We start from the raw sequence: 55,823 nt of genomic DNA, 5'->3' as shown, positions 1-55,823 counted from the left end.
TCTCCGGACCGGAATCGAAGATCACCGTGACGTCAGCGGCTCCGATCGCGTCCAGGAACGCACGGCCCTGCGGGTCGTCGCCCGGAAAGGCCTGCCCACCCGGGTTGGGGGCAGCGGGTTGCGGCGCCGCATCCTGTTCCAGCCACTGCGCGATCCACGCTGCGTCGGCCTCCCATGCTGCTGCAGCCTCGACGTACCGCCCGCGGGCGCCGCGGATGTCGGCGGCGAAGGCCCTGCTCTCGGCGAACACGTCAGCGATGGCATCCGCCTGAGATGCGGTGACCGTGGTGGGCCTGCGGTCGGCTGTCAGCCATTCCAGGCCGATGACCGCTGAGATTCCGAGCGCGACGGTGAAGGCTCCGGCGAGCACCGGAATCCACAAGCGCGCGGGGTTCACCTCACCATGATCGGGCATGAAGCAGCCCGGATGACGTGCGCCGGGCTCAATAGTCGGCGATGCCGTAGCGGTCGGGCTCCGGCCCGCGCCGGAAGCTGCGACCCGACATCGTCTCGGCGCTCACGCGGACGTAGTGATATTTCAACGTCGGCAGCCAGGGTCGAAGCGCAAGCTCATCAGCAGCTTCGACCTCTTCCTCGGTCGCAAGGCGCTGCGCCCGACCGCGCACGATGACGCTCCACGCCGCCGCATCGGTGTAGTGATCGACTTCGAAGAGCACTTCATCGTTGACGGTGAGCTCGACGAGCTTGCTGCCCGCGGCGGTGCGGAACACGATGGTGTCCCGGTCGACGACGTAGTTGACGGGGAAGATGTCCAAGACATCTCCGACCCGGGTGACCAGGCGCCCCAGCTCTTCGCCTGCCAGAAGCTGCCAGCACTCGGCATCGCTGAGAGTGGCGACGACATCGTCCATCATCTCTTCCATGCCCTCATTGTGGGCGCGCGTTGCGGGCGCCGCTAGGGACCCTTGGCCCTGGCGGCGCCCGCAACGAAGGGCTCAGGCGACGCGGATGAGTTTCTTGTTGACGAACTCGTCTGCCGCGAGCAAGCCCATCTCGCGCGAGGTGCCAGAGCGCTTCACGCCGCCGAAGGGAAGCTCGGGACTGTCGGCGAGCACGATGTTGACATAGACCATGCCAGCCTCGATGGCGTCGGCCACCCGCTCGGCCTGCGCCGGATCGGTCGTGAACACGTACGAGCCCAGTCCATAGCTTGTCGCGTTCGCCACGGCGACAGCCTCGGCTTCGTCGGCGACGCGGTAGACCACTCCCGCCGGGCCGAACAGCTCCTCGCGATAGATGTCGTTGTCGGCCGTGACACCGGTGAGGACGGTCGCGGGGTAGAACGCCCCGTCCCGCGGACCGCCGAGCTCGACCGTGGCGCCCTGCGCGACGGCGCGGTTCACCTGCTCTTCGAGTCGCTCGGCCGCCGCCAACGACGAGAGCGGACCGATGACCGTGTCGTCGGCGAACGGGTCTCCCAGCGGCGCGGCAGCCATCGCTGCCACGAACTTCTCGAGGAACGCATCGTAAAGCTCGTCGATGATGATGAAGCGTTTGGGGGCGTTGCACGACTGGCCGTTGTTGTCGAGGCGAGCCTCGACCGCCATGTCCACCGTGGCATCGAGATCGTCGGTCGAGAGCACGATGAACGGGTCGGAGCCACCGAGTTCGAGTGCGACCTTCTTGAGGTTCCGACCGGCGACCTCGGCGACGGCGGCACCCGCGCGCTCCGAGCCGGTGACCGAGACGCCCTGAACACGAGGATCAGCGATCGCTGTCGCTGCCTGCTCGTTGGTCAGCCGCACATCGACGTAGGCACCCTCCGGGAACCCGGCATCCCGATAGATCGCCGCAATCGCCGCTGCCGACTCGGGGCATTGCGGGGCGTGCTTGAGCAGGATGGTGTTGCCGATGACCAGGTTCGGGGCGGCGAAACGTGCGACCTGGTAGTACGGGAAGTTCCACGGCATGATCCCCAGCAGCACACCCAGCGGCGAACGGCGGATGACAGCAGTTCCCTCTCCGAGGATGTCGATCGGGGTGTCGCCGGTGATCTTCTCGTAGTTGTCGGCGTAGTACTCGGTGATGTCGGCGGCGAAGTCGACTTCTCCGAGGGCCGCGGACAGCGGCTTTCCCATCTCGCGCACGATGATCTCGGCGAGCTCGTCTCGCCGTTCGCGGTGAAGCTGTGCTGCGCGACGCACCAGCGCAGCGCGCTCGACGGGCTGCGCTGTGCGGCCCCAGGTGCGATACGCGTCCTCTGCGGACGTGATCGCCGCGTCGAGCTCGGCATCCGTCGTGGTGGGGTAGGTGGAAAGCGTCTCCCCGGTAGCGGGATTGACGACGGCGTAGGTACTCATGGGTCCTCCTCGGTCGACAGCGAACGGTGGTCGGTTGGTCACGACGATGACAGGACGTGCGCCAACACGTCCAGAGCATCATCGAGCAGGTCATCACCAATGACCAGGGGTGGCAGGAAACGGATCACATTCCCGTAGGTCCCGCAGGTGAGCATGAGCACGCCCTCATCGAGGGCCGCACGCACCACGCGCGAGGTCAGTGCGGCATCCGGGTCGCCCGTGGCAGGGTCCACGAACTCGACCGCGATCATGGCCCCCTTCCCCCGGATATCACCCAGACGCGGGTCGGATGCCTGAATCTCTCGCAACCGGTGTTCGAGAACGTCACCGATGTGCCGGGCACGGGCCGACAGGTCCTCGGCCTCGTAGACCTCGATGGCCGCGAGGGCGGCGGCGCAGGCGACGGGGTTGCCGCCGTAGGTTCCGCCGAGGCCACCCGTATGCGAGGCATCCATGATCTCGGCGCGTCCAGTGACGGTCGCAAGCGGCAGTCCACCGGCGATGCCCTTGGCCGTCGTGATGAGGTCGGGGACGATGCCGAACAGGTCGCTCGCGAACATCGCGCCGGTGCGGGCGAATCCGGTCTGGATCTCGTCGGCGATCAGGACGACCCCGTTGGCGTTCGCCCACTCCTGCAGAGCAGGAAGGAAGCCGTCGGCGGGAACGATGAACCCGCCCTCACCCTGGATCGGCTCGATGATGATCGCCGCGACATCCGTCACCCCGACGTGCTTCTCGATGACACCGATCGCCCGCTTGGCCGCCGCGGCACCGTCAAGCCCATCTCGGTACGGGTACGACATCGGTGCACGGTAGATCTCCGGAGCGAACGGGCCGAATCCTGCCTTGTAGGGCATGTGCTTGGCGGTAAGGGCCATGGTGAGGTTGGTGCGGCCGTGGTAGCCGTGGTCGAAGGCGACGACAGCCTGCCGTCCCGTGTGCTTGCGGGCGATCTTGACCGCGTTCTCGACAGCCTCAGCACCCGAGTTGAACAGTGCGGTCTTCTTCTCGTGATCGCCCGGAGTGATGCGGTTGAGCGCCTCGGCCACCGCCACGTAGGGCTCGTAGGGCGCCACCATGAAACACGTGTGAGTGAACTGCGCAACCTGCTGCTGCACGGCCGCGACCACGGCGGGGTGCGCGTTGCCGATGGAGGTGACGGCGATGCCGGAGCCGAGATCCACGATCGAGTTCCCGTCGGCGTCCAGCAGGATGCCGCCGCCCGCCGCCACGATCGACAGCGGAGCCGTGTGCCCCACGCCCGCCGACACGGCAGCGGCCTTGCGCGCCATGAGCTCCTGCGAGCGCGGTCCCGGGATGGGGGTAACGAGGCGTCGCTCCTGCGGGAGCGAGGGACCGCCGAGCGGGACCGTGGGACTATCGAGTTGGCTCATGTCGTGAGGATAGCTGCACGATCGATCGCGCGCGACCCGTGCAACTCGAACGTCGGAATCCGTCGTCCATCATCACTTACGCGACGGCTCCCGTCGTGGGAGAATCATCGCGTGATCAATGGCGGCGTGTCGTGGTGGTGGCGAGACATCGGCGGCACTCCCGCCCCGCGCGCACCGCTTCCCGGTGACCTCGCGCTCGACGTCTGCATCGTCGGCGCCGGGTACACCGGACTATGGACGGCGTACTACCTCAAGCGGGCGCAACCCGACCTGCGCGTAGGCGTGATCGAGCAGAGCTTCGCCGGCTTTGGAGCGTCGGGGCGCAACGGTGGCTGGCTGACGAACTCGGTCACGGGAGGGCGGGAGCAATACGTCGCCCGCCACGGACGGGATGCCGCGATCGCGCAGCAGCGGGCGCTCAACGACACCGTGCGCGAGGTGATCGAGGTCGCACGCAGCGAGGGCATTGACGCCGACATCGTCAGGGGCGGCGAACTCGAGATCGCCCGCACCCCGGCGCAACTCGCCCGGCTTCGGAAGACGGCTGCCGAAGACCTGGCATGGCCACACACTGACGTGCAAGAACTGGATGCCGCGGCCACGCGATCCCGTATCGACGTCGTCGGCGCGGTGGGAGGGATCTGGCATCCGCACTGCGCACGCATTCACCCGGCGAAGCTCGCAGCGGGCCTTGCCGAGACGGTGGAGACGGCGGGCGTGAGGATCTTCGAGCAGACGACGGCTCGATCGATCGAACCCGGACGCGTGGAAACGGATCGCGGCACGGTGCGGGCGGATGCCGTCATCCGTGCCACCGAAGGCTTCACCGCGAACCTCCGCGACGAGCACCGAACGTGGCTGCCGATGAACTCATCGATGATCGTCACCGAGCCGCTACCTGCCGGGGTGTGGGACGCGATCGGCTGGTCGCGGCGAGAAACTCTCGGCGATTTTGCCCACGTCTACATGTACGCGCAGCGAACTGCTGACGATCGCATCGCCTTCGGGGGTCGAGGCGTCCCATACCGGTACGGGTCTCGCGTCGACACGAACGGACGGACGCAGGAGCGCACGATCCGCTCCCTCACGGGCCTCCTGCACGACTTCTTCCCAGCCACCCGCGGTGTGCCCCTCGCTCATGCGTGGGCCGGTGTGCTCGGGGTGCCGCGCGACTGGTCGGCTACTGTCGGCTTCGACCTGCAGACGGGCATCGGCTGGGCAGGCGGCTACGTCGGAACGGGAGTGACCGCAACCAATCTCGCCGGACGCACCCTCGCCGATCTGGTGTTGCGTCGCGACACAGATCTCACCCGCCTGCCCTGGGTGGATCATCGCGCGAAGCGGTGGGAGATCGAACCACTGCGGTGGACCGCCGTGAACGCGATCTACGCCGCCTACCGCGGCGCTGACCGGCTCGAGTCGCTGGGAGCGGGGCGCACCTCGGGGCTCGCGAAGCTCGCCGATCTCATCGCCGGACGATGACGGCGGTAGGCGAGCTCGAGCCTGCGCCGAGGCGGCACAATGAGTCCATGCCGGACGAGTCGATCCAGGGGCGCGTCGAGATCGATCCGGAGCTGCGCGCGGCCTTGGCCGTCATCGGAGGAGTGTTCCCGCCGACGATCACACCCGACCTCATCGGGTTCATGCGCGCCTCGTACGCGTCACCCCCTCGAGAGGAGCTGCTCGGCGATCGCCGGGTACAGGTTGAGGATCTGACCTTCCCGGGCTTCGACGGCTACGTGCTCGCCGCATCGGTCATCCGCCCGGTTGCGGGGCTGCGCGGCCCCGCGGTGCTGCTGTTCCACTCCGGGGGCATGATGTTCGGCGACCGGTTCAGCGGCATCGACACCGCGCTCGGCTGGGTCGAGCGGCTCGGCGTGACGGTGGTCACGGTGGAGTACCGACTCGCTCCCGAGCACCCGCATCCCGTTCCGTTCGAGGACTGCTACGCGGCGCTCGAATGGGTCGCGCATTCCAGTAGAGAGCTGGGGCTGGACTCTCGCCGACTGGTCGTGGCAGGTGCCAGCGCCGGCGGCGGGCTCGCGGCCGCGGCCGCACTCGCTGCCCGGGATCGTGGCGGACCGCCGCTGCGCGGTCAGCTACTGGACTACCCGATGCTGGACGATCGCGGCCGGACCGCGTCCACCCGAGCGTTCGACGGTGTCGGGGTGTGGGATCGCGTCAGCAACGAAACCGGCTGGGCGGCACTTCTCGGCGAGTCCGTGCGGGGACCCGACGTCTCGCCCTACGCCGCACCGGCACGAGCGACCGACCTGCGGGAGCTGCCTCCAGCCTTCATCGATGTCGGCACCGCCGAGATCTTCCGAGACGAGGCCGTCGGCTACGCGCGCGGCCTGTGGGCTGCGGGCGTGGATGTCGAACTACACGTGTGGCCGGGAGCTTTCCACGCGTGCGACATCTTCGCACCGCACACGCGCATCGCGCGGAGAATGATTGTCACCCGAGAGGACTGGCTACGGCGAACCCTGGCAGACTGAGCACGCGCGGATGCACAATGACGTCTCGAGCGATGGAGGTCGACGATGCAGGAACTCCTCGGCCGACTGCGACAGCTGGACCCCACCGCCAGCGCGAGCCTGCGCGTGATCGCCTGCTTCGACGAGCTCATGGCCGGTGGCGTGGGCACCGACGGACTCCTCAGCGCAGCCGCCGCACTCTCCGGGTCGGTCGTAGGCGTACGACGGGCAGAGAATGCCCCCGCGATCCGGATCGGCACGCAAGGCGAGCGCCTCGAGGCAGCCGCACCGACCGGGATCGTCCGCGAGTCCAACGGGATGACCGTGTGGATCGAGGCGCCAAGTACGGATGCCGGGCCGAATGAGGCCATCATCATCGAGCGGCTCGTCCTGGCGCTCCACGTTCGGTACGACCATGTCGATGCGCCCCTCAAGCGCGACATCTCGGTGATCGTCGACCACGACATGGCCGCCGAGGATCGTGTCGCGGCCGCGCGCAGGCGCGGCCTCAAGGACGGTGTCGCCTACCGCGTCGTGGTTGCCCCACTGTTCGCGCTCTGGCGCACCCACCCGCGGGGACCCGAAGACGTCGTCGCGTCCGCCGTCGGACCCGTGCACGTCGCGATCGTCGCCGCGGATGCAGCCCCGGTCGCGAGCCCCCTCGGCGTCGGGATCGCGAGCGACCTGAACGATCTCGATCTCTCCTTCCGCACCGCTCTGGTCTGCCTGCGCCTCGCAGAGCCGGGCACCGTCTCTCGCGCCGACGACCTGGGCGGACTCGCCGAGATCCTCGCCGATACCCCTGCGAATGCACGCCCGGATCGCGACGAGGCCGCTGTCGCCCGCCTCGTCGCGGCTCACGCCTGGGCGCGTGCGACGCTCGATGCTCTGATGCAGGCGGGATCCGTGCGCGAAGCGGCACGGCTTGCCGGCATCCATCACTCCACGATGACGACCCGCGTGGCTGTCATCGCCGACGAGCTGGGTCTCGCGCCCCTGGACGGGCTCGGACGGGCGCGCCTGGCCGTTGCGGTCATGCGGCACCGGATGCGGGCCTCTCGCGCTCTGGAACTTCCCCCTCCCCGCGCGAAGACGTCGGGACGTCCGCTCTCGGCGTGACCCGACGAACGTCGGGTCACGGGTCGGGATCCGCGTCGCACTGACGGTATCAGGGCTCCATCGAGCCGTGGATGCTGAGACCATCCCGTCCCCCGACCACGAAGAGGTGGCCACAATGATCGACAATCCCTACTACTCCCCCGACGTGCACCAAGACTTCGAACTGGTCTCGATCGGTCGGCTCGAGCTCGAGGACGGCGGCGTGATCGATGACTGTCGTCTTGCCGTGCGCACGTGGGGCACACTCAACGAGGAGAAGGACAACGCCATCCTCATCCCGACCTGGTACTCCGGTACGCACCAGATCTGGGCCGATGCCTACGTCGGGCCCGGCCATGCGCTCGACCCGGAGAAGTACTTCATCCTCGCGGTGAATCAGATCGGCAACGGTCTGAGCACGTCGCCTCACAACGTGAAAGACCCCGACATCGCGATGTCCAGGTTTCCCGATGTGCGGATCGGCGATGACGTCGTCGCCCAGGAGCGCCTGTTGCGAGAGCACTTCGGCATTGAGAAGCTGGCGCTCGTCGTCGGCGGATCGATGGGAGCCCAGCAGACCTACGAGTGGGCGGTCCGTTTTCCCGCAAAGGTGCTGCGCGCAGCGCCGATCGCAGGGACGGCCCGAAACACACCCCACGATTTCCTGTTCACCGAGACGCTGATCGAGCAGATCCACAGCGATCCCGGATTCGCCGGCGGCGAGTACACCACGCACGCGCAGGTCGAGGACGGTCTCAAACGACACGCGCACCTGTGGGCAACCATGGGGTTCTCGACGGAGTTCTGGAGTCAGGAGAAGTGGTCGGCGCTCGGCTTCACGTCGCGTGAGCAGTTCCTGACGGACTTCCTCGAGCCGTACTTCACGGCGATGGACCCGAATGCTCTTCTCACTATGGCGTGGAAATGGCAGCGCGGCGACGTCTCACGCCACACCGACGGCGACCTCGCGGCGGCACTCGGGCGCATCACGGCGAAGACCTACGTCATGCCCATCGACGAGGACATGTTCTTTCCCGTTCGCGACTGTGCTGCTGAGCAGCAACTCATCCCAGGCAGCGAGCTGCGGGTGGTCGAGGACGTCCATGGGCACCTGGGCCTGTTCGCGGTCGACCCGGGGTTCATCCCCCAGATCGACCGACACCTGGCTGAGCTGCTCGATGAGCCGGTCGAGATGGCGGTGGACGCTGGCGCGGCAGCACCGCCGCGCTGAGCGTGCCCGTGGCGCCGGATCACCCCGGGGAATGGGCTTCGAGGAACTCGTAGACATCCGTCGTGTCCACCCCGGGGAAGGCCCCGGTGGGCAAAGTAGCGAGCAGCGTGCGCGGTGTCCGCACGTTCGGCCACGAGTGACCGCGCCAGGATGACTCGAGTTCTGCCGGCGCACGGCGACAGCACACCTCCACCGAATGCCGCGAGACCCCGCGGTTGGTCGTCTCGCGCCCGATGAACCACTTGGTGTCGTCGAATCGCACTCCCACACTGATCGAATGGAGGCCCTCGGAGGAGGGCTCGACGCGGGCCGTGCACCAGTAGGTGCCGTTCCCGGTATCGGTGTACTGGAAGTACGGGTTGAAGCGGTCGGGGATGTCGAACACGACGCGGCTCGTCCACTTGCGGCAGCACATCTGCCCCTCGATGGAACCGAACCGGTCGGTCGGGAAGTTCACGTCATCGTTCTCGTAGGCCTTGGTGATCGTGCCCGACTCATGGACCTTCAGAAAGTGAACGGGTAGGTCAAGGTGGACCGTCGCGAGATTGGTGAAGCGGTGAGCGGCAGTCTCGTACGAGACCGAATACGCGTCCCGCAGGTCTTCGATAGAGAGGGCGCGGTGAGACTTGGCCTCCTGCAGGAAAGGCACGACGTCGGCCTCCGGCATCAGGAGCGCCCCCGTCAGATAGTTGATCTCCACGCGCTGGCGAAGGAAGTCACCGTAGCTCGCGGGCTCGTCGTGCCCCAGGATGCGGCTCGCCAGCGACTGCAGCACGGCGGTTCGGGCATCCCGCTTGCTCGCGATCGTGCTCGAGAGGTAGAGCCGCCCGTGCTTGAGATCCAGAACGCTGCGGGTAGTGAGGGGCACATCGGAGACGTAGTGAATCGTGAACCCGAGGTGGGCGGCAATGTCGGATGCCGTGCGCTGCGTGAGCGGGCCTCCGGTGTGCCCGACGGCGGCCAACAGGTCGCGCGCGTGAGCCTCGAGGTCGGCGAAGTAGTTCTGCTGACTGGTCATGAGCCGGCGCAGGGACAGGTTCGCGCGGCGCGCCACTTCCGGTGTGGCCGCCCGTTCGTCTCGCAGCCGCTCGATCTCGCCCTGCAACGCAAGCATCGCCGCGAGCACCTCATCGGGGATTGAGCGACCGATGCGAAACGGGGAGATTCCGAGCGCCTGGAAGGTTGGCCCCCGCATCGCCCGCTCGAGGGAAACCTCCATCGTGGCGCGCTCATCCAGCGGCTCCGATTCCAGCAGCGCGTCCAGATTCGTCCCGAGAGCACGCGCGATGGTGCGCAGCAGTGTGAGCTTGGGTTCCCGCTTTCCGTTCTCGATCATCGACAGCTGGCTCGGGGCACGGTCGACCGCCGCCGCCAGGTCGTCGAGGGTCATCCCCCGCTCGGTGCGCAACTGGCGGATGCGCCTGCCGATGGTGAGTGTGTCGATGACATCGTCGTCATCCGTTGTGATCGTCGGGAGGGACTCTTCCGGCGCTGTGAGGCTCGTCATGCCGCCGATTCTGTCACAGAAGCGGAATTTCTGGCGATCTTCACAACGGATCTGGCCATGCTGGCAGCAAAACTTCACGGAGAGTAGGTGCACGACGACCAACCAGGCGTCGATCCACCGGATGACGAAGCCGGCGGATGAGAGATCAGACAGGACGGATGCGCCATGACTGCAACCACGACCCCGATGCCCGCCCGGACGGCTCCCGTGCCGACCTCGAGCGCCGCGGCGGTGCTCGAGGTCGTCGGGCCGATCCGCGACCGCTACGACGAGATCCTGACGCCCGACGCGCTCGCATTCCTGACCGAGCTGCACTCCCGCTTCTCGGCTCGCCGGCACGACCGGCTCGCCGACCGGATGCGACGCCGGTTCGAGATCGGCAACGGCCACGACCCGCAGTTCCGCGACGACACCGCGCACATCCGTCACGACGACGAGTGGCGGGTTGCCGGCGCCGGCCCCGGCCTCGAAGACCGTCGCGTGGAGATCACCGGCCCTACCGACCCGAAGATGACGATCAATGCCCTCAACTCCGGAGCGAAGGTGTGGCTCGCCGACCAGGAGGACGCCACCAGCCCCACCTGGAAGAACGTGATCGAGGGACAGCTGAGCCTGTACGACGCGATCCGCGGCCAGCTGACGTTCACGAGCCCCGAGGGCAAGAGCTACGAGGTCACCGCCGAGCAGACCCCCACGATCGTGATGCGCCCGCGCGGCTGGCATCTGGTCGAGAAGCACCTGCGGTACACCGACCGAACCGGACGCGCGATGGATGCCTCGGGTTCGCTCGTGGACTTCGGTCTGTACTTCTTCCACAACGCGAAGCAGCTGATCGAGAACGGCGTCGGACCGTACTTCTACATCGCCAAGCTCGAGTCGGCGGAAGAAGCCAAGCTCTGGGACGACGTTTTCACGTTCAGTGAGCGCTACCTCGGCATCGAGCACGGCACGATCCGGGCAACGGTGCTGATCGAGACTCTGCCCGCCGCCTTCGAGATGGAAGAGATCCTCTTCGAGATGCGGGACCACATCGCTGGCCTGAACGCCGGCCGCTGGGACTACATCTTCTCGATCATCAAGAACTACCGCGGCCGTGGCGCACGGTTCGTGCTTCCGGACCGCAGCGAGGTGACCATGACGGTGCCCTTCATGCGCGCCTACACCGAGCTGCTCGTGAAGACCTGCCACAAGCGGGGAGCGTTCGCGATCGGAGGCATGAGCGCGTTCATCCCCAACCGCCGCGACCCGGAGGTCACCGAGCGTGCCTTCGAGAAGGTGGCCGCCGATAAGAAGCGCGAGGCCGGCGACGGGTTCGACGGCACGTGGGTTGCCCACCCCGACCTCATCCCCGTCGCTCGGGCCGAGTTCGACGCCGTGCTCGGCGACCGACCGAACCAGCTCGACCGGCAGCGCCCCGAGGTGTCGGTACGCGCCGCTGACCTCATCGACGTGCACATCGGTCGCCCGATCACGGCATCCGGTGTCTACGGCAACGTGTCGGTGGCGATCCGGTACATCGAGGCGTGGTTGCGGGGCCTCGGCGCCGTCGCGATCGACAACCTCATGGAGGACGCCGCGACAGCGGAGATCAGCCGCTCGCAGATCTGGCAGTGGATCCACCAGGACCGCACCACCGACGACGGCACGCCCATCACGCGCGAGTACGTCGAGGGCCTCATCGCACAGGTGCTGGGTGAGGTGACTCGCTTCGAGGGCGACCGGTTCGACGACGCGGCAGCGATCTTCCGTGAGGTGGCCCTCGGGAGCGACTTCCCCGCCTTCCTCACCCTCCCCGCCTATTCGCGCTACCTGGTCGAGACCGACTGACTGCGCACGAGACCAACGACGAAGGACAAGACATGACCACCTACCAGGACGACATCGCCGCCATCCGGGAACTCAAGAACCAGCACGGTTCCAGCTGGGATGCCATCAACCCCGAGTCCGTGGCGCGGATGCGGGCACAGAACCGGTTCCGCACGGGACTGGAGATCGCCCAGTACACCGCCGACATCATGCGCCGCGACATGGCAGAGTACGACGCCGACTCGTCGATGTACACGCAGTCGCTCGGCGTCTGGCACGGCTTCATCGGCCAGCAGAAACTGATCTCGATCAAGAAGCACCTCAAGAGCACGAATAAGCGCTACCTCTACCTCTCGGGGTGGATGGTCGCGGCGCTGCGCTCCGAGTTCGGGCCGCTGCCTGACCAGTCCATGCATGAGAAGACCGCGGTCCCCGCGCTCATCGAGGAGCTCTACACGTTCCTGCGCCAGGCCGACGCTCGCGAGCTCGATCTGCTGTTCACGAAGCTGGATGCCGCACGCGCCGCCGGCGACGAGACGGCAGCGGAGTTCATCCAGAGCCAGATCGATAACTACGAGACCCACGTGGTCCCGATCATCGCTGACATCGACGCCGGCTTCGGAAACCCCGAGGCCACGTACCTGCTGGCCAAGAAGATGATCGAGGCTGGCGCTTGCGCCATCCAGATCGAGAACCAGGTCTCGGATGAGAAGCAGTGCGGTCACCAGGACGGCAAGGTGACGGTGCCCCACGAGGACTTCATCGCCAAGCTCACCGCGGTGCGCTATGCCTTCCTGGAGCTAGGCATCGACAACGGCATCATCGTGGCGCGCACCGACTCGCTCGGCGCGGGACTCACCCAGAAGCTCGCGGTCACACACGAGCCCGGCGACCTCGGCGACCAGTACAACGCATTCCTCGACGTCGAGGAGATCTCGGATGCCGAGCTCGGCAACGGGGATGTCGTCATCAAGCGGGACGGCAAGCTCCTGCGTCCCAAGCGCCTGGCGAGCAACCTCTACCAGTTCCGCCCCGGAACAGGCGAGGCCCGCTGCGTGCTGGACTGCATCACGTCGCTGCGAAACGGCGCCGACCTGCTGTGGATCGAAACCGAGAAGCCGCACGTCGAGCAGATCGCGGGGATGGTGGATGCCATCCGCGAGGAGATCCCGAACGCGAAGCTGGTCTACAACAACAGCCCCTCGTTCAACTGGACGCTGAACTTCCGTCAGCAGGCCTACGACACCCTCGCCGCGGAAGGGAAGGATGTCTCGGCGTACGATCGGGCGGAGCTCATGAGCGTCGAGTACGACGACACCGAGCTTGGCCGGCTGGCCGACGAGAAGATCCGTACGTTCCAGCGCGATGGGTCGGCCCGGGCCGGGATCTTCCATCACCTCATCACCCTGCCGACCTACCACACGGCGGCCCTGTCGACCGATGACCTCTCGAAGGGGTACTTCGGCGATGAGGGGATGCTCGCCTACGTGCGGGGCGTGCAGCGCCGCGAGATCCGCGAGGGCATCGCGACCGTCAAGCACCAGAACATGGCAGGAAGCGACATCGGCGACAACCACAAGGAGTACTTCGCCGGCGACGCTGCCCTCAAAGCGGGTGGGCAGCACAACACGATGAACCAGTTCAGCTGATCATCGAGAAGACACGGATGCCTCGGACGACGCCGTCCGAGGCATCCGTCGTTCGCGGGGCGCCGTCCCGTTCAGGAGACGCCGCGAGCGCAGTCCGCGCAGGTGCCCACGAGCGAGCTCTGCGCGGGCTCGAGCGCGAAGCCGTTCGCGTTCCGGGCCGATCGGGCGGCCGAGGCAAGCAGATCGGCTGGCAGCGCGACGACGACCCCGCACGAGCGGCAGACCCCGTGAAGGTGGGCGTGCCGGTCTTCCCCGGTGGCGAGGTGATAGCCGGTCGAACCCTGCCCAACCGGACGCGTGGTGACCACCCCGAGGCTGTCGAGCATCTCGAGCGTGCGGTAGACCGTAGCCCGATGGATGCCGAGGTCAGCGACAGCACCCGCGATCTGCTCCGCCGTGCGGTGCTCATGCTCGGCCGCGAGCACCCCGATGACGGCGCGACGTGCTGCCGTGATGCGCTCGCCACGCTCGGAGAGCTGCGCCAGCGCAGAGTCGGCAAGGCTCACGGGAGCCTCCGCGTGGAGGTGCTCGTGGTCGTGTGGCGCACCCATTCGGCAATCGTGGCACACGCCCCTCCGAATGGCGGCACGGCGGAGATTTCGACTCTTGTGTAATGCGACTGAGTCGCAATAGTGTGAGCGCAATCCCAGACCGCATGGTCACCCGAGGAGGGCCGATGCACGTACCCGACGGATTCCTCAGCGTGCCGGTCTCGATTGCTACGGGGGTCGTGGCGGCCGGAGCTATCGGCCTCGCGATCAAGAACTCGCGTGCCGAGATGACCGATGACCGCAGGGCCCCGATGGTGGGAATCGTCGCCACGGTGATCTTCGCCACGCAGATGATCAACTTCCCCGTCGGCGCCGGAACCAGCGGCCACCTGCTGGGCGGTGCACTCGCGGCTGTGCTGTTGGGGCCGTGGACAGCGGTGCTCGCTGTGAGCGCCGTGTTCATCGTCCAGGCCCTCCTGTTCGCCGACGGCGGGCTGACGGCCCTCGGCACCAACATCACGCTCATGGGTCTCGTGACGATCGGCGTCGGTTGGTGGGTGTTCCGGGGCCTCGTCCGCGTGCTTCCCGTACGCCGATGGGCCATCGCGGTAGCCGCGGGCATCGGTGGCCTGCTTTCGGTGCCCGCAGCTGCGATCGCGTTCGTCGGGTTGTTCGCCATCGGTGGCCAGGTGGCAGTTCCGATCGACGCAGTCTTTGTTGCGATGGTCGGCTGGCATACTCTCATCGGGATCGGCGAGGCGATCATCACCGGACTCATCGTCGCCGCCGTACTCACCGCCCGTCCGGACCTTGTCTACGGAGCGCACTTCCAGCGATCCGGAGCCATCGAGACCCGAGAGGCGGCGTTGGCATGAGTGCCACGCCCACCCCCGCGGCGCGCCGGATCTCCACGCGCGCCTTCACTCTCTGGGCCCTGGGGATCGCACTGGTGATCGCGACGGTCGTCAGCATCTGGGCCTCATCGAACCCTGACGGGCTGGAATTCGTCGCGCAGGCAGTCGGCTTCGGCAGCGCCGCGCACGACAGTGCAACGGCGGGCTCGCCCTTGGCCGACTACACGGTGGCAGGACTCGACGGGAATTGGCTGTCGATCCTCATCGTCGGTGTCGTCGGATGCGGCATCACCTTCGCTCTGGCGTGGCTTCTCGGGCGTCTGGCACGGCGCGGCTGACGCCGTGAGCCCCGGATGAGGTCGATGCGGTGAGCGCGCTGGACTGGGGTCATCAGGCGGGAGCCTCCCTCCTGCACCGCGCCCCCGCACGGACGAAGCTGATCGCGACGGTGGCCTTCGCCGCTGTCGTGGTCGCCACTCCCCGCGAGTGGTTCCCCGCCTTCTCGGTCTACGCGCTGGTGGTGGTCTCAGCGCTGGTCATCGCGCGCGTGCCACCCCGGGTCGTGGCACGGCGGATGACGATCGAGTTGCCCTTCGTCGTGTTCGCGCTTCTGCTTCCCTTCATCGCGACAGGGCCGACGATCGAGGTTGGTCCGTTCGCGCTCGCTGTTGAGGGGCTCTGGGGCGCATGGGCGCTCCTAGCCAAGGCGACCCTCGCCGTGGGCGCCGCGACCGTCCTCATCTCGACCACCGAGCCGCGGCGGATGGTGCAGGCGCTCGGTCAGCTCCGCCTCCCCGCGGTCCTCACCTCGATCATCGGCTTCATGATCCGGTATCTGGACCTCATCGTCGAGGAGACCCGTCGGATGCGCATCGCTCGCGAATCGCGGGGGTTCCGAGCTCGCGGCCTTGCGTCCTGGCGGATCATCGCGCAGGCGGCGGGCGCGGTCATCGTGCGCTCCCATGCCCGCGGCGAGCGCGTTCATCTCGCGATGCTGTCGCGGGGCGGAGCCGGATGAGTTCGGCATCCGTATCGGTGCGCGGGGTCCGTTTCTCCTACCCGTCCGGCACTGCCGTGCTGCACGAGGTCGACCTCGAGATCGCCGCCGGCGAGCGAGTCGCGGTGCTTGGACCGAACGGGGCGGGCAAGACGACGCTCATGCTGCACCTGAACGGCATCCACCTTCCCGATCACGGGGTCGTGGAGATCGGCGGGACCCGGGTCAGCCGAGGGGCGCTGCCCGAGATCCGCCGCCGGGTGGGCGTCGTCTTCCAGGACCCCGACGACCAGCTCTTCCTCCCGACGATCGGCGAGGATGTCGCATTCGGCCCCGGCAACTACGGCGTGCGCGGGCCCGAGCTGGAGTTGCGGGTGACCGCGGCGCTGACACGTGTCGGGCTCGGGCAGCACCGAGACACGGCGCCGGGCAGGCTCTCGCTCGGCCAACGACGCCGCGCGGCTATTGCGACGATCCTGTCGATGGATGTCGAGGTCATCGTGCTCGACGAGCCGACCTCCAACCTCGACCCCGCCGCCCGTCGAGATCTGTCCGCGACCCTCGGTGCACTCGACGCCACGCTCATCGTGGTCACCCACGACCTCCCTTACGCCCTCGAACTCTGCCCTCGGTCGGTGATCCTCGACGAAGGTCGAATCGTCGCCGACGGTGCGACGGCCGACATCCTCTCCGACGCCGACCTGTTGCGCGCACACGGCCTCGAGCTGCCGTGGGGGTTCGATCCGCGAGCGCCCCGTCCACCCCGTACCGCCGCGACCGGCCACGGCCCGGCGCCAGAACAGGTCAGGATGCCGCGAGCCGAGCGTTGACCCGCGCGAGCTGGGCACTCACGCGAGCCTCGAGCCCCCCGGCAGCGTCGCCATCGAGGACCTCGGCCACCGCCCCCCAGTGGATGGCAACCTTCTCGCCCGCCGTCGCGGTGTCGCCGAAGGGGACCGCGACGTCGCGCTCAGCGTCAGCATCGTCGGAGTCGTCGAGCGCGAGAACGCCCTCGCGGTAGACCAGTCGCGGTCCGCGCACGCGCCAGTGCGTGGCATCCGTGTGCACCACCGTGGCAGGGAGGATCGCGCACGACTCCAGCACCTCGACGGGCTCGGGCCGACCGGTGCTGAGCAATCGTGTCCAGGGGTAGACCCCGAAGACGTGAAAGGCGTGATGGGGAGCCGCCTCGGCAGCCAGCGACTCGTCGAGGTATGCCCAGTACGACCCGGCGCGTGGACCGATGATCGCCAGCAGCTCACGCCAGAAGACGGCGGGATCGATGGCGTCGCCCTCGGCGGAACCTGTCCAGTACGCCCGCACCGCCCTCTCATCGAGCGGATCGCACGCGAGGAGGCTCCCGATGACCGTCAGATACGGCCAGGCGCCCGAGAAGCGGGTAGCCGCCCCCCGGACATCTACCCCACCCCCCTCACCGCGCGCCACCTCCGCGAGCAGGGGTGCGCCATCGGGGCCGCAGTAGCCCTTCTCGTTCGGGTGGTACGCGTACCGCGCGAACAGTCGTTCCCCGTGCGGTCTCGAGTCGGCGCTCACACGCGGGCCACGGCCTGGGCCGCCTCCCGGTGGAGCCGACCGAAGTTGTAGTACGCGGCGCACGCGCCCTCCGGCGAGACCATGCAGGTACCGATCGGGGTCTCGGGGGTGCACGCGGTGCCGAACACCTTGCACTCCCAGGGCTTGATCACACCTCGCAGGACGCTGCCGCACTCACACGCGGGCGGGTCCTCTACCCGGACGCCCGGCAGCGCGAACTTCTTCTCGGCGTCGAATCGTTCGTAGTCGGGGTGGATGCCGTACCCAGAGCGCGGGATGTAGCCGAGGCCCCGCCACTCGAACGTGTCGCGCACCGCAAAGACCTGCTGCATGAGCGCCAGCGCGGCAGGATTCCCTTCGCGCCGCACCACCCGCGCGTACTGGTTCTCCACCTCGCAGCGGCCGTCCTCGAACTGCGCCAGCAGCATCTCGACCGACTGGAGGATGTCGAGCGGTTCGAAGCCGGTGACCACGATGGGAAGCCCATACTCGGCGGGGATGAAGTCGTAGACCGTCGTCCCCACCACTGTCGACACGTGGCCGGGACCGATGAAACCGTCGAGGTCGAGGTCGTCGGCATCCAGGATCGCGCGCAGCGGCGGTTCGATCAGGACGTGATTGCAGAAGATCGAGAAGTTCCTGATATCGAGCGCTGCAGCACGAGCGATCGTCACCGCCGTCGACGGTGCGGTTGTCTCGAAACCGACGGCGAAGAACACGACTTCCTTGTCGGGATTGTCGATCGCGATCTTGAGGGCATCCAGCGGCGAGTACACGAAGCGGACGTCGGCACCTGCCGCTTGCGCCTGCAGGAGGCTGCCCTCGGTGCCGGGAACGCGCATCATGTCGCCGAAGGTCGTGAAGATCACGCCTGGCCGATGCGCGAGCCACACCGCGTCATCCACGCGTCCCATGGGGATCACGCACACCGGGCATCCGGGACCGTGCACGAGTTGCACGGCCTCGGGAAGAAGGTGCTCGAGCCCGTGCCGATAGATCGTATGGGTGTGACCGCCGCACACCTCCATGAACGACAGCGTGCGGCCGAGACGCTGCGTCTGCGCCTCGATGACACCGAGTAACGACCGGGCTGCAGCGGGGTCGCGGAACTCATCGACGAAACGCATCAGACGATCTCCGTTTCCATGAAGGCCTCGAGCTCTTCGTCGTACGTACGCCCGAGCTTGCGGATCTGATCGAGGGTGACATCCGCCTCGTGCTCGTCGATCTTGCTCATCGCGAAACCGACGTGCACCAGCACCCAGTCCCCGACTCCGACGTGCTCGTCGGCGAGCAGCCGCGTGGAAATGACGCGGCGAACACCACTGACTTCGACCGACGCGAGGTGTTCGTCGGCATCGACGACCTCGACGATCTCACCGGGGATTCCGAGACACATGACTGACCTCTCTCTCAGCAGATCCGGGGAAGGGGGTCGCCCACGAGCATGTCGACGATGCGGGTGCCGCCGAAGGCGTTGCGCACTGCCACGATGTCGGAGGGGCTTGCGACAACTTCGCCGATGATCGCGGCACTCCCGCCCCCGGGCAGGGCCCGCAGGGCAGCGAGCCCGGCATCCGCGACATCGGCGGGAACGACCGCAGCGAACATCCCCTCGTTGGCGACGTAGAGGGGATCGATCCCGAGCATGTCGCACGCGCCGCGAACGACCGGGGCAACCGGCACTGCTTCGTCGTCGACGATCACTCCGCGCCCGGATGCCTGTACGAGCTCGTTGAGCACGGTGCCGAGGCCCCCACGGGTGGCGTCCCGCATCCAACGGGTCTGCGGCGCGGCATCCAGGAGAGCCTCGACGAGTCCATTCACAGCACGAGAGTCGGATGAGATTTCGGCGTCGATGGCGAGGTTCCCGCGCGCAAGCATGACAGCCATCCCGTGGGCGCCGATGGGTCCCGACACGAGGATGCGATCGCCCGGCTCGACGAGGTCGGCTCCGAGTCGACGGCCTTCGGGGAGCACCCCGACACCGGCCGTCGTGATGAAGAGCTTGTCGGCGGCGCCCCGGGGTACGACCTTGGTGTCGCCGGCGACGATCGACACGCCCGCCGCGTCGGCTGCAGCCCGCATGTCGGCGGCGATCTCGCGGAGTGTCTGGACGGGAAGCCCCTCTTCGATGACGAAAGCCGCGGTGAGTGCAGTGGGCACCGCACCGCTGACGGCGAGGTCGTTGACGGTGCCGTTGACGGCAAGGTCGCCGATGCTCCCTCCGGGGAAGCGGATCGGGTTGACGACGTAGGAGTCGGTGGTCATCGCGATGCGTCCCGCCGGCCGGTCCAGGACCGCGGCGTCGCCCGGGTCGCCCGGTGTGGGAGAGCCGAATGCTTCGAAGAAGACGGCGTCCACGAGCGCCGCAGAGGCCTTCCCCCCGGCTCCGTGCGCCAGGGTGATCACCTCGTCGATCAGCCGCGGGCGGCGACGGCGGAATGCTTCGATGCGGGCGAGGACCTCGTCCTCCGACTCATTGAGCCGGTTCTTACCGCGCCGAACCGTGTCAGCTGCCGTGGCGTCGGTGGTCATGACATCACCTCCGCGGCGATCGGGACGGGCACCTCGGGCGGCAGCGGCACCGTCGCGATCGCCATCCCCGCGTGGATGACCACCAGGTCGCCCGGCCTGACGGGTCCGAGGATCGTGACATCGACATCCTCCTCGCCGTCCGCAGTACGTACGCGCGCCGGAGCGAACAGGACGGGTGGAGCCGCGAGGACCTCTCCGAGTCGACCTTCGTCGCTGCAGGTGATACAGACCTCGTCGGTGCACTCCACGATGGCCGGTTGCAGCGCGGCAGGGTCTTCTCGCAGGTCGTCGGCGATGGCGAGGATGCCGGGCACGACGACCTCGGCGTCGCCGGCGACGCACACGGTGGCCACGCCATCGGCGGGACGCTGAGCATCCCCCACCCAGATCCCCGCGACCCCCCATGCGGGAAGGCGCGCCAAGAGCCGATCCCGGTCGGCGAAGGCGCCGACGATGATCGCGGCATCCCCCGATCGCGCGGTAGCTCGCAGAATCTCGACCGCGTCGGCCTGCCCCACCTCCCGGGCACCGGAGAGCGCCGAAGAGTCCACGCCGATGACGTGCACGGCGCCACCGAGCACCTGGGCGCGGGCCACGTGGACGGCAGCGATCCGCAGGTCGCTCGCAAGTGCGGCGCTCACAGCCCGATCCTCGCGTCGTGGGCGATCGCACCGTCGGCATCGACGACGCCGGCATCCTGCATCGCGCTCATCACCTGGGTGACCTGATCGGCCGGAACGCGGGTGAGCGCAAAGCCGGCGTGCACGATGACGTAGTCGCCGACCTGGAGGTCGGGGAGGAAGTTGAGCTTGGCGGTACGGGTCTCGCCGGCGAAGTCGATCTCGGCGACGATCGCGCCGTCGGGCTCGACCCAGCGGTCGGTGATCCTGCCCGGAATCGCAAGGCACATCGGGCTCACTCCCCTCTGCCGGACGAGCCGGCAAGCATCAGGTGTGCGGCGAGGGCCTGTCCGAGGCTCAGGCCGCCGTCCCCAGCGGGAACCCGACGGTGGAGCATCATCGGGATCCCGTCGCGGGACAGTCTAGATCCGACCTCGTTCAGCAGCACGCGGTTTTGTGCGACGCCGCCGGTAATGCCCGCAACGTCGGCGCGGCCAGAGCGGACGAGGTCGGTGAGCGCGGTGGCGATCCAGGCAGCAACGCCGTCGTGGAACCACCGCGCCAGGCACGCGACCGGTTGTCCCGCACGCATCCGCTCAACGATGTCGGCGACCAGCGCGGGCAGATCGGCTGCCGCATCCGGGTGCCCGCCGTGCTCGCAGGAGCCCGCAGCTGCCTCGAGCTCCATCGCCGCCTGGGCTTCGTAGGTGATGCGATGACGGATGCCGAGTATCGCCGCGACGGCGTCGAAGACCCGCCCGAGACTTGAGGTCGCGATCACTCCGACGGGCTCTGCTGAATCCAGCTGCGCATGCACGAGAGCCAGTTCCGCGGGTGGAGCATCAGCGGCGACGGGGATGCCGGAGTCGTCGATTCCCCAGTCGCGCAGCAGTCCGACAGCGACGCGCCAGGGGCTGCGAGCGGCGGTGTCCCCGCCGACCAACCGGAAGCGCGGGACGTGCGCAACGCGCTCATACTCGAGTGGGTCGGCCCCGACGAGCAGGATCTCGCCACCCCAAATGGTGGAGTCCTCACCCCACCCGGTGCCGTCGACGGCAGCCACCGCGACCCGGGTGCCGACCGCGCCGTGTTCGGCGACAAGACTCAGGGCGTGCGCGTGGTGATGCTGGACCTGAACGAGGGGGATCCCCGTCCGATCCGCATGCCGCTGCGCCCACCGCGTTGTCGCGTAATCGGGGTGCAGATCCGCGACCAGAAGAGCCGGCGAGCTGCGGTGCAGCGCCTCGAACTGCGCGACGCCCCGCTCGAAAGCATCCTGGCACGCGAGCGAACCCATGTCTCCGACGTGGGGCGACAGGAACGCCCGGTCATCGCGCACGATCGCGAACGTGTTCTTGAGTTCGCCTCCCACAGCGAGGACCACGCCACCACCAGACGGGGGTGAGAGACGGATCGGTAGCGGGGCGTACCCGCGACTGCGCCGGAGCGGAATCAGGTCGCCGTCTGCGCCACCGGCGAGCAGGACGGAGTCTTCAACGGGAACGTGGATGCCGCGGTCATTCGTCACGAAAAGGTCGGCGATCCCGCCGAGCAGCTCGAAAGCGTCGTCCTCGCGGAAGCACAGCGGGTCACCTGACACGTTGCCGCTCGTTGCCACCACGACGTCTGTCGGATTCAGCAGGATCTCATGCACCGCGGCGGAGGGAAGCATGATGCCCACCCGAGACAGCCCGGGAGCCACGGACGGCGCGAGATCGGCATCCGTCGCTGTATCGGCGATGACAATGGGACGGGCCGGCCCCGTCATCTCGCGGGCCACGGCTGCGTCGAGGTGCGCGATGCGCGATGCCTCCTCGATCGAACCGGCCATCACCGCGAAGGGCTTGTCGGGACGGCGCTTGCGCTCCCGCAACCGGCGGACGGCAGCGTCGCTGCGGGCATCGCACATCAAGGTGTAGCCGCCGAGGCCTTTGACCGCCACGATGCGCCCGTCCCCGAGAGCACGTCGCGCGGCGGCGAGCGCCTCCGCTCCGGTGCACAGGGGACCTCCGGTGGCATCCGTCAGCGTGAGGGTCGGCCCGCAGTCGAAGCAGCTGATCGGTTGGGCGTGGTAGCGCCGATCGAGGGGATCCTCATACTCGGCGCGGCAGGCTGCGCACATCGGAAAGGCCGACATCGTCGTCAGCGGCCTGTCGTAGGGGAGGTCACGGATGATGCTCAACCGTGGCCCGCAGTTCGTGCACGTGATGAAGGGGTAGCCGAAGCGCCTGTCATCCGGGTCTCGGAGTTCACGACGGCAGTCGTCACAGCATCCGACATCGGGCGGGATGAGAGTGCGTGCGCCGCCGGCACGGCGGCTCTCGACGATCCGGAAGTCGGCCTCCCCCGGGATGGTGTCGCGATCCGCGGTGGTCATCTCGTCGATGACAGCGAGGACTGGCGCATGCTCACGCACCTCGCGCAGAAAGTTCGCGACGGCGGCGGCCGTCCCCTGCGCCTCGATGAAGACGCTTTCATCGTCGTTGCCGCACCATCCGGTCACGCCGTGCGCGGCAGCGATTCGCGCAACGTGCGGGCGAAACCCGACACCCTGCACGACACCGCGCACCGTCGCGGCTACGCGGACGCTGGGCACGACGACAGCGCGCAGGCGCGCCGTGTCAGTGCCCGCCGCAGCCACAGCCCTCGGGGCCGCATGCGCTGGCCCCGGTGCCGCAGGCACCCGTCGGGGCGGCGCTCGGCCCGCGCAACAGCGATTCGAGACTCACGAACGCTACGGGACGAGCGCTCGCCGTCGGCGCCGGCGCCGTCGCCTCGGCGGTGGCGGCGGGGTCCGGCATCCGGATGATTCCGTGCATGCCCAGCAGCATCCGCACTGCCGGGTCGTCGACGAGGTCGAAGAGGAGCTCCTTACCGCGCGGGTCCTCTCTCAGAGTCCGCACGATCGTGGTCAGCCCCTCCTTCGAGAGCGCATCGAGAGCGAGCGCGAACTCCTCGGCAACGGCGCGGCTTTCGGGATCGAGCCGACTGATGTCGGACACCGCCGCATCCAGCCGCGCGGCAGTGGTCTCAAGAGCGACGGTCTCAAGAGTGCCGGTCTCAAGAGTGCCGGTCTCGAGGGCGCCAGCCTCGCGGGCGCCAGCGTCGAGCATCGTCATCGGATACCTCCCCATTCGTTCCGGCGTGCGGGCGTCATGCCGGGCTCCCTGCCGCCACCAGTTGGTCACGGAGGTCACGCACGATCGCGGCCGAGTTCTCATCGCCCTTCGAGGCGAACAGGAACTCCGCCTCGTCGAACCGCCCCCGTGCATCGTCGAGGAGTCCGAGATGGGCAAGCGCGTTCCCCTGGTTCGAGAGCACCCGGGCGCGCCCGAGAGCATCCTTCTTCGGCGATCGGGTGCGTAGCACCACTTCGTAGAGATCGACAGCTTCCATGAGGTTGTCACGCTGGCGCGCGGACGGCGCGTACACCAGCGCGTTGGCGAGGTTCAGACGCGCACTGGCCCATTCCTCGGCGTCGTCCTTTTCATCGAGCAACCGTGCGGCGGTGCGAAGCGACTGGATCGCTATGCCCACCCGCAGCATGTCGGCATCCGACATGACGGGCGCCGCCAGGTACGCAGTGCCGAGGTTGAGATGTACGCGGGCGAACAGGGGCCGGTTCTCGCCCTCATCGAGGTGCCGGAGCGCCTCGGTGTAGCCCTGGATCGCTTCGGTGAGAGAGCGCCGCCCCTCGATCGCCATCCCGTGGACAAGGCCCGCGCGGTGGTAGAGGGCTTCGGCGTACGCGGCGCGGAGGTCGGTGCCCTTCAGTAACGCGACAGCCTCGTCAGCATCGGCAAGATTGTGTCCACGACCCGCCAGCTCGCTGAGGATGACGCCCGCGAACGCGGGAGCGACGCCGCGGACGTGGTCGGCGGCGGCGCGTAGGCATTCGACGGCCTCGTTCTCGTCGCCGTCATCGAGCGCATGGGCTGCCTGCGCGGTGAGGATCAGTGCGGCAACCTCGCCGGTGGAGCTACCGACCTCGGGCGGGATGCTGGTCTGCCCGAGCGTGAAGGCGACATGGTCGACGAGCGGCCGCCACTGGTCCCCGAGCGCGGCAGTCACCTCGGTTCGCGCGATGCTGTCGGGGTCGACGACGAAGAGGTTGTAGCGGTCGACGGGTCGGTCGGATGCCGCGAAGACCGCGGCAGCATCCTCGACCCGCCCCTCGTGGGCCAAACGCACACCCTCAAGCGCTGACGGCCAACTCTCGGGCAGGTGACCGGAAAGCAGAGACTGCCGCGCGGCATCCGTGTCGGCGCCGGCGATCAGCAGCAGACCGGCCGGCAGGGCAAACGCTCCGAGGGGCTGTGGGCGGTCGATCTCGGTCATCGGGAACCCTCTTCGGTGATGGTCAGGCGGCGGCGCTTTCGCGACCATTGTGCTCCCACAAAACCCACCGGGTAGTCATCGGCGAGCGCTTCGCGCAGGAGGACACTGCGATCGCCCGCGACATTGCGCTGCTTGAGCATCAGTCCACCGGATGCGGCCACACCGACCGGCATCACCACGATCTCGCCGGTGGGTGCACGAAGGGCGGCGATCCGGTCATCCGGAAAGTTGGCGCGGGCGAACTCCGCGGGAAGGCGCAGGTGCCCCTCGGGAGTGAACTCGACGGTGACCTGCTCGACGTCCTCAGTCATCGATCTGCTCCTCGAGCGCGGCGATGCGCTCACGCACGATCCCGAGCGCCCGTTCGATTGCCGCGTCCACGGCGGGGCTCAGGGGCGCACCGAAGGCGAAGGAACCGCCCTCGATGAGCAGAACATCGATGTCGTCCGGCATGAGCGGCCCCAAGAGCCACCGACCGAACGCGATCGCGTGATCCCACCGGAAGTCATGGCTTCCCATCGCACCGGCGGGAGGGAGTTCCGCGACGACATCTCCGGGAACGGCGAACAGGGTCCCGGGCTCGGCGCCGGTACTGGACGCATCGATGATGAGGACCCGGTTGGCGTGGCGCATCTCGAACGCGACGCCCATCCCGCTCGTCCCACCGTCGGCGATCCGGATGCGGTCAGGTACCGGGCCGGACTCCCACAGCCGCCTGATCAAGACCGGACCTGCCGCGTCGTCCCCGCGCAGGATGTTCCCACATCCGATGATCAACAGCTCGACGCGCGAACTCTCGTCACCGTCGTCGATCAACCGCCACGGCTCGACCGCCTCGTCGTTATGAAGGGCCGCGCCCGCCTTCACCTCTTCTCCCTCGCTCAACACATGTTGTTGATGACGAACGACGACATCTCTCGCCCCGTCTTGCCGTCGTAGGCGTGCACTGTGCACACGAGGCACGCGTCGAAGCTGCGGGTGACGTGGCCGAGCTCGACGGGGTCTTCCAGGTCGTAGACGGGAGCCCCGATCAGCGCCTTCTCGATCGGTCCGACGACTGCATCCTTATCGCGCGGTCCGATGTTCCACGCGCTCGGAGTGATGACGTTGTAGTTGGCGATCTTGCCGTCCTCGATGACGATCCAGTCCTGCAGAGCGCCGCGAGCGGCTTCCGTGCCGCCATAGCCGCGCGCCGACACCGGGTCGGTGGGCTCGGCGAAGAACGAGCCGTGCAGGTCGATCTGGTTCAGCCAGTTCTTCACGAGCTTGTAGTACTTCGCAGCCTCGTGCATCCGCGCGAGTTGACGCACCAGGACCGAGGGCCCCTTCTTGGCCATGACGTCGGTGAACAGCGGGTCGTAGTCCTGAAAATCCTTCGTCTGCGGCTTGCCTGCAACGACCTGCCGCGCGAGCGGTCCGGCTTCCAGTGGCAGCCGGCCGACCCCGGGCACGTCATAGCGCGGAGCTTTGGCGAAGGAATACTTGTCTTGCTTGGCACCGAGTTCGGGGTCGATCGCGTTCTGCTCCCCATCGAAGGGATGCACGACGTCATCCCCGCGATAGAACGAGTGCGCGACATCCTCGCTCACCCGCGCCTGGTCGTACTCGTGGTGTGCGCCGTTCGCGTACACACCCGATCGCACGACAAGTGCATCGTTACGTCCCTCGATCGTCGGGTGATCGTAGGATGCCGGGTCGAAGTAGGTACCGGCGGCGATGTAGTTGCCCCATCCCTGCCCGTACAGGTCAAGCCCGATGTCCAGGGCGTAGCGGATGAAGAACCCGCAGTCGGAGTCGCGGTGGGCGTCGCTCTCGTCGACCCAAGCCAGGATGTCTTCCCACGTCTTGTTCTCGAGCCACCGGTCGACGGTGCAGCCGAGCCACTGCTTCTCGAGCCATGCGTTCTTCCAGTTATCGAGGATCGCGTGCGAGCGGGTCACGTCACTGAGGGTCGGAGCGCCCATGATGCCACCGGGCACCATGAACGACGAATGCGGCCACTGACCGCCGAAGATCGCATAGATCTCGACGGGCTTCTGACTGAGCACGACACCCGGCTGGTAGCTCGTGCCGACGTAGGCCGAGAACCGCCGGCACGCCTCCTCGTAGAGGGGCGAGTCCTTGTACTTCTCGTGCGTGAGGTCGATCGCGAAGATCGCATAGAAGTAGCGCGGAATCGACTGCAGGGTCTCGACTGCCTGACCGATGTTGCGAACGAGCGTCGCGTTGTGGGGCACGAACGTCTGGAAGGCGGTGTCCAGTGCGTAGCACGCCTTGTAGAGATGGCTGCCGCCGCAGATCCCGCAGATGCGCGGCGTCATGATCAGACCCGCGCGCATGTCTTTGCCCCGCAGGATCGTTTCGAACCCGCGGAACATCATCGCCTGCGTCCAGGCATCCGTCACGACACCGTCTTCGATGGTGACGCGCACGTCCAGGTCGCCCTCGACGCGGCCGAGGGGGCTGACGTGCAGATCGACGGTAGAACTCATGTGCTGGGCCTTTCGGGCTAGACGACGAACATGTCCTCTTTGGACCACTTGGGTGCGGAGATCCGCGCCGCGGCAGCCATGGCCATGTAGGTGACGTGGTCCTCTCCGGGCGGGAGGTCCTTCGGGATGGCGCCGGCGATCAGCTGCGTCTTGAAGACGGAGCCGGGCATCAGGTCGGCGAACGGGAACTCGGGCTCGGTGCATCCGAGGCATGGCATGCCCGCGCGGGTCTTGGAAGACTGGCGGTTCCACAGGATGCGGTTGCACGGCGCGTGGGTCATCGGCCCGCGGCATCCGAATTCGTAGAACAGACATCCGGTGCGCGTGCCCTCACCGAAGCTCATCGTGGACTGCTTGAACTCGAAGAAGGTGTTTCGGGTGCAGCCGTTGTGCACGAACTGGGTGAAGAAGGTCTGGGGCCTGTTGAGGTCGTCGAGCGCGATGTCTCCGACGCGGCCCGTGGCCAGCGCAACGATGATCTGCGTAATCCAGTCGGGGTGAGCTGGGCAGCCGGGGATGTTGATGACGGGAAGTCCCGACTTACTGCGCCAGTCGGCACCGAGGAACCCGCCCTTGGCCTTGCGGTGGAACTGCAGACCGGTCGAGTCACTGGGGTTGGGCGCGACGGCGGGAAGACCGCCGAAGCACGCGCAGTCACCGATGGCCACGACAATGGATGCCGCCTCGGCAAGGTCTGTCACCCAATCCTTCATGGGTCGATCGGCGAACATATCGAAGCGGCCCGTGCCGTCGGGGCCTTCGATCACCGTCCCCTCGAACACGAAGATGTCGAGCTGGCGCTTGCCCTCGACACAGTCCTTGAAGATCTTCTGGGCGTTCTTGCCCATCTCAAGGCCCGTCGTCGGGTGCCAGAGAATCTCAAGCCCGAAGTCGACGATGAGATCGACCACGCTCGGCTCATCCGCGTTGAGGAACGACATCGTGTTCCCCGAACACGCCCCGCCCTGCAACCACAGCACGCTGGTCATGCCTGCTCTCCTTCCGTTGCGGTGGTCTCTCCCTCTGCACGGAGGGAGCGACCGAGTTCCTTGACGATCCGCAGCGCGAAGGCAAGCCCTCGCCTGACGTCGGGGTCACGGGTCATGCCGCTGATCGCGATGATGCTCGGCGGCTTCTGCTCAGCCTCGGCCTGCGCCTGCTCCGTGGCGCGACTCACGCCGCCGGCCAGCCTCGTCAGCAGATCGAGAAGCGCTGGGTCGAGCAGGCCCGAGGACCCGATCTTCTCGACGAGATCGGCATCGGCCACGTGCTCCAAGACGGGAATGGCCTGGTCGGCGACCTTCAGGAGCGCAGGGCCGGCTGCCACTGCCCGCTTTCCGACCGGACTCTCGGTGACCATCGCCACGGCTTCGTGGTAGCTGGTCGCGACGTTCTCGACGATGTTGTCGGAGTGCGCGAAGAAGCCGCCGACGACATCGAGGAGCCCCGCGACGAGCTCCGCGTTGTCGAGGAGATGGTTGAGGGCAGCGACGGTCTCGGGATCGCCGAGCCGCTGGCGGAGGCGCTCGGCCTCGATGTCGGCGCCTGTGATCATCTTCGCGTCGTCCGGCGAGAGCACAGTGCTCATACGGCGTCCTCCGATCGGGACACTCCGCGACGAGGTGTCCTGGCACGAATGTAGACCCGCCAGGTGTTGCGTAGCATCCGGAATGCGCAGGGTTTATCCTCAGAGCGATCCCCTGGAGGACAGATGACCCGTCCCCTGCGCACGCCGCCGGCGCTGGCGGGTGCCCCCTCGGTGCGCACCGACGACCCCCGGCGTCTCGCCGGCGAACTCGGGACTCTCCTGGGGGAGGGCACCGTCGCCGTCCACGACAACCGCGCGAGTCTCGACGGCGCGCTGTTCACGCGGAGCTTCGACACGATCTCGTTGGGCTACCTGGATATCGGGACCCCCACCACGATCGACATCCCGGTCACTGCCGACGCCGTCACGGTCTGCATGAACCAGGGCGGAGCGCTCGCGGCGCGCGTGGACGGAGTCACGGTGCACACCACGACGGTTCAGGCGATCGTGCTCTCACCGCGCACGGCGGTGCGGCTGGAGATGACTCCCGAATCTCCACAGCTCCTCGTCCGCCTCGAACGGCACGCCGTGGAGGCAGCCGTGGCTCGCACCCTCGGCCGACGCGTCAGCGAACCACTGCGATTTGAGCCGCTGTTCGATCTGAGCTCTCCCGAAAGCATCCGGTGGAGCATCGCGGTGCAGCTGCTGAGCACCGAGTCCATGACCGATTCGTCGCTGCTGTCCCTGCCGCTGGGCCGGCAGAGCATCGCCGACCTCCTGGTCGCGTCCCTGCTCCTGCTGCAGCCCTCGAACTACTCCAGCTCGCTGAGGCGACAGGCGACGTCGGGTCTCATGGTCGACGCCCTCGCCTACATCGAGCAGCACCTGGCCGAGCCGTTCTCGCTCGCGGCTCTTGCCCACGCGGTGCATGTCTCCCCGCGCCATCTGCAGCAGACCTTCCGTGACCGCCTGGGCACAACGCCGTCAGGCTACGTTCGCGACCAGCGACTGCAGCGGGTGCGCATCGATCTGACGGATGCCGACCCGAGGCGTGGCGCGACAGTGGCGGGGATCGCCCAACGGTGGGGGTTTGCGCACGCCGGCCGGTTCGCGAACGAGTACCGCGACCGTTTCGGAGAATCGCCCTCGCGCACCCTTCGCGGCGTCTGAGCACGCTGGCGCGTTCCGCGGGAGTGCCGATTGGATCTAGGGTGAGGGCATCCCCACCGGTGGGGTCGGAGGGCCGGATGCACGAGCTGTCGTTGTGCCGATCGATCGCTGCGATCGCTGAGCGTTCGAGCGCGGGCCGCCCCGTGCTCTCGATCCAGCTCGATGTCGGTCAGCTCCGCCAGGTGGTGCCCGAGACTCTCGTGTATTGCTGGGGCATCGTCTGCGAGAATTCGCCATCGCTGTCCGGATCGCGGCTCGAGGTGACCTCGATCCCGGCCATCGTCACGTGCCGCGAGTGCACCACCGATTCGACGATCGAGGGCGTGCCGATCCTGGTCTGCGCGTCATGCGGAAGTGGATCGGTGGTCGTACGATCTGGGGAGGAGTTCCTCGTCCGGTCAATGGAGGTCGGCGAAAAGGAAGGGAAGACCGATGGGTCGCTTTCACCGCCACGATGACGGAACCGTGCACGCTCACGATCACCACGATGATGGGCACTCGCATGAGCATTCGCATGGCGATCATGACCACCCGCATGATCACGAGCACGACGACCACATCGGTGATCACTCCGGCTACGAGACGGGCGCCGAACGCATCGACGTGCTGGAGCGGATCTTCAGCGAGAACGATGCTGCGGCCGACCGCAACCGCAGGGCCTTGGATGCCGCATCCGTCGTCTCGATCAACCTGATGTCATCTCCGGGCGCCGGCAAGACCACGCTGCTGGAGCGGACGCTCGCGGAGTTGGAGGGGCGCGTGCGCGTCGGGATCGTGGAGGGCGACATCGAAACCGCCCTCGACGCCGATCGACTCGACGGCTACGGAGCGCAGATCTCGCTCTTGAACACCGGAAACGGGTTCGGCGGCGAGTGCCACCTTGACGCACCGATGGTCGACCGGGCTCTGCGCGGTCTCGAGCTCGAGAACCTCGACCTCGTCGTGATCGAGAACGTCGGCAACCTCGTGTGCCCCGCCGAGTTCGACACCGGGGCTCACCATCGCGCCATGGTCGCATCCGTCACCGAGGGCGAGGACAAGCCGCTGAAGTATCCGGTGATGTTCCGGTCGGTGGACGTGGTCGTCGTGAACAAGACCGACCTGCTGCCCTACCTCGACTTCGACCTCGACCTGTTCCTCGCGAACGTCCGTGCCGTGAACCCGACAGCACGGATCATCCTCACGAGCGCGAAGGCAGGCGACGGCCTCGCCGACTGGTTCGCGTGGATCTCGGAGATCACCACGTCGGCCACCGCTCCCGCCCGGGGCTGACCCGGGACGGAAGGCCTCAGGCGATCTCGCCGGCGGCGACGACCTCGGCAAGACCCGCGACGCGCGACAGGTGGTAGACCCCGTACGCGTCTGCTTCACGGATGCGGCGCGCATCGGCATCCGTCTGCGCGTCGTGCGCGAGGGTTGCCGCGAGAATCCGTGCATGCATCAGCCCGCCAGCCACGAAGCCCAGGAGCATGAGGTACGGGACGCTGACGGCATATGCGTCGCGCGTCATCCCGAACGCGATCAGCTGTGCCGTCGCCTCCTCCGCCGATGCACGGGCCCGCTCGAGTCGCGCCGCGGTCCGTGCAGCGACGGGGTGGTCGAGGCTTTCGAGCATGGCGATCGCGTCGGCGGCCTCGCCGAGGACGCGGCCGACTGTCGCGCCGCCATCTCGGATGACTTTGCGGCCGATCAGGTCGTTGGACTGGATGGCTGTGGTGCCCTCGTAGATCGGCATGATCCGGGCATCGCGGTAGTGCTGGGGCGCGCCGGACTCCTCGATGAAGCCCATTCCGCCGTGCACCTGGATCGCGTCGGACGTGATCCGCAGGGCCTCTTCGGTGGTCCAGCCCTTGAAGATCGGGACGAACAGTTCGGCTAGGCGGAGGCTGTCGGCATCCGTGGCCCGGTCGAAGAGGTCGCCGACGTAGACGCCGAGGGCCCGCATCGCACTGATCTCGCTCGCCATCGACAGCAGGAGGCGACGGACGTCGGGGTGCTCGGCGATCGGGGTCCCGGCAGGACGATCGAGCACAGCACCTTGCATACGCTCTTGCGCATATGCCCGCGCGCGTTGGTAGGCGCGGTCGCTGATTCCCGTGGCCTGGAGCCCCATGCCGACACGGGCAGAGTTCATCATGACGAACATGCCGGCAAGACCGCCGTGCAGCTCGCCGACGAGGAAGCCGGTGGCTCCCTCGTACTCGAGGACGCAGGTCGGGCTGCCGTGGATGCCGAGCTTGTGCTCGACCGAGACCGTTGTGACGGCGTTGCGTTCCCCGGGGTTTCCAGCAGCGTCGGGCAGGAACTTCGGCACGACGAACAGCGAGATCCCCTTCGCACCCTCGGGGGCATCCGGCGTACGAGCGAGCACGAGGTGGACGATGTTCTCGGCGACGTCGTGGTCGCCCCATGTGATGAAGATCTTCTGGCCCTTGATCGACCACGTGCCGTCGTCGTTCGGCGTCGCCATGGTGCGGATCGCGCCGAGGTCGGTCCCGGCCTGCGGCTCCGTGAGATTCATCGTGCCGGTCCACTCGCCGCTGACGAGTCGCGTGAGGTATTGCTCACGCAGGTCGTCGGAGGCATAGGCATCCAGGGCGTGGATCGCACCGGTGTTGAGAGCGCTGCACAGCGCGAACGCGGTGTTAGCCGCGTTCCACATCTCGCCGAGTCCCGCCTGCACGAGGGCAGGCAGCCCATCGCCGCCGGCAGACTCGGGCGCTTCGGCGGTGATCCAGCCCGCCTCGACCATCGCGCGATAGGCCTCGCGGAACCCGGCTGGCGTCTTCGCCTGACCGTCGATGACCCTTACTCCCTCGCGGTCGCCGGATGCGTTCAGCGGCGCCAGCACCTCGGATGCGAGCTCCCCCGCCGCAGAGAGCGCGTCAACCGCATCCTCCGCCGAGAGGGCCCCCTCCGTGGCGCGCGCCACGAGATCAGTGCCGAACGCCTCGGCGAACAAGAACGCGTAGTCATCGACGGGAGGAACGTAGGCGGAGGTGTCGGCCATGACGAACTCGCTTTCAAGGGTGGGACTGCGACTCATCATAGATGACACTGCGTCTCATCCGCGCGTCAGTGGGCGCCCACGTTGCTAGAGGATGCCGCGCTCCATGGCTACCGTCACGGCGTGGGTTCGGTCGGCGACCTCGAGCTTGTCGAAGATCTTCAGCAAATGGGTCTTGACGGTCGACTCGCCAATGCCGAGGTCTGTGCCGATGAGTTTGTTGCTGCGACCGCGAGCGACGAGGCGCAGGACCTCGATCTCGCGCGGCGTGAGGGTGACGGATGCCGCGGGCTCACGCATCCGTGACACCAGCCGCGCCGCCACGGCCGGGGACAGCGCCGTCTGCCCCGTCGCGACCAGGCGGATCCCCGCGACGATCTCGTCCTGCGGCGCAGCCTTGAGAAGGTATCCGGCGGCTCCCGCCTCGATCGCCGCCAGGATCTGATCATCAGTCTCATACGTCGTGAGGATGAGCACGCGGGGCGCGTCGGTGCCAGAGGCGACGATGCGAGCCGTCGCTGCAACACCGTCGATCACGGGCATCCGCAGGTCCATGAGCACGACATCCGGCTTCTCGCGTGCTGCCAGCTCGACCGCCTGGGCACCGTCGGCCGCCTGACCGACGACCTCGAATCCCTCCTCATCGGCAAAGAGGCCGGCAAGGCCCGCGCGCACGACGGGATGGTCATCGGCGATCAGGAGTCGGATCATGCCGCGACTCCGGCCGGTGGGAGCAGGATCGTCAGCGTCGCGCCGTGGCCGGGTGCGGATTCCACCTCGACGTCCCCTCCCGCGAGTGTCGCGCGGTCGCTGATGCCATCCAAACCGAATCCGGTGCGGGCTGCTGACGGGTCGAAGCCGACTCCGTCGTCGCGGACAGTCATCCGGATCCCCTCGCCATCGGGGGCCACGGTCACGAGGACCACGGTTGCCCGCGCGTGCTTTCGGACGTTGGCCAGAGCCTCTTGCAGGCAGCGCAGCAGAACGACCTGCTGCTCGCGATCGAGATCCACGCCGGCTGCGACCTCGACGTCGATCGCGAGGCCGACCTCTGCCCGGAAGCGCGCGGCCAGCCGCTCGATCGCTGCCGCGAGAGCGTCATCGGCGGGAACGGCAGCCATCCGCGCCACGAGCGCGCGGGACTCGGCGAGCGCCTCGCGCGCGGTCTGCTCGATCGTCGCGATCGTCTCGGCCGCGGCATCCGTTCGCCCGTCCCGCGCTTGCCTGCCCGCACGCTCACTCAACAGGACGAGACCGGCGAGAGTCTGGGCGAGAGTGTCGTGGATGTCACGAGCGATGCGCTCCCGCTCCTCCGCCGCACCCCGATCCCGACTGAGCGCCTCGACCTGGGACTGCGCCGCGGTCAGCTCCGTCACCAGGCGCGCCCGTTCCTGCCCGTACTCGGCGATGCTCGAGATCCACAGGCCGAGAGCAGTCGCGAAGACGACGGCCAGGCCCCCGGAGAGGATGCCCTCCCAGAGCGACTCGATCGTGAAACCGCCGTGAGCCACGAACCCGATGAAAACACCGAAACCGATCGCGACGGATCCGAGAACACCTCCTCGACGGGTCTCGACCGACACCCACACGAGGGGATACGCGAGAGTCTGCAGCATCGCCATGAACGGGGCAGCGGTAACGCCGACTCCGATGGAGATGGTCACGAGGACGACGAACACGACGGCCAGCGACGTGCTGCTGCGCTGCCGGAGCCGCCGGCCGAAGCCGAAATAGGCGACGACCAGAAGCGCCGCGGAGGCAGCGACCAGCATCCGATCAAGACCGTCGAGTTCCGACAGGACCAGGATGGGCGCGACGATCGCTGCCGCCACGATCGGGACGACGACATCCCACCATCGCGATTCGCTCATCATCACCCCTTCGCCTGCCTTACGCGTAACCGCCCCAGGCTACGCGTCGCGCCGGATCCACCGGAAGGTGAGGCGGCTGATGATGAGGCCCACGACGAGCCAGATCAGCAGAGCGATCGCGACGCCGCCGAGGTCCCAGGCGCCGCTCTGCTCGAGGGTCGCGTACTCGGGCGGCAGGAAGACCGCACGCATTCCCTTGGCCATCCATGCCAGCGGGAAGAGGTTCGCGACGTTTTGCAGCCATTCGGGCAGCAGCCAGAAGAACATGTAGACGCCCGAAATGAACTGCAGCACGAGGGCCACCGGGATGACGACGGCTGAGGCGCTCCGGGCGCTTCGGGGGATGGCCGAGATGGCGATTCCGAGGAACGCCGAGGTCGCCAGACCCAGGACGAACACCCACACGAAGGTCAGCCAAGACTCGACGTCGGACGGCAGCGGCACGCCCAGCACGAGCCCCGCGAACGCGAGCAAGACAGCTGCCTGCACCGTGCCGGTGACCAGCACCTGACCGATCTTGCCGATGAAGTAGCTCACCGGCGACAGCGGCGTCCCGCCCAGTCGCTTGAGGGTGCCGTCATGCCGCTCGAGGGCGATGTCGATCGCCAGGTTCTGCAAGCCAGAGAGCAGCACACCCGCCGCGAGCATGCCCGGAAGATACATCTGTGCCGCCGAGAGGGCTGGCAGTCCCTGCCCATAGCTCTGATCGCCGTCGCCGCCGAAGACGGTGCTGAAGAGGGCGAGCATCAGGATCGGGAAGAGAAAGGTGAAGAAGATCGTCTCGGGCGAGCGGGCGTAGCCGCGGATTTCGAACCCGATACGACGGATGCCGTGGCGTACCGCGTGCATCGGGCTGAACCGGGCCGGAGCGAGGGTGAGAGCGGTCATGACAGTGACTCCGGAATCGAAGAGGTGGGTGAGGAGGATGCCGGGGCGACTGCCTCGTCCGGGGTGGCCGCGGCTTCCGGGTCGACCATGCCGAGGTAGATGTCTTCCAGGGTGGGACGGCGGATCTCGAGTTCTTCGGGCTCACCGCCGAGGCGTTCGGCAAGTGACCGGGCAAAAGCCCAGGGCGCGGGGGTGCTCTCGGTGTGCAGCGCGCCGCCTTCGCGCCATGTGACGCGCGGCATCCGGGCGTCCTCGCCGCCGAACGTGGCGATGGGCCCGATCGCCTGCAGAAGTCCCCGATCGATGACGGCGACCCTGTCGGCCAGCTGCGCCGCCTCATCGAGGTAATGCGTCGTGAGCAGGATCGTGGTGCCTTCGTCCTGGAGCCTGCGGATAAGACTCCAGAACTCCCGGCGAGCCTGCGGGTCGAATCCGGTGGTGGGCTCGTCGAGAAAGAGGAGTTCGGGGTTTCCGATGATCCCGAGCGCGACATCCACGCGCCGCTGCTGCCCGCCGGAGAGCTTGGAGATGCGCGTGTTCGCCTTCTCCTCAAGCCCCACGGCAGCGATCACTTCCTCCACGTCGCGGGGGTGGGGATAGTAGCCCGCGAACTGACGCAACTGCTCGCGCACGGTGAAGGCTCCTGCCTGGCCGGTGGTCTGCAGCACAATGCCCAGCCGCGCCTTCCACGCCAAGCCGGCGTGTCCGGGGTCGTCCCCCAGGACCGTCACCTCGCCGCTGGTGCGACGGCGGTATCCCTCGAGGATCTCAACGGTGGTGGACTTGCCGGCGCCGTTGGGGCCGAGCAGGGCGAAGGTCTCACCTCGGATGATGTCGAACGACACGTCATCGACGGCAGCTCGCGATCCGTAGGTCTTGCGCAGGTTCCGCACCCGCACCGCAGCGTTTTCCATGCCTCCAGAGTGCCCTGGCGGCGGCTGCCACAACAGCGGCCGTTGGTCGGGTGCGGCATCCCCCATTCGGTGGATGCCGCACCCCCTCCGCCCGGCTGGCGATGCATCCGGGTGTCGCTCATGCGCCCCGACTACGATGTGTTTCTGTGACCGAACGTGCTCCCCTGTCTCGCAAACTGTCCGCTATCGCCGAGTCCGCGACCCTGAAGGTCGACGCGAAGGCAAAGGCGCTCCAGGCCGCGGGCCGGCCGGTCATCAGCTACGCGGCGGGCGAGCCGGATTTCGCGACGCCGCAGTTCATCGTGGATGCCGCAGCCGCCGCGCTGCAGGACGCCAAGAACTTCCGCTACACGCCGGCCGCCGGCCTCCCGGACCTGCGTGAGGTGATCGCAGAGAAGACCCGGCGCGACTCGGGGCTGGAGGTGGCGGCATCCCAGGTGATCGTGACCAACGGCGGCAAGCAGGCCGTCTACCAGGCCTTCCAGGCAGTCGTGAACCCGGGCGACGAGGTGCTCCTGCCGGCGCCGTACTGGACCACGTATCCCGAGGCGATCCAGCTTGCTGACGGCATCCCGGTCGAGGTGTTCGCCGGTGCCGACCAGGACTACAAGGTGACTGTCGAGCAGTTGGAGGCGGCGCGCACAGAGCGCACCACGACGCTCGTCTTCGTCTCGCCGTCGAACCCGACCGGCTCGGTCTATACCGAGGAGGAGACCCGCGCGATCGGTGAATGGGCGCTCGCGCACGGCATCTGGGTCATCACCGATGAGATCTATCAGCACCTCGTCTATGACGGGGCTACCGCGGTCTCGATCGTGCACGCTGTGCCGGAGCTCGCGGGGCAGACGATCCTGGTCAACGGTGTCGCGAAGACGTATGCGATGACAGGCTGGCGTGTGGGCTGGATGGTGGGCCCCGCCGACGCGATGAAGCTCGCGGCGAACCTGCAGTCGCACCTGACGAGCAACGTCAACAACATCGCTCAGCGGGCGGCGATCGCAGCACTCACCGGGCCTCAGGATGAAGCCGAGCAGATGCGACAGGCCTTCGACCGGCGCCGTCGCGTCATCGTCGAGGAACTGGCGAAGATCCCCGGGGTCACGGTTCCCACTCCGCTCGGCGCGTTCTACGCCTACCCCGACGTCCAGGGTCTGCTGGGACGCGAGTGGCACGGCAAGCGCATCGAGACCTCGCTGGAGCTTGCCGACCTCATCCTCGATGAGATCGAGGTGGCAGTCGTTCCGGGCGAGGCTTTCGGTCCCAGCGGGTACCTCCGCATGTCGTACGCGCTCGGCGATGACGCGCTGCTGGAGGGCGTGCGCCGGATGCAGGGGCTGTTCTCCTAACCGCTCCTGACGCTCTCGCTTCCCGCCGGCCCGCCCTCGCGGGTCGCCCCGCGTGGTCGCAACGGCGCACCCTTTTGCCGACACGCCGGGCCCAAGCACCACAGACCGGGGTGTCGCCGAATCCATGCGCCGTTGCGACGGGACCACACCCCGGCTGCCGGAACCTGGGGTCCTACAGGTCGACGCCGACGAGGACCGGCTCGGGCTGCAGGATCAGTCCGAACTCGGCCTGCACCCGACCCTGGATGAAGCGGGCGAGCTCGGCGATCTCGGCGGCTGTCGCGCCCGCGTGATTGGTCAGTGCCAGCGCGTGCTTGCTCGAGAGCGCCGCCCGCGAACGCGGTAGGTGAAAGCCCTTGCGGATGCCGGAATGCTCGATGAGCCACGCGGCACTGACCTTGACATCCGGGTCGTCGACCTCAGTCGGGGGGATGTACCCGTCGAACGTGTCGAGCGGGATGATCCGGACCGGCTCCGAGGTCGCATCTGCGCCGTCGGGACGAACCGGCCACCGCGGGCACTCGGGCGGCAGCGTTCGGGCGAAGGATGCCGAGACGACCGCATTCTGGAAGAAGGACCCGGCACTGTAGGTATCGGGATCGGCGTCATCGAGCACCATGCCCTTGCGGGCGCGCGTTGCCAGAACGTGGTCGCGCACCCACTGCAGGGTGACCTCGTCATCCTGCTCAAGGCCCAGCGCCTGCCGCAACTGGGCACCCCGCAGCCGTCGGGGAGCTGGCCCCACCTCGAGCAGATCGAGAGTGACCGACAGGATGACGGCGCGCCGAAGCGGCTCGGAGCCGTGGTGATGTTTGAGAACCGACGTACGGAAGCCAAGCCCCAGCTCCGCAGCGGGAACCGTCGACACCTCGCCCGTGCTCTCGTCGATCAGCTCGACCTCGACGAGTGTCTGCACGATCTCTTGACCGTACGCGCCCACGTTCTGCACGGGAGCCGCACCGACAGTGCCCGGGATGCCTGACATCGCGGCGATCCCCGACAGCCCCTCGGCCACCGTGTACGCAACGAGGTCATCCCAGTCGTGACCGGCCTGGACGCGCAGCCGCGCCACCTGCGGCGCCGGCGCGGGCAACCTCTCGATACCGCGGGTCAGGATGCGGATCACGGTGCCCTCGAAGGGTTCATCTCCGACGAACAGGTTCGACCCGCCGCCGAGGACGAACCACGGCTCCCCGCTCGCCCAGGTGTCTCGGAGCGCCGCGACCAGTTCGTCCCGATCGTGGGCTTCCCACATCCGGGCGGGTTCGCCGCCGGTGCGCAGTGTTGTCAGGCTCGACAGCGGCCTGGGTGCGATCTCGGGCATCAGCCTCGGCGCGCGCGCAGGCGCGCCTTGCCCAGCACCGCCGTGCCGCCGGCGGTCACGCTCAGATCGATGGTCACGGACTCTTCGTCGAGCGCGAGGACCTTGCCCTGCACGGCGACGTCGGCGCCGGCATCCGGGTCGACGACGACAGGCCGCGTGAACCGCACGCCGTACTCGAGGATGCGGCCCGCATCGCCGAGCCACGGCACGACGGTTTCGACGGCCAGGCCCATCGTCAGCATCCCGTGGGCGAGCACGCCGGGAAGACCGACGGATGCCGCGACGTCATCGCGGTAGTGAATCGGGTTGAAGTCGCCGGATGCTCCCGCGTAGCGCACGAGCGACTCGCGCGTCAGGTGCACCGTGCGCTCCGCGACGATATCGCCGACGGCAAGCTCGGCAGAGTCGATGGTGTGCGCGCTCATTGGTCGTCCCCTCCCACCAGCAGCACAGAGGTGGCCGTGACGACGTGTGCGTCATCGGCATCCGTGATGGTGGCTTCGCTCGTGACCATCGCGCCCTTACCGAACGGACGCACCTGCGTGATGGCGAGGGTGGCAACCAGCTCGTCACCGGCGACGATCGGACGCGTGTAGGCGAAACGCTGCTCGGCGTGGATGAGGCGGTGCAGCTCGATTCCGGAGTCCGGCTCCGCGAGCAGCTGCTGCAGCGTGAGGTCTTGAATGACCATCGCAAAGGTCGGCGGGGCAACGACATCGGCGTATCCGAGAGCCTGCGCGGCACCGGGGTCGGTGTGCTGCGGGTCGTCAGCGAACACAGCTCTCGCGAACTCCCGGACCTTCTCTCGTCCCACCAGATACGGGGCGGTCGGCGGGAAGTCCCGCCCGACCAGTTCAGGGTTCACAGGCACCAGCCCATCCTACCGAGCGAGGGCGAAGCGTCCTGGGGCGGCGGTCGACGGGTCAATTCCGGGCGGATGCCGCGACGCGGTCCCACCACTGCCGGGATGCCGCGCGCAGCCGTGGCAGGCGAGCGGCCGCCTCATCACGAATGGCGGCGGTGTCGGCGACAAGCGTCTCGAGCCGGCGCGGCGCGTCCGGCAGCTCGTCAAGATCGAGCACGCCGGTCTGACCCCAGTGTCCGAGTGCTCCCCCGAGTTTGATGCGCGTGTACCGGTCGGCAGACAACGCGAGCACGGGCGTGCCGGCCGGCGCTGCGAAGACAGCGGGGTGATAGCGGCCCGTGATGAGCAGGTCGGCACCGTGCACGAGCGCTGCCGCCTCACGGGACGTTCCGGTGGGGATGACGGTCGAGGGCTCCGACATCCGCTGCCTGATCCTCTCGTGCAGCGCTGCGTCGCCCCGTGCGGGCGCGGCGGGATCGAGCGGCCCGAAGTGTGCGTGGAACAAGACACGCCCGACGGTTCGTGCTGCAGCATCCGCGAGCTCGGCAATGTGCTGCTCGACCTGGTCGGCTGGTCGCCCCGCGAACCAGCCCGACAGACTCACGACGACTCCCCCGCGCGACGCTGACTCACCGGCCTCCTCCTCCTCCGCACCGAGGCCGAGGAAGGATGCGTCGTCGACATTCAGGGTCGCGCTCAGTCCCCAGGAGTCGACGAGAGCGGCAGTGTCAGGCTCTCGCACGCCGACGAGAACCGCCTCGCGCAGCATCCGTGCCACCACTGCGTCATCGGGTGCGTCGAGGTCGGGGCCGAGGGTCTGCCCCGTGACCACGACCGGCACTCCCTGTGCACGAGCCAGGCGTGCCAGGGTCGTGCGTTCGAACACGTGGCTATGCCAGCGGGTCGCGAGATTCCCGCCGCCCGCATTGACGAGCAACCGCGCCGCCTCGAGCGCCTTGAAGACCTCGACTGCCGGGTCGTCCGGCGAGAGCTCAGCCGAGCCCGCGGCTACCGCGAGCAGGTGATCGGCGCGCCGGGCAGCTTCGGCACGATCGAGTCCCGCGAACCCGAGCCGCGGGAGTGCCGGGATGCCGTAGCGCGCCGCCGTCTCGGGGGGATTCGAGCTCACCCCGATGCCCGAGAGGCCACGCTGCGCAAGCTCGCCGACGGCAACCTCGAACATCGCCTCGTCGCCGATATGGAACATGCCATCGAGCACGCCGACGTCACCGATGATGAGAACAGACACGGGTTTCTCCAGCAATGCACAGACGAGGGAAGACGCCACAAATCGGCGGCGTTGTCAACCCTACGGGGATGCACGACAGCGTTCGCCGAGGGGCAGTACGATCACGGTGTCCGGGTGGCGGTGCCGGGACGTGCACGGAAAGGACCGCCATGGGGATTCAGGCAGCGATGGACCGGGTGACCGGCGCCGCGACCATCGTCGAGGCGCTGCGTGCTGCCGACGATCTGGCGTTCGAGGCGGGCCGCGATCCGGGCGTGCGTACCCTCCGGGTGCTCTCCGCAGCCTTGGCCGGCACCGACGACGTCGCCGCGATTGCCGCGGTGCACGCCCTGTCAGAGATGTTCGACGAACAGGCAGCCGCGCGCCTGGTCTCGCTGCTCGACGACCCCCGCCCCTTCATCCACGAACACGCGGCCTGGGCGCTCGGCCAGGGACTGCCACGGTTCTCGGCGATCGCCCGCCTGATCGCCCTCGTCGACCGCGGTGGGTTCACCGGGATGCTCGCGCAGCGCACGCTCGAGAAGTGGTCGGTCGCGGCAGGAGACGTGCTGGCGGTCGCGCTGGAGTCGGTGCTGGCCGTATCGGCTGAGGCGAAGGATGCCGCGGGCCGGGCCCGCCTGGTCGAGACGCTAGGACTCGTGCGCCAGTCGTCCGCGACGCGCACACTGCTGGCCATTGCCCGCACCGACACAGAAGCCATCGAGGTGCGCGAAGCCGCCATCGCGGCGCTGGGTCAGCGTTCGGGCGAGCCCGGGGTGCGGCGTGCGCTCGAGGACCTCGTCACTGCCGACGGACCCCTGTCTGACCACGCACGGTTGGCCGTCATCGACCTCGAGCCGGCTCTCGCTCACCCCACCCGCGACACCTCGAGCGGACTCACCGTCGCCCAGCTTTTCCTGCACGCCGACATCGACCCGTCGCTGAGCGCCGCAGGGGCCGGGGATAACGGCGGGATCGCCACCCTCCTGGTGCGCTTGGGCGACGCCCTCACTCACGAGCCCGGCGCCGTCGAGCGCGTCCTGACCCTCTCGCGCGGCTCGATCTCGCAGGCGACAGCTGACCTCCTCGATGTCGCCTCCCAGAGCAGGGGGCACGTCTACGGCCATGTTCCGCTCGCGGCGCGCCCCACGCCGTCGGCTGCAGCATGGCCTCTGCGTGTGCGGGCCCGGCGCGGCATCCGTCGTCTCCTGCGCGCGGCGGGCCACATCGACGTGCTGCACCTGCGGATGGCCGACGTCGGGTCGCTCGCCGCCGCCGACGTCGCGCGCGAACTCGGCATCCCGACGGTCTTCACCCTCGCACCCGACCCCCACGCGGTCATCCAGTCACTCGACCGGGCGGGCACCCTCACGCGCGAGAACTTCGGCGACACCGACCTCGCCGAGCACTTCTGGTTCCGCACGAGTCTGGTGCGTTCGCTTGCTGGCTCCGCCTCGCACAGCGTGCTGTTCCCGCGCCAGAACCTTGCCGACGACATCCGATCACTGGTCGGCGTCGACATCGACAGCGTCCCCGAAAGGCACACGATCGTCGCCGAGGGTGTCGACCTTGAGGTCGTCGATCGATCCGTCGCCCTCGCGTCGGGAGGGGCTACGGATGCCGATCCCGCGCTGCGCGAGCTTGCCGACCTGGTCGGGGCTTTGGCGCCGGATCGGCGTGATCTGCCGCTGATCGTCAGCGTCGGCCGCATGCACCGCGTGAAGGGAATGGCGACGCTCGCCGAGACGTGGGCCGGCAGCGCGCTGTCCGAGCGCGCGAATCTGCTCATCATCGGCGGTGACCTCGAGAACCCCTCGCTGGATGAGCGCGAGCAGCTCGACCGCATCGAGGTCGCGGTTCCCTCCGCCGAGCGCGCGGCACGCGGCCTCATCCTCGCCGGACACCGCCCCAACGACGTCGCAGCCCGCTGGGTAGCGGCAGCGCGGCTCGGCATCCCCGGAAGGGTAGCCGGGCGCGGGGTGTACGTGTGCGCGAGCATCAAAGAGGAGTTCGGCATCGCCCTGCTGGAGGCCCTCGCGACGGGACTTGTTGTCGTCGCCCCCGACGGTGGCGGACCCGCGACGTACGTTGCCGACCAGGACACCGGGTTTCTCACCGCGACCTGGGATGTCCACGCGCTGGCGGAGGCGACCCACCGCGCGCTGGACCGCGCGGCCCTGGCCGACCCCGCGATCGCCGAGCGAGCTCGAGCGATGGTCGCCGAGAGATTCACGATCCAGGCCATGGCGGCAGCGCTCGCTCCGGTGTACCGACAGGTCGCTGAGCAGGAGGCCGAGCTCGTGCGGGCAGCGGGCGTAGCATGACGCTGCTGGTCATCAGCCCCGATTACGCCTCGCACCTGCTTCCCCTCGCAACACTCGCGACTGCGTGGCAGCAGCGCGGCGAGGAGGTCGTCGTCGCGACCGGCCCCGCGACCGATCCGATCGTGCAGCGCTTCGGCTATCGGCGGGTCGATCTGCCGCTTGGTCGCGGCGCCAACGCGGGAATCATCCGCACGGCGCAGCAGCAGGCTGACGAGGCGGCGTCTCTCGAGGGGTTCTTCGCCGCCACACGGCACGGGATGATCCCGACTCTGCTCTATCAGGCGCGTGAGCGCCTCACCGATCTCATGTGGCAGCCCGAGGATCGTGCCCGGGCAACCCTCGCGGTGATCGAGGATGTCGCACCCGACGCGATCCTCGTCGATCACCTCGCCTTCAGCGCTCGCCTCGCGCTCCATACGGCAGGCATCCCCTACGGCGACGTGGTGCTCGGCCATCCGAGCGCCCTGCCGGTTGCCGGTGAGGTCTATGGCTTCCCTCCGGCGTGGCCGGCATCCTTCTCTCCTGACCCCGACGAGCTGCGTACGCTCCGGGACGTCTGCGTGGAAGTCTCGGCGCGGTTCACGGCGCAGTGGAACGAGGTAGCACAGCGACTGGATGCCGGATCGCGCGGCGTCGACGATGCATTCGCTACCCACGGCGAGCGCGTGCTCTACAACTATCCCGGTGAGCTTGCCCGCACCGATGGGAGGGCGCTGCCCCCGCACGTCTTTCTCGGTTCGACTCGGCGCACCGAGCCCGAGGATGACGCGGTGGCAGCATGGCTCGCCGTCGATGAACCGTTCGTGTATGTCAGCTTCGGCAGTTTTCTGTCCGTTCGCGGCGACGTGCTCGCGCGCGTTGCCGAGGCGCTCCGACGCGTCGGCGTCCGCGCGGCGATCTCGACGGGAGCCACCGACCCGGCCGAGCTCGGCACGAGCCCGGATACCTGGCTCGTGCGCGAGTATCTGCCGCAAGTGCGTCTGCTCGATCACGCCGCCGCTGCCGTCACCCACGGCGGCAACAACTCCGTGACCGAAGCGGTCGGTGCTGGCGTGCCGCTCCTGGTGCTCCCGTTCTCGACCGACCAGTTCGCGGGGGCGGCAGCGATCGAGCGTGAGGATGTCGGACGCAGCCTCGACCCGAATGCGGCAAGCGCCGAGGATCTCGCGTCGGCTCTCGTGGCCATCCTGGATCCGGACTGGGCGGGTCGAAGGACTCTCACCGCGATCCGCGCCGATCAACTCGCCGATCCGGGCCCCGAGCGGGCCTACCGGGCGCTCGCCGACGCGACGTCAGCCGAGCGATAGGCCCTCGTCCGCGAGGCCGACGAGCGCTGCCATCGCTGCGCGGTCGCCCGCGGCATCCCGGTACTGCTGCATCCGCGCCGCGTTGGCCTCGTAGCCCGCGCCGGCACGGACCTCGCCGACGTGGTGCAGTGCGTAGACGCGCCCCTCGTGGCGGCGCGGCGGTTCACCGAGCAGGGTGTGATGGGCAAGGTTCCAGGCGGCATCCTCGAACCCCCACCCGCGGAACCCGGCATCCTGACCCCCGTGGCGGGCCCACGTGCGCGGTGTCGCGATGTAGACGCCCGAGCAGGCACCCGACACGAATTGCTCGACGGTGCACTCGGGTAGCGGAACGCCGCGCGCATAGTCGGCGGAGCCCGTCGCTCCCAGCCACCGGTACTCCGTATACGGAAGGTGCACGACACCGCTGGTCGCCGCGCCCCGAATCGCCGCGCGCAACGGCTTCACCTCGGGGATCGTGTCGGCATCACCGATCACCACGACCTCGTCGGCGTCGGCATCCGCCATCGCCTGGTTCCGGCAGGCTGCCAGAACGAACGGAACATCACCCGTGTCGACGGTCGTCAGCGGCACCTCGGGGAGATTCTCCCGATACCAGGCGACGACGCGCTCGAACGCGTCGATGCGCGACGGAGCCGGGCGCCACGGCAAGACGATTCGAGCAGCCGGCAGAACATCGTCGGGGGTGAGAGAATCCACTCCACCATCATGGGGCCGCCAAGGAGACGCCATGCCCGAACTGTTCAACTACTTCGACCACGTCGAGCTGCCGGCTCCGACCCTCACCGTCGACGAGGTCGAAAGGCTCTGTGAGCTGGACTTTGGCATCGACGTCGTCGCAGTTCCTCTCGGCAGCCAGCAGGATCAAAACTTCCGACTCTTCCCGCGAGGCTCTGACGTGCCGTTCGGCGTACTCAAGCTCAGCAATCCGGTCTTCAGCGAAGCCGAGACCCGTATGCAGGATGCGGCGACGGATGCTGTCGCGATGGCCGAGCCTTCCCTACGGGTTCCCCGCGTCCTCTCAGGCCCCCGCGGTGCGCTGTGGGCCTGGTGGGACAGCTCGCACGGGCGAATTCACGCTCGCGTACTGGAGAACATCTCCGGTCACACCCTGACCGGGTCGCGCTATCTTCCACCCACTGTCATCGAACGCCTCGGAGACCTTGCAGGCCGGGTGAGTGCGGCACTCCAAAGCTTCGAGCATCCCGCGAGCAGCCGCACCCTGCAGTGGGATCTGCGTCATGCACGCAGAGTCATCGACGCCCTGCTGCCTGATGAGCCGGATGCCGAGGTTCGCGCCGCGATAGAACAGGCGGTGAGCGAGGCCAGCGCGGCGCTCGATCGGGTCGAATCCCGCCTTCCTCTGCAGGTAGGGCACTTCGACATCACTGACGACAACGTGCTGCGCGGCGAGGGCGAGCTCCTCCCCGACGCCGTGATCGATTTCGGCGACGTGATGCGCTCGTGGCGCGTCGCCGAAATCGCGGTCACGGCATCCTGCGTCCTGCACCACGATGGCGCGGACCCGATGTCGGTCATTCCCGCGATTCGTGCCTTCCACGCACGGTGTCCCCTCACCGACGACGAGATCACGGCGCTGTGGCCACTCATCGTCCTGCGCGGAGCGACTCTCGTGCTGAGCGGGCGCGCGCAGGTGCGCCTCGACGATGCGAACGACTACGCGGCCGACGCGCTTGATCGCGAGCGGAGGATCTTCGATGTGGCGACGTCGGTGCCAGCATCCGTCATGACCACGGCGATTCGCCGGGCGCTTGATCCCGACCGCTCCGCGCCGACCCGGGCATGGGAGGGCGCTCCCGTGGTGACACTCCCGGCTGAGACTGTCGTTCTCGATGCTGGCACCGTCTCACCCGTGAACGATCGGGGTGCCTGGCTCGACCCGGAGGCGCTCGACCGGGCGGCGCTGAGCACGCTGGATGCCGGCGCCGGCGCGGTCGTCGTTCCTGCTTGGCATTCGATGCTGAGCGGGGCGCCGCTTCGAACCCCGACTGCTCCGGCGACAATCCCCACCGGCACGACGCTCTGGCTGGCCGAGCCGCTCGCGCTCGGTCGAGACGATGGCGAGTGGACAGGCGGCGCCGGGACGCTCACCTGGCGTTGCGGCGACGAGGTCGTCACGATCACCGGCGTTCCCGACGGCTCGGATGCTGCGCTTCCGGCACGCACGCGCCTGTTCGTCCAGCGCCATGCGGCAGGCGACGAACCGCCGCCTCCCCGGGTCACCGCGGATCTGGCCGAGGCCTGGTGCGAGGTGGTCGGCGACGTCTCCGACGCGCTCGGGATGGCGCCGCCGCTCCCGCGCGAGGACGACATTCTTGCCCGTCGCCACGGAGTCCTCGCCGAGGTCCAGGAGCACTACTACGACACGCCACCGAGGATCGAACGCGGATGGCGGGAGTATCTGATCGACCTCGACGGTCGGGTCTACCTCGACATGGTCAACAACGTCGCCTCGGTGGGCCATGCGCATCCCCGCGTCGCGGATGCCGCAACCCGACAGCTCAACCTGCTCAACACCAACTCTCGCTTCCACTACGGCGCGATCACCGAGTACGCCGAGCGCATCGCTCAGACGCTGCCCGCGGAGCTCGACACGGTGTTCTTCGTCAACTCGGGGTCGGAGGCCACAGATCTCGCTCTTCGACTGGCGATGGCATCCACGGGCCGCACCGATATCGTCGCGATGCGCGAGGCCTACCACGGGTGGACCTTCGCGAGCGATGCCGTGTCGACGTCGATCGCCGACAACCCGAACGCGCTGGCGACCCGCCCGGAGTGGGTGCACACCGTTTCTGCCGCCAATCCCTACCGCGGCATCCATCGCGGCGACGATGCCGAACGGTACGGACCCGAAGCCGTGGCGGTGATCGATCAACTCGCGGCATCCGGACGCGCTCCCGCCGGGCTCATCTGCGAGACCTTCTTCGGAAACGCCGGAGGCGTCGCGCTTCCGGCGGGGTATCTCGCGCAGGTCTATGACGCGATTCGCCGGCACGGTGGCCTCGCCATCGCCGACGAGGTGCAGGTGGGCTTCGGCCGGCTCGGCGAATGGTTCTGGGGTTTCGAGCAGCAGCGGGTCGTGCCCGATATCGTTGCGGTCGCAAAGTCGATCGGCGCAGGCCACCCCCTCGGCGCCGTCATCACCCGTCGGGAGATCGCCGATCGGTACCGCACCCAGGGGTACTTTTTCTCATCGACCGGCGGCTCACCGGTCTCGGCGGCGATCGGTCTGGCTGTTCTCGATGTCATCGAGCAGGAGGGTCTGCAACAGAACGCGCGGGTCGTCGGAGCGCATCTGAAGCGACGTCTGGAACGCCTGGCTGAGTCCCACCCGATCGTGGGAGCAGTGCACGGCGCGGGCCTGTATCTCGGCGTCGAGTTCGTGCGTGATCGCATCACCCTGGAGCCGGCGACCGACGAGACCGCGGCAATCTGCGACAGACTGCTCACGCTCGGGGTGATCATGCAGCCCACCGGTGACTACCTGAACGTGCTGAAGATCAAACCCCCACTGTGCGTGTCACTCGAGTCGGTTGACTACTTCGTCGATTCGCTCGACCGGGTCCTCACCACAGGCTGGTGACGCTCGGCATCCGGCCGCTCAGGAACTGGAGCGCTGAGCGCGAATCGCCCGCAGCGCCATCTGCACCGCGATGAAGGCGATGAAGATCGAGAACAGCACGTTGCCGACGAACGGATCGACGAGCGTCGCGATCCAGGCGCCGAGCGCGGTCGTCGTGCACGCTGCGACACCGATGGCAATGGCCGCGGGCAGGTCGACGTTCTTGCGCCGGATGTTTCCGACGGTTCCAGAAATGGCCGTGGGGATCATCATCAGGAGTGACGTGCCCTTGGCTTCGAGGTCGCTCGCCCCGAACAGGATCATGAGCACGGGAACGACCACAATGCCCCCGCCGACACCGAGAAGGCCCGCCAGGATGCCGGTGATCAGGCCCAGCACGATGAGGCCGATGACCGAGAGGATCGTGTACTCGATCTCTGCGTCCCGCGAGGGGATCACGAGATACAGGCTGATGATCACGAGAACGAGGAACCCGACAAAGCCCCAGCGCAGCACCGGAAGAGGAAGTCTGTGCAGCAGCCACGTGCCGATCTGAGCACCGATGATCGCCCCAGCGGCGAGGATGATCGCGGCGATCCACGCCACCGAGCCGGTCATCGCATAGGAGATGACGCCCACGGTCGCCGTCGGAACGATGGCCGCGAGCGAAGTGCCGGCAGCGAGTCGCTGATCGAACCCCAGAAAGAAGACCAGTGCGGGCACGATGACCGTGCCGCCACCGACGCCGAACAGACCCGACAACAGGCCCGCAGCCAAACCCACCAGAATCGCGACGATGTAGAAGCGCGCGGTGCGCGGCTGGGGTGTGGTGGTCATGTGCTCGCTCTCGTCGGCGCCGGAACGCCGGCCGTGCCAGCCTACTCGTCTGTGCTAGCTACTGGTCTGGGGCAGCCGCCCCGACGCGACGGGCCCGGGGCTACTCCACGCTCACGAGGTCGTAGATTGCCCAGCCGTCGTCATCCGGAACCACCGTGTATTCGTACTCGACGACTTCCCGTACACCCGGTTCGATCGGGTTGCCGTCCTGGTCGAAGTGCGCGATGTAGCTCTCTTGGGTTGCAACGGTGTACTCGTATTCCGGGCCACGGATGTCGGTCACGACGATCTCGTAGTCCGAGTACCACTCGGTGAACGCGTCGGACTGACCCGTGAAGGTCGCGCAGTCCTTGATCTGCACGATCTCGCGCAGGCGCTCGGTCGTGACCCCGAGGAAGAGATCGCAGTCGGCGGTCTGCCAGGCCTCGTCGAACTCGTACACAGCCTCGACGGCGCCGCGTTCATCATCGTTCGTCGGTTCGACCGTGGCCGGCGCGCTCACCCGTCCAAAACCGAGGATCGCAAGCGGGATGAGCACCGCCGCGAGAACTACCGCAACGAGCATCGCGACACCGACGATCACCCAGATGATCCAGGTCCGGCTGCGCTGAGGGGCGGTGGCTGCCACGAAGATCCCCGATGGGGAGCCCTGGTCTGCCGGACCGCCGTCGGATGGAGCCGCGTCGCCTGCCGCCTCCGGCGATTGCAGAGAAGGCTCTGGCGTCGGCACCGTGCGCGGGCGCTGCCACGGGTCGGGCATCCCCTGCGGGTGCGGCTGCACATGCTCGGTCCACTGCTGGCCGTCCCACCATCGCAGGGCACCGTGACCGTCGTCATACCAGCCGGGGGCAATCGCCGACATCCGCTCTCGTTCCTCGTCGCTCAGTGGTCGCCTTCACTCTATGCGCGAGAGCCTCGGGCTCAGAAGCTCGCGACATAGTCTCCAGTGCTGAAGCCACCGGTGATCAGCCACAGCGGCACCAGAACCGTGATCAGGGAGAGAACCAGCGACACGATCGACCACGCGAGCACACGACGTGCGCGGATGTCCAGAATCAGCGCGATGACGGCAAGGACGAGGGCGATGGCCCCCACGATGATCGAGAAAGGCATTGTCACGATCAGCAGCCACCAGATCGTCGCCATCTCGGGGAGGAACCCGATGAGCAAGATTGCAAGCGAAGGCGCAAGGGCGATGAAGGCGACGACGAACGCGATGATTCCAAGGATGGGGATGCGGCGGGCAGTGGGTGCGGGCGGCGATGCCGGCGGAACGGATGCTGTCACGAGCGCAGTCTAGGGCGCGGTCGTTCGTTCCTCACCCCGGATCACCCACCGACCGAGTAAGCGGGGCGGTCCGTAGCACCCGACGCCGCGGCTGACAAGGGGCGGGTGGTTTGGGCACGAACGACATAAAGTCCCGTTCGACGGAACGTCGAAAGGAACAAAAATGGCAACGCAGTCCGACACCGCGACCAAGACGAAGACCTCGGTATCCGGAGCGTCGCGCAATGCCCGCAAGGCAGCGAAGGGCGGCGCTGGAGCGAAACTCACCGACGAGCAGAACGCCGAGAGTGGCTTCCAGGCGTCGAAGCAGCTGAGCGTCAACCTGCAGCGTGTGCTCGTGGACCTTCTCGAGCTCTCGCTCCAGGGCAAGCAAGCGCACTGGAACGTCGTCGGACGCAACTTCCGCGACACGCACCTGCAGCTCGACGAGATCATCGACGCCGCTCGTAGCCTCTCGGATGTCGTCGCCGAACGGATGCGTGCGCTTCACGCTCTGCCCGACGGGCGCAGCGACACGATCGCCGAGACCACCTCACTCCCCGAGTTCCCGCACGGCGAGGTCGACACCGACGAGGTGGTGGACCTGATCACCGAGCGCCTCGAAGCGGTGGTCGCGACCTGCCGCGAGGTGCACGATGAGGTCGACGACGAAGATCCCACCAGCGCCGACATCCTGCACGAGGTTCTCGGCCAGATGGAGCAGTTCGCCTGGATGGTCAGCGCCGAGCGTCGCACCCCCCAGGGCCGCTGAGCCGACTAACACCCCGAACGACGAAAGAGGCCCACAAGGGGCCTCTTTCGTCGTAGCAGGAGCGGGGCTTGTCCCCACCGCCACTCCGCGCGCCGCTCCGCAGCGCGCGGAGCCTCCGGCGGCGTGGGCCCACCCGCGGGTGACGGCTCCAACCACCCACCCCGCAACGACGAAAGAGGCCCTCGAGGGGCCTCTTTCGTCGTAGCAGGAGCGGGGCTTGAACCCGCGACCTCACGATTATGAGTCGTGCGCTCTCACCAACTGAGCTACCCTGCCGCACGGCATCCGTCGGTCACGAGATGGATGCTGCGAGCCCCGAGTCAGGATTGAACTGACGACCCCTTCCTTACCATGGAAGTGCTCTGCCACTGAGCTATCGGGGCGAAGCCCGAAGCGCGGGCAACTAGAAGAGAATATCAGAGCGCTGTGATCCGCAGGAATCGACAGCGGGACTCATTACTGGTCGACGGTTACGGGAGCATCGGGCACGGTGACCACTGTCGATGCCACGTTGTGCGCCGCAAGCCAAGCCATTGGCTCGGTCGGGGTCTTGCCGTTCAGAAGCACCTCGAAGTGCAGGTGCGGACCGGTCGAGAGGCCCGTCGTCCCTACAGTTCCCACGACGTCGCCGAGCTTGACGACCTGCCCGGCCTGGACGCGGAGTGAGCCGTACTGCATGTGCGCATAGTTCGTCGAAACGAGCTCGCCATCCACGATGCTGTCGATCACGACGTGGACGCCGTAAGCGCCACCGGCCTCGGTAGCGATGCGGACGATACCGTCGGCGACAGCGTGGATCTCAGCTCCCTGCCCGCCGGGCGCGAAGTCGACGCCCTCGTGCATCCGGCCCCACCGCATGCCATACGGAGAGCTGATCGGAACGCCGACAGTAAAGGGGTACTGAACGGCAGCCGCGGCGTTGTTGACGTACGTCGACGCAACCTCACGCACGCCGGCTTCGACGGCGAGCTCGGCCATCGACACTGCCGAATAGCCTTCCTGCCGACTGAGCGCAGCCGTGGATGCCTCCGCCGGGGCGACATACGCCTGAATGTCCTCTTTGGGCGCCGCTGTCGACTCAACATCGCCGAGCGCGACGATGGAAGCGGTGGGGCCTTGGCCGCCGCTGGCAGCTGCGACGGCCTCGACGGGGGTCGTCATGCCGACGGCGAGCAAGCCGACAATGCCCATGACGCCGACCGAGAACGATGTGGTTGCGAGCTTGCGCACGGATCCGACGCGGAGACGGCGGCGAGCGACGTGCGCGGATTCGGGCGACTCTTCATCCGCCGTCGAAGACTCCGCCGTTGTCGAGGCACGTGGCGTGAGCGTGGGGTTCTCTCCCGTGACACCGAACGTGCGCACGACTTCGTCGAAGAGGTCACCGGTGCCGTCGCTTGCCGGTGTGCGGGATTCATCGGCAACCGAAGCGTGCCCCACCGCTGGCTGGTCGGGCGCAGCCGCAGCCGGCTCGTCTTCCGCAGCGGGCGAAGCGGCGTCGGTGTCGGCAAGCGCGGGCGCAGCGTCTTCGGGGTCGTCGCCAACCGAAACGACCTCGATCACCTGGTCGGACACGACCGTCTCAGAGACCGAAGAGCTGGGAGCGACACCGGCACGGCGGGCGCGCCGAGACAGCGGCGCGGTCGGGGCAGTGACCTCTTCAGCAGCCGCCTGCTCAGCCGGGCGGGGAGAATCGAGTCCGGCACCCGAGAGGGCGCCTGCTTCGGCATCCGTCAGCGGAACGTTGTGCAGCCGTGACCGCAAGCCTGCCGGCCTCGGGGCGAGCTCGTCAGCGCTCGGGTACCCGGCCCCGCTTGCGGACGCGTCGACGCGGCGTCCGCGGCGCAGGCCCGCTCGAGAAGAGCCCGATGTCTCCGGCGCCGACGAGGGCGCGGGAGATGTGCGACTGGAGCGGCGCGTTGGCGCTGCGTCAGGCGCAGGAGTATCGGGGGTCACGGTCTCGCTCTCGGTCGTTCGGGTACGACACGGGTGTTTCGGATGGTACTCACCATGCTCCGCGCGGGTTTCCCGTATGCGCAGGGAAGGTAACGATACGGTAAACGCTACCTGCTCCCACCTGAGAAAGCCATGGGCGGTGCCCCCTTCTGCGGATTCCACAGTGGTATCCGCAGATCCGTTGTCAGGGTTGCGCGAGCGTGGCCAGTCGATCGAAGACCCCGGGGATCGCGGCGACCACGAGCACGCGGCCGGTCTCATCAGCCGCGAAGAGCTCGAAGCGTCCCCCAGCCTCGGTCACGATGAGGCCCGCGGCGGCGTGGTCCCAGGGCTTGAGCCCCCGCTCGAAGTACCCATCGACCCGACCCGCCGCTACCGAACACAGATCGATGGATGCCGCGCCCATTCGGCGGATGTCTCGAGCGATCGGCATCACCCGGGAGACACGGCCCAGATCACCCGCGTGGGTCGCGGGGTCGTACCCGAAGCCGGTCGCCAGCAAAGCGCCGGCAGCCGAAGCGTCAGCCTCCACATGCAGCGGCCGCGCGTCCAGCCACGCGCCCGCACCCCGCGCCGCATGGAACATCTCATCCAGGGATGGCACATAGACCGCGGCAGCGAGTGCCGTCCAGGTCTCCGGGTCGGCGCCCCCGTGCACCGCCGCGATGCTCACGGCGTAAAACGGGATGCCGTACGCATAGTTGACGGTGCCATCGATCGGGTCGACGACCCACGTGATGCCGCTGGTGCCAGGGTCGGCATCCGACTCTTCGCCGAGAAAGCCATCGGCCGGCCGGATTTCTCGCAGCCTCGAGCGAATGAGCGTCTCGACCTCGCGATCGGCTTCGGTGACGATGTCCGCCAGGGCTGACTTGGTCGCGGCGATCGAGACACCCTCGCTGCGTCGCTGTCGCGCCAGAGCGCCAGCCTCGCGGGCGAGGTCTACAGCGATGCTCTCGAGTTCGCGCGGATCGGTGTCGGTCACCCTTTCACGCTAGCGCGCGATCAGGACTGCCGCGGCGGCTCCGTGGGCTCGGCGGGAGCCTCCGGGGCCGACTCCGCGACAGCGCCGGCACTGGCGTCCGAATCGACGGGCACTGAAGACTCGGATGCACCATCATCGGCCGTCGGCGCGGATGGTTCGGCTTCGGGAGTCGGTGCAGGAGCGCTTGGCGCGGGCGGGGCTGACACCGGAGCGAAGATCTGCGCGCCGGGCGTGGGATGCCCCGTGTAATAGGCGTTCCAGTCGGGTGAGCCGTCGGGCAACATCGGCAGCGGTGTCACACCGTCGATATACATCGGCCAAGGGAGCAACTCGCGCTCCGTCTGCGCTGCCGCGGGTGCGGGAGCGACGGGCGCGACCGAAGCAGCCCCTTCGGGCCGAGGCGCGAAAAGAAGATTGAGCAGTGGCACAAGGGCTGTTCCGACCGCGGCGAGGATCACGACCGCCACGACCACCCGCCAGTAGAACTCCGTGAAGTAGATCCAGTCGCTGAAGATCAGCGGCATGAGAAGAAGCAGCGCAAGCACCGCGACCAGCCCGACCGTGACGGGAGCAAGAATGCGATTCACGGCCGTCACGTGCCGGAGGGCAGCGCGGAGAAAGAACCGGGCATGCAGGAGGGCAAGCTGCAGCACGAGCACGACGAGGAGGAAGCGGAGGAACCGTTCGGGTCCGACGAAGCCCCACCCGTAGAACGACCACGGCTCGGGCATCCAGATCAGGATGATTCCCGCGAGCAGTGCGACGACCCAGGTAGCAATGCTTGCGATGGCGAACCATGCTGGGCGGCGCGGCGCGAGTCGCGCTTCCATGATGGCGATGCCCGCGAAGCCGGCGAAGAGCAGAACGGTGAGGAACGCGCGAACGATGGAACCGGCCTGCGGACCAACCAGGACCCAGACCACGCAGATGAGTGCTGCCGCGACGAGTGCGCCGACGGCAACCCAGATCGCAGCACGGGCGTAGGGGGACCGTGCCGCGAAGGACTGCTCGGGGGTTCCGGCCGCTGGAGGCGGCGAGGGGACATGTGGCGCTTGGGCGTCAGGCTGCGGCGTGGTCATGAATCCTCCCGAGGATCGATGTCGCTGTCATCCTCGCACGCGAACCTCAGATCGAGACCCCCGATTCGCGTCAGTTGTGGAGACCCTGACTGCCGCCGACAGTTGGCGAGGGACACGATTTCTGGGAGCCCGTCACTCGCTGTAATATTGCTAGTCGCGCCTCCGGTCGACTGTACAAGCTGGGCGGGTGCGCACTTGGCAGGTTA

The 55,823-nt window shown here is 67.8% G+C and carries 54 protein-coding genes and 2 tRNA genes (1 of these 56 running past the window's edge); 18 read left to right on the top strand and 38 right to left on the bottom strand.

The genetic code is table 11. From position 1 onward, the window contains the following. The 4 genes from ACQVDU_RS11010 to gabT form a co-directional block, all read right to left on the bottom strand. On the bottom strand, nucleotides 1–415 hold the 5' end (the start) of the coding sequence (locus ACQVDU_RS11010) for a hypothetical protein (protein WP_443477133.1). It extends 425 nt beyond the left edge of the window; the window shows 415 of its 840 coding nt (coding positions 1–415); it begins with the start codon at nucleotides 413–415; its stop codon lies beyond the left edge, outside the window. Nucleotides 416–443: 28 nt separating this feature from the next. Next, complete coding sequence (locus ACQVDU_RS11005) at nucleotides 444–884, bottom strand: pyridoxamine 5'-phosphate oxidase family protein (protein ID WP_443477132.1); 441 nt, start codon at nucleotides 882–884, stop codon at nucleotides 444–446. 72 nt (nucleotides 885–956) lie between these two features. Further along, on the bottom strand, nucleotides 957–2,321 hold the full coding sequence (locus ACQVDU_RS11000; protein ID WP_443477131.1) for an aldehyde dehydrogenase family protein: 1,365 nt from the start codon (nucleotides 2,319–2,321) through the stop codon (nucleotides 957–959). A 38-nt stretch (nucleotides 2,322–2,359) separates the two neighbouring features. After that, entirely contained in the window at nucleotides 2,360–3,715 is a 1,356-nt protein-coding gene (gene gabT / locus ACQVDU_RS10995; protein ID WP_443477130.1) for a 4-aminobutyrate--2-oxoglutarate transaminase, read from the bottom strand. A 111-nt stretch (nucleotides 3,716–3,826) separates the two neighbouring features. On the opposite strand from gabT, the gene ACQVDU_RS10990 reads away from it, so the two are divergent. From ACQVDU_RS10990 to ACQVDU_RS10975, 4 genes are all read left to right on the top strand, one after another. Then, nucleotides 3,827–5,197 carry an NAD(P)/FAD-dependent oxidoreductase gene (locus ACQVDU_RS10990; RefSeq protein ID WP_443477129.1) on the top strand — a complete coding sequence of 457 codons (1,371 nt, stop codon included), beginning with the start codon at nucleotides 3,827–3,829 and terminating at the stop codon, nucleotides 5,195–5,197. 47 nt (nucleotides 5,198–5,244) lie between these two features. Continuing rightward, nucleotides 5,245–6,213, top strand: coding sequence for an alpha/beta hydrolase (locus ACQVDU_RS10985; protein ID WP_443477128.1), 969 nt, complete (start codon nucleotides 5,245–5,247; stop codon nucleotides 6,211–6,213). Nucleotides 6,214–6,258: 45 nt separating this feature from the next. Next, nucleotides 6,259–7,311 carry a helix-turn-helix domain-containing protein gene (locus ACQVDU_RS10980; protein WP_443477127.1) on the top strand — a complete coding sequence of 351 codons (1,053 nt, stop codon included), beginning with the start codon at nucleotides 6,259–6,261 and terminating at the stop codon, nucleotides 7,309–7,311. A gap of 67 nt (nucleotides 7,312–7,378) precedes the next feature. Then, nucleotides 7,379–8,521 (top strand): alpha/beta fold hydrolase, encoded by a 1,143-nt coding sequence (locus ACQVDU_RS10975; protein ID WP_443477126.1) that lies wholly within the window; start codon nucleotides 7,379–7,381, stop codon nucleotides 8,519–8,521. Nucleotides 8,522–8,540: 19 nt separating this feature from the next. Here the strand turns inward: ACQVDU_RS10975 and ACQVDU_RS10970 are convergent, their stop codons facing one another. Beyond that, nucleotides 8,541–10,028: a helix-turn-helix domain-containing protein gene (locus tag ACQVDU_RS10970; RefSeq protein WP_443477125.1), complete on the bottom strand. Its 1,488-nt coding sequence runs from the start codon at nucleotides 10,026–10,028 to the stop codon at nucleotides 8,541–8,543. A 165-nt stretch (nucleotides 10,029–10,193) separates the two neighbouring features. Between ACQVDU_RS10970 and aceB the strand changes: the two genes are divergently transcribed. Continuing rightward, the gene (gene aceB, locus ACQVDU_RS10965; protein WP_443477124.1) at nucleotides 10,194–11,855 is read left to right on the top strand and encodes a malate synthase A; all 1,662 of its coding nucleotides are present in this window, start codon (nucleotides 10,194–10,196) and stop codon (nucleotides 11,853–11,855) included. 32 nt (nucleotides 11,856–11,887) lie between these two features. Continuing rightward, the gene (locus ACQVDU_RS10960) at nucleotides 11,888–13,483 is read left to right on the top strand and encodes an isocitrate lyase (RefSeq protein ID WP_443477123.1); all 1,596 of its coding nucleotides are present in this window, start codon (nucleotides 11,888–11,890) and stop codon (nucleotides 13,481–13,483) included. Nucleotides 13,484–13,554: 71 nt separating this feature from the next. Here ACQVDU_RS10960 and ACQVDU_RS10955 read toward each other — a convergent pair whose 3' ends face one another. After that, nucleotides 13,555–14,034: a Fur family transcriptional regulator gene (locus ACQVDU_RS10955; protein ID WP_443477122.1), complete on the bottom strand. Its 480-nt coding sequence runs from the start codon at nucleotides 14,032–14,034 to the stop codon at nucleotides 13,555–13,557. Nucleotides 14,035–14,159: 125 nt separating this feature from the next. Between ACQVDU_RS10955 and ACQVDU_RS10950 the strand changes: the two genes are divergently transcribed. From ACQVDU_RS10950 to ACQVDU_RS10935, 4 genes are read left to right on the top strand one after another with little or no spacing between them, the layout of a single operon-like run. Continuing rightward, on the top strand, nucleotides 14,160–14,849 hold the full coding sequence (locus tag ACQVDU_RS10950; RefSeq protein WP_443477121.1) for an energy-coupling factor ABC transporter permease: 690 nt from the start codon (nucleotides 14,160–14,162) through the stop codon (nucleotides 14,847–14,849). Further along, nucleotides 14,846–15,166: a PDGLE domain-containing protein gene (locus tag ACQVDU_RS10945; protein ID WP_443477120.1), complete on the top strand. Its 321-nt coding sequence runs from the start codon at nucleotides 14,846–14,848 to the stop codon at nucleotides 15,164–15,166. Before ACQVDU_RS10950 ends, ACQVDU_RS10945 begins: the two co-directional genes overlap by 4 nt. A gap of 29 nt (nucleotides 15,167–15,195) precedes the next feature. Beyond that, nucleotides 15,196–15,846: a cobalt ECF transporter T component CbiQ gene (cbiQ, locus tag ACQVDU_RS10940; protein WP_443477119.1), complete on the top strand. Its 651-nt coding sequence runs from the start codon at nucleotides 15,196–15,198 to the stop codon at nucleotides 15,844–15,846. Then, nucleotides 15,843–16,655 carry an energy-coupling factor ABC transporter ATP-binding protein gene (locus ACQVDU_RS10935; protein WP_443477118.1) on the top strand — a complete coding sequence of 271 codons (813 nt, stop codon included), beginning with the start codon at nucleotides 15,843–15,845 and terminating at the stop codon, nucleotides 16,653–16,655. Before cbiQ ends, ACQVDU_RS10935 begins: the two co-directional genes overlap by 4 nt. Here ACQVDU_RS10935 and ACQVDU_RS10930 read toward each other — a convergent pair. Genes ACQVDU_RS10930 through ACQVDU_RS10865 form a run of 14 tightly spaced genes read right to left on the bottom strand, consistent with a single transcriptional unit; the run spans nucleotide 16,630 to nucleotide 28,955 of the window. Next, nucleotides 16,630–17,379, bottom strand: coding sequence for a DUF6390 family protein (locus tag ACQVDU_RS10930; protein WP_443477117.1), 750 nt, complete (start codon nucleotides 17,377–17,379; stop codon nucleotides 16,630–16,632). The two genes, ACQVDU_RS10935 and ACQVDU_RS10930, sit on opposite strands and share 26 nt — an antisense overlap. Continuing rightward, nucleotides 17,376–18,506, bottom strand: a complete 1,131-nt coding sequence (gene hypD, locus ACQVDU_RS10925; protein WP_443477116.1) for a hydrogenase formation protein HypD — start codon at nucleotides 18,504–18,506, stop codon at nucleotides 17,376–17,378. Before hypD ends, ACQVDU_RS10930 begins: the two co-directional genes overlap by 4 nt. After that, a complete protein-coding gene (locus ACQVDU_RS10920) occupies nucleotides 18,506–18,778 on the bottom strand; it encodes a HypC/HybG/HupF family hydrogenase formation chaperone (RefSeq protein ID WP_292710032.1) in 273 nt (90 codons plus the stop codon). The genes hypD and ACQVDU_RS10920 overlap by 1 nt, the downstream gene beginning before the upstream one ends. A 14-nt stretch (nucleotides 18,779–18,792) precedes the next feature. Beyond that, a complete protein-coding gene (hypE, locus tag ACQVDU_RS10915; RefSeq protein ID WP_443477115.1) occupies nucleotides 18,793–19,917 on the bottom strand; it encodes a hydrogenase expression/formation protein HypE in 1,125 nt (374 codons plus the stop codon). Further along, nucleotides 19,914–20,558, bottom strand: coding sequence for a hypothetical protein (locus tag ACQVDU_RS10910; RefSeq protein WP_443477114.1), 645 nt, complete (start codon nucleotides 20,556–20,558; stop codon nucleotides 19,914–19,916). Before ACQVDU_RS10910 ends, hypE begins: the two co-directional genes overlap by 4 nt. Continuing rightward, nucleotides 20,555–20,827 (bottom strand): HypC/HybG/HupF family hydrogenase formation chaperone, encoded by a 273-nt coding sequence (locus ACQVDU_RS10905; RefSeq protein ID WP_331791805.1) that lies wholly within the window; start codon nucleotides 20,825–20,827, stop codon nucleotides 20,555–20,557. The genes ACQVDU_RS10910 and ACQVDU_RS10905 overlap by 4 nt, the downstream gene beginning before the upstream one ends. Before the next feature lie 5 nt (nucleotides 20,828–20,832). After that, nucleotides 20,833–23,133: a carbamoyltransferase HypF gene (gene hypF, locus ACQVDU_RS10900; protein ID WP_443477113.1), complete on the bottom strand. Its 2,301-nt coding sequence runs from the start codon at nucleotides 23,131–23,133 to the stop codon at nucleotides 20,833–20,835. Between the two features lie 25 nt (nucleotides 23,134–23,158). Beyond that, a complete protein-coding gene (locus tag ACQVDU_RS10895; protein ID WP_443477112.1) occupies nucleotides 23,159–23,656 on the bottom strand; it encodes a hypothetical protein in 498 nt (165 codons plus the stop codon). 34 nt (nucleotides 23,657–23,690) lie between these two features. Then, nucleotides 23,691–24,875, bottom strand: coding sequence for a hypothetical protein (locus ACQVDU_RS10890; RefSeq protein ID WP_443477111.1), 1,185 nt, complete (start codon nucleotides 24,873–24,875; stop codon nucleotides 23,691–23,693). Further along, nucleotides 24,872–25,186, bottom strand: coding sequence for a hypothetical protein (locus ACQVDU_RS10885; protein WP_300590904.1), 315 nt, complete (start codon nucleotides 25,184–25,186; stop codon nucleotides 24,872–24,874). Before ACQVDU_RS10885 ends, ACQVDU_RS10890 begins: the two co-directional genes overlap by 4 nt. Beyond that, on the bottom strand, nucleotides 25,179–25,760 hold the full coding sequence (locus tag ACQVDU_RS10880) for a hydrogenase maturation protease (protein WP_344678935.1): 582 nt from the start codon (nucleotides 25,758–25,760) through the stop codon (nucleotides 25,179–25,181). Before ACQVDU_RS10880 ends, ACQVDU_RS10885 begins: the two co-directional genes overlap by 8 nt. Beyond that, nucleotides 25,757–27,367, bottom strand: a complete 1,611-nt coding sequence (locus ACQVDU_RS10875; protein WP_300590906.1) for a nickel-dependent hydrogenase large subunit — start codon at nucleotides 27,365–27,367, stop codon at nucleotides 25,757–25,759. Before ACQVDU_RS10875 ends, ACQVDU_RS10880 begins: the two co-directional genes overlap by 4 nt. Nucleotides 27,368–27,384: 17 nt before the next feature. After that, nucleotides 27,385–28,356, bottom strand: a complete 972-nt coding sequence (locus ACQVDU_RS10870; protein WP_292710011.1) for a hydrogenase — start codon at nucleotides 28,354–28,356, stop codon at nucleotides 27,385–27,387. Next, nucleotides 28,353–28,955 (bottom strand): DUF1641 domain-containing protein, encoded by a 603-nt coding sequence (locus ACQVDU_RS10865; RefSeq protein ID WP_341579931.1) that lies wholly within the window; start codon nucleotides 28,953–28,955, stop codon nucleotides 28,353–28,355. Before ACQVDU_RS10865 ends, ACQVDU_RS10870 begins: the two co-directional genes overlap by 4 nt. 123 nt (nucleotides 28,956–29,078) lie before the next feature. Between ACQVDU_RS10865 and ACQVDU_RS10860 the strand changes: the two genes are divergently transcribed. The 3 genes from ACQVDU_RS10860 (at nucleotide 29,079) to hypB (ending at nucleotide 31,337) form a co-directional block, all read left to right on the top strand. Then, nucleotides 29,079–30,065: an AraC family transcriptional regulator gene (locus tag ACQVDU_RS10860; RefSeq protein WP_443477110.1), complete on the top strand. Its 987-nt coding sequence runs from the start codon at nucleotides 29,079–29,081 to the stop codon at nucleotides 30,063–30,065. Between the two features lie 77 nt (nucleotides 30,066–30,142). Continuing rightward, the gene (locus tag ACQVDU_RS10855) at nucleotides 30,143–30,523 is read left to right on the top strand and encodes a hydrogenase maturation nickel metallochaperone HypA (protein WP_443477109.1); all 381 of its coding nucleotides are present in this window, start codon (nucleotides 30,143–30,145) and stop codon (nucleotides 30,521–30,523) included. Next, nucleotides 30,498–31,337 carry a hydrogenase nickel incorporation protein HypB gene (gene hypB, locus ACQVDU_RS10850; RefSeq protein ID WP_443477108.1) on the top strand — a complete coding sequence of 280 codons (840 nt, stop codon included), beginning with the start codon at nucleotides 30,498–30,500 and terminating at the stop codon, nucleotides 31,335–31,337. Before ACQVDU_RS10855 ends, hypB begins: the two co-directional genes overlap by 26 nt. A gap of 16 nt (nucleotides 31,338–31,353) precedes the next feature. Here the strand turns inward: hypB and ACQVDU_RS10845 are convergent, their stop codons facing one another. The 5 genes from ACQVDU_RS10845 to ACQVDU_RS10825 all read right to left on the bottom strand — a co-directional run bounded on the left by ACQVDU_RS10845 (nucleotide 31,354) and on the right by ACQVDU_RS10825 (nucleotide 36,745). Continuing rightward, nucleotides 31,354–33,075 (bottom strand): acyl-CoA dehydrogenase, encoded by a 1,722-nt coding sequence (locus tag ACQVDU_RS10845; RefSeq protein WP_443477107.1) that lies wholly within the window; start codon nucleotides 33,073–33,075, stop codon nucleotides 31,354–31,356. An 84-nt stretch (nucleotides 33,076–33,159) separates the two neighbouring features. Further along, entirely contained in the window at nucleotides 33,160–33,783 is a 624-nt protein-coding gene (locus ACQVDU_RS10840) for a response regulator (RefSeq protein WP_443477106.1), read from the bottom strand. Next, complete coding sequence (locus tag ACQVDU_RS10835; protein WP_443477105.1) at nucleotides 33,780–34,943, bottom strand: sensor histidine kinase; 1,164 nt, start codon at nucleotides 34,941–34,943, stop codon at nucleotides 33,780–33,782. Before ACQVDU_RS10835 ends, ACQVDU_RS10840 begins: the two co-directional genes overlap by 4 nt. A 39-nt stretch (nucleotides 34,944–34,982) precedes the next feature. Continuing rightward, entirely contained in the window at nucleotides 34,983–35,831 is an 849-nt protein-coding gene (locus tag ACQVDU_RS10830) for an ABC transporter permease (protein WP_443477104.1), read from the bottom strand. Next, nucleotides 35,828–36,745: an ABC transporter ATP-binding protein gene (locus ACQVDU_RS10825; protein WP_443477103.1), complete on the bottom strand. Its 918-nt coding sequence runs from the start codon at nucleotides 36,743–36,745 to the stop codon at nucleotides 35,828–35,830. Before ACQVDU_RS10825 ends, ACQVDU_RS10830 begins: the two co-directional genes overlap by 4 nt. A gap of 146 nt (nucleotides 36,746–36,891) precedes the next feature. Between ACQVDU_RS10825 and ACQVDU_RS10820 the strand changes: the two genes are divergently transcribed. Continuing rightward, nucleotides 36,892–38,091, top strand: coding sequence for a pyridoxal phosphate-dependent aminotransferase (locus ACQVDU_RS10820; RefSeq protein WP_443477102.1), 1,200 nt, complete (start codon nucleotides 36,892–36,894; stop codon nucleotides 38,089–38,091). Nucleotides 38,092–38,263: 172 nt separating this feature from the next. Here the strand turns inward: ACQVDU_RS10820 and ACQVDU_RS10815 are convergent, their stop codons facing one another. The 4 genes from ACQVDU_RS10815 to ACQVDU_RS10800 are packed head-to-tail and all read right to left on the bottom strand — an operon-like array spanning nucleotide 38,264 to nucleotide 41,529. Next, entirely contained in the window at nucleotides 38,264–39,415 is a 1,152-nt protein-coding gene (locus ACQVDU_RS10815; RefSeq protein WP_443477101.1) for a UDP-N-acetylmuramate dehydrogenase, read from the bottom strand. After that, on the bottom strand, nucleotides 39,415–39,840 hold the full coding sequence (locus tag ACQVDU_RS10810; RefSeq protein WP_292709989.1) for a MaoC/PaaZ C-terminal domain-containing protein: 426 nt from the start codon (nucleotides 39,838–39,840) through the stop codon (nucleotides 39,415–39,417). Before ACQVDU_RS10810 ends, ACQVDU_RS10815 begins: the two co-directional genes overlap by 1 nt. Then, nucleotides 39,837–40,286 carry an FAS1-like dehydratase domain-containing protein gene (locus tag ACQVDU_RS10805; protein WP_443477100.1) on the bottom strand — a complete coding sequence of 150 codons (450 nt, stop codon included), beginning with the start codon at nucleotides 40,284–40,286 and terminating at the stop codon, nucleotides 39,837–39,839. The genes ACQVDU_RS10810 and ACQVDU_RS10805 overlap by 4 nt, the downstream gene beginning before the upstream one ends. A 52-nt stretch (nucleotides 40,287–40,338) precedes the next feature. Next, a complete protein-coding gene (locus ACQVDU_RS10800) occupies nucleotides 40,339–41,529 on the bottom strand; it encodes a polysaccharide pyruvyl transferase family protein (protein ID WP_443477099.1) in 1,191 nt (396 codons plus the stop codon). Between the two features lie 149 nt (nucleotides 41,530–41,678). Between ACQVDU_RS10800 and ACQVDU_RS10795 the strand changes: the two genes are divergently transcribed. Beyond that, on the top strand, nucleotides 41,679–43,832 hold the full coding sequence (locus ACQVDU_RS10795; protein ID WP_443477098.1) for a glycosyltransferase: 2,154 nt from the start codon (nucleotides 41,679–41,681) through the stop codon (nucleotides 43,830–43,832). Further along, nucleotides 43,829–45,139, top strand: a complete 1,311-nt coding sequence (locus ACQVDU_RS10790; protein ID WP_443477097.1) for a glycosyltransferase — start codon at nucleotides 43,829–43,831, stop codon at nucleotides 45,137–45,139. The genes ACQVDU_RS10795 and ACQVDU_RS10790 overlap by 4 nt, the downstream gene beginning before the upstream one ends. Here the strand turns inward: ACQVDU_RS10790 and ACQVDU_RS10785 are convergent. Then, complete coding sequence (locus tag ACQVDU_RS10785) at nucleotides 45,125–45,838, bottom strand: hypothetical protein (protein ID WP_443477096.1); 714 nt, start codon at nucleotides 45,836–45,838, stop codon at nucleotides 45,125–45,127. The two genes, ACQVDU_RS10790 and ACQVDU_RS10785, sit on opposite strands and share 15 nt — an antisense overlap. Before the next feature lie 31 nt (nucleotides 45,839–45,869). Between ACQVDU_RS10785 and ACQVDU_RS10780 the strand changes: the two genes are divergently transcribed. After that, entirely contained in the window at nucleotides 45,870–48,743 is a 2,874-nt protein-coding gene (locus ACQVDU_RS10780) for an aminotransferase (protein WP_443477095.1), read from the top strand. A gap of 18 nt (nucleotides 48,744–48,761) precedes the next feature. On the opposite strand, the gene ACQVDU_RS10775 is transcribed toward ACQVDU_RS10780, so the two are convergent. The 3 genes from ACQVDU_RS10775 to ACQVDU_RS10765 form a co-directional block, all read right to left on the bottom strand. Then, the gene (locus tag ACQVDU_RS10775; RefSeq protein WP_443477094.1) at nucleotides 48,762–49,559 is read right to left on the bottom strand and encodes a sulfite exporter TauE/SafE family protein; all 798 of its coding nucleotides are present in this window, start codon (nucleotides 49,557–49,559) and stop codon (nucleotides 48,762–48,764) included. Between the two features lie 100 nt (nucleotides 49,560–49,659). Continuing rightward, entirely contained in the window at nucleotides 49,660–50,421 is a 762-nt protein-coding gene (locus tag ACQVDU_RS10770) for a DUF2510 domain-containing protein (protein ID WP_300594706.1), read from the bottom strand. Nucleotides 50,422–50,480: 59 nt separating this feature from the next. Next, entirely contained in the window at nucleotides 50,481–50,846 is a 366-nt protein-coding gene (locus ACQVDU_RS10765) for a hypothetical protein (protein WP_292709971.1), read from the bottom strand. A gap of 163 nt (nucleotides 50,847–51,009) precedes the next feature. On the opposite strand from ACQVDU_RS10765, the gene ACQVDU_RS10760 reads away from it, so the two are divergent. Then, a complete protein-coding gene (locus ACQVDU_RS10760) occupies nucleotides 51,010–51,597 on the top strand; it encodes a Dps family protein (protein WP_443477093.1) in 588 nt (195 codons plus the stop codon). Nucleotides 51,598–51,799: 202 nt separating this feature from the next. On the opposite strand, the gene ACQVDU_RS10755 is transcribed toward ACQVDU_RS10760, so the two are convergent. The 5 genes from ACQVDU_RS10755 to ACQVDU_RS10735 form a co-directional block, all read right to left on the bottom strand. After that, a tRNA-Met gene (locus tag ACQVDU_RS10755) sits at nucleotides 51,800–51,873 on the bottom strand. Between the two features lie 35 nt (nucleotides 51,874–51,908). Next, nucleotides 51,909–51,980: transfer RNA gene (locus ACQVDU_RS10750), tRNA-Thr, on the bottom strand. A 73-nt stretch (nucleotides 51,981–52,053) separates the two neighbouring features. Then, nucleotides 52,054–53,361, bottom strand: coding sequence for a M23 family metallopeptidase (locus ACQVDU_RS10745; RefSeq protein WP_443477092.1), 1,308 nt, complete (start codon nucleotides 53,359–53,361; stop codon nucleotides 52,054–52,056). A 376-nt stretch (nucleotides 53,362–53,737) separates the two neighbouring features. After that, a complete protein-coding gene (locus ACQVDU_RS10740) occupies nucleotides 53,738–54,538 on the bottom strand; it encodes an inositol monophosphatase family protein (protein ID WP_331792279.1) in 801 nt (266 codons plus the stop codon). A gap of 20 nt (nucleotides 54,539–54,558) precedes the next feature. Beyond that, on the bottom strand, nucleotides 54,559–55,617 hold the full coding sequence (locus ACQVDU_RS10735) for a hypothetical protein (protein ID WP_300594889.1): 1,059 nt from the start codon (nucleotides 55,615–55,617) through the stop codon (nucleotides 54,559–54,561). Nucleotides 55,618–55,823 lie beyond the last annotated feature (206 nt).

It is taken from the genome of Microbacterium sp. F2 (assembly GCF_052274505.1).
Lineage (GTDB): Bacteria > Actinomycetota > Actinomycetes > Actinomycetales > Microbacteriaceae > Microbacterium.
The sequence above is the reverse complement of the archived record's forward strand: the minus strand, read 5'-3'. Positions and strand labels throughout refer to the sequence as shown.

Bases quoted from the DNA above. Each gene is read 5' to 3' on its own strand.
- ACQVDU_RS11005 (WP_443477132.1), bottom strand. From the start codon at position 884: ATGGAAGAGATGATGGACGATGTCGTCGCCACTCTCAGCGATGCCGAG.
- ACQVDU_RS11000 (WP_443477131.1), bottom strand. From the start codon at position 2,321: ATGAGTACCTACGCCGTCGTCAATCCCGCTACCGGGGAGACGCTTTCC.
- gabT (WP_443477130.1), bottom strand. From the start codon at position 3,715: ATGAGCCAACTCGATAGTCCCACGGTCCCGCTCGGCGGTCCCTCGCTC.
- ACQVDU_RS10985 (WP_443477128.1), top strand. From the start codon at position 5,245: ATGCCGGACGAGTCGATCCAGGGGCGCGTCGAGATCGATCCGGAGCTG.
- ACQVDU_RS10980 (WP_443477127.1), top strand. From the start codon at position 6,259: ATGCAGGAACTCCTCGGCCGACTGCGACAGCTGGACCCCACCGCCAGC.
- ACQVDU_RS10970 (WP_443477125.1), bottom strand. From the start codon at position 10,028: ATGACGAGCCTCACAGCGCCGGAAGAGTCCCTCCCGACGATCACAACG.
- aceB (WP_443477124.1), top strand. From the start codon at position 10,194: ATGACTGCAACCACGACCCCGATGCCCGCCCGGACGGCTCCCGTGCCG.
- ACQVDU_RS10960 (WP_443477123.1), top strand. From the start codon at position 11,888: ATGACCACCTACCAGGACGACATCGCCGCCATCCGGGAACTCAAGAAC.
- ACQVDU_RS10955 (WP_443477122.1), bottom strand. From the start codon at position 14,034: ATGGGTGCGCCACACGACCACGAGCACCTCCACGCGGAGGCTCCCGTG.
- ACQVDU_RS10950 (WP_443477121.1), top strand. From the start codon at position 14,160: ATGCACGTACCCGACGGATTCCTCAGCGTGCCGGTCTCGATTGCTACG.
- ACQVDU_RS10945 (WP_443477120.1), top strand. From the start codon at position 14,846: ATGAGTGCCACGCCCACCCCCGCGGCGCGCCGGATCTCCACGCGCGCC.
- ACQVDU_RS10935 (WP_443477118.1), top strand. From the start codon at position 15,843: ATGAGTTCGGCATCCGTATCGGTGCGCGGGGTCCGTTTCTCCTACCCG.
- hypD (WP_443477116.1), bottom strand. From the start codon at position 18,506: ATGCGTTTCGTCGATGAGTTCCGCGACCCCGCTGCAGCCCGGTCGTTA.
- ACQVDU_RS10920 (WP_292710032.1), bottom strand. From the start codon at position 18,778: ATGTGTCTCGGAATCCCCGGTGAGATCGTCGAGGTCGTCGATGCCGAC.
- hypE (WP_443477115.1), bottom strand. From the start codon at position 19,917: ATGACCACCGACGCCACGGCAGCTGACACGGTTCGGCGCGGTAAGAAC.
- ACQVDU_RS10905 (WP_331791805.1), bottom strand. From the start codon at position 20,827: ATGTGCCTTGCGATTCCGGGCAGGATCACCGACCGCTGGGTCGAGCCC.
- ACQVDU_RS10895 (WP_443477112.1), bottom strand. From the start codon at position 23,656: ATGACGATGCTCGACGCTGGCGCCCGCGAGGCTGGCGCCCTCGAGACC.
- ACQVDU_RS10890 (WP_443477111.1), bottom strand. From the start codon at position 24,875: ATGACCGAGATCGACCGCCCACAGCCCCTCGGAGCGTTTGCCCTGCCG.
- ACQVDU_RS10885 (WP_300590904.1), bottom strand. From the start codon at position 25,186: ATGACTGAGGACGTCGAGCAGGTCACCGTCGAGTTCACTCCCGAGGGG.
- ACQVDU_RS10875 (WP_300590906.1), bottom strand. From the start codon at position 27,367: ATGAGTTCTACCGTCGATCTGCACGTCAGCCCCCTCGGCCGCGTCGAG.
- ACQVDU_RS10870 (WP_292710011.1), bottom strand. From the start codon at position 28,356: ATGACCAGCGTGCTGTGGTTGCAGGGCGGGGCGTGTTCGGGGAACACG.
- ACQVDU_RS10865 (WP_341579931.1), bottom strand. From the start codon at position 28,955: ATGAGCACTGTGCTCTCGCCGGACGACGCGAAGATGATCACAGGCGCC.
- ACQVDU_RS10860 (WP_443477110.1), top strand. From the start codon at position 29,079: ATGACCCGTCCCCTGCGCACGCCGCCGGCGCTGGCGGGTGCCCCCTCG.
- ACQVDU_RS10855 (WP_443477109.1), top strand. From the start codon at position 30,143: ATGCACGAGCTGTCGTTGTGCCGATCGATCGCTGCGATCGCTGAGCGT.
- hypB (WP_443477108.1), top strand. From the start codon at position 30,498: ATGGGTCGCTTTCACCGCCACGATGACGGAACCGTGCACGCTCACGAT.
- ACQVDU_RS10845 (WP_443477107.1), bottom strand. From the start codon at position 33,075: ATGGCCGACACCTCCGCCTACGTTCCTCCCGTCGATGACTACGCGTTC.
- ACQVDU_RS10840 (WP_443477106.1), bottom strand. From the start codon at position 33,783: ATGATCCGACTCCTGATCGCCGATGACCATCCCGTCGTGCGCGCGGGC.
- ACQVDU_RS10835 (WP_443477105.1), bottom strand. From the start codon at position 34,943: ATGAGCGAATCGCGATGGTGGGATGTCGTCGTCCCGATCGTGGCGGCA.
- ACQVDU_RS10830 (WP_443477104.1), bottom strand. From the start codon at position 35,831: ATGACCGCTCTCACCCTCGCTCCGGCCCGGTTCAGCCCGATGCACGCG.
- ACQVDU_RS10825 (WP_443477103.1), bottom strand. From the start codon at position 36,745: ATGGAAAACGCTGCGGTGCGGGTGCGGAACCTGCGCAAGACCTACGGA.
- ACQVDU_RS10815 (WP_443477101.1), bottom strand. From the start codon at position 39,415: ATGCCCGAGATCGCACCCAGGCCGCTGTCGAGCCTGACAACACTGCGC.
- ACQVDU_RS10810 (WP_292709989.1), bottom strand. From the start codon at position 39,840: ATGAGCGCGCACACCATCGACTCTGCCGAGCTTGCCGTCGGCGATATC.
- ACQVDU_RS10795 (WP_443477098.1), top strand. From the start codon at position 41,679: ATGGGGATTCAGGCAGCGATGGACCGGGTGACCGGCGCCGCGACCATC.
- ACQVDU_RS10790 (WP_443477097.1), top strand. From the start codon at position 43,829: ATGACGCTGCTGGTCATCAGCCCCGATTACGCCTCGCACCTGCTTCCC.
- ACQVDU_RS10780 (WP_443477095.1), top strand. From the start codon at position 45,870: ATGCCCGAACTGTTCAACTACTTCGACCACGTCGAGCTGCCGGCTCCG.
- ACQVDU_RS10775 (WP_443477094.1), bottom strand. From the start codon at position 49,559: ATGACCACCACACCCCAGCCGCGCACCGCGCGCTTCTACATCGTCGCG.
- ACQVDU_RS10770 (WP_300594706.1), bottom strand. From the start codon at position 50,421: ATGTCGGCGATTGCCCCCGGCTGGTATGACGACGGTCACGGTGCCCTG.
- ACQVDU_RS10760 (WP_443477093.1), top strand. From the start codon at position 51,010: ATGGCAACGCAGTCCGACACCGCGACCAAGACGAAGACCTCGGTATCC.
- ACQVDU_RS10735 (WP_300594889.1), bottom strand. From the start codon at position 55,617: ATGACCACGCCGCAGCCTGACGCCCAAGCGCCACATGTCCCCTCGCCG.